Genomic DNA, 57,671 nt, shown 5'->3' on the forward strand with positions numbered 1-57,671 from the left:
CGGTGGTAAGTCCCTTGGTATAAAGTTGATAAACCAAGGCAGCACGCTCTTCACATTCGCTACGAATAATCCCTAAAAAGTACGGGATAGAAATTGCCGCTACGGCTACGTGGAATGCGCAAGACGAACGTATAGCCCTTACAATACCAACGACGAGGACGAAAGCCATTGCATTGCTCATTTTTATTCGCTTTGACGAATAATTCGCGCTCATGGGCCATCAAAGAATTCATAATCAACGATTGAAGCGTGACAAAACCTTCACTGCTACTTGTGTAATTCGAAATAATTTCCGAAATTTGTCCTTGTGTAAGTTCCATATTCTTGTTGTTTTTTATTACTTAATGCAAAGATAAGAATTATGTCGAGCTTACACACTTTTTTAGACACTACCACGCATTTCGTTTGGGTAGGTAGGCTGTGTTTTTGCCAACCCAGGTAATCAAAAGCAGAACTAATTGCTACGTGGTAGGGGCATACTACACGGTTTGGATGCGGCCTATCGAAAGACATGCAAGCACTGCGCAACGCATTTCGTTTGCGAGAATTGGGCAAGAGAAAGAAAAGGCGATGGTGGGTGGGGAGGTAATGAGTGGGAAAGGGAAAAAGAAACGGGTGCAATGCAATACCAAAAGGTCGCGCATTGCACCCGTTTAGGTTGAAACAGAGCCGTTGTTAAGTGAAACTGATGATGCTCTGTGTGGGTTCACCCGTTGGCTTCTCCTCATTTTTTGCAGGAGGATCGCTCGGCGTTTGATGACGGATTTCTTCTAACATTTGCCGTGTGCGCTTGTAAGTGGGTGTGTTTTCAACAGCCAAAATCACGTCCTCGTTGGCCAAATCCTCGGGACGGAAGAGGAAAATGTGTGGGCGACGCTTATACTGACTGTTTTTCCCGATGTTGCCATAGTAGTGACTTCGTCGTTCTTCCCGTTCTGCACGCCGCTCCTCTTCTTGCGCCATTCTGTCGGCTTCTTCTTGGGTGTGCCTCTTTAAATGGTTGTTCATGCCGTCAACATCTTCAATGCCGAAGCCCGTAGCGAGGATGGTTATCTTTACTTTTTGGCCCAAGTCGGGGTCGATGACCACACCCCATTTCGTTTCATAGTCGCTATCAAAGCGTGCCATGAAATCGTTCACCTCATTCATCTCCTCCATCATCAGCGCCGAGTTCTGGTCTTTTTCATTGCTGAAACCCAAGCTCAGCAGTATCTTTTTGGCGTTGAAGATGTCGTTGTCGTTGAGTAGTGGCGAGTTGAGAGCGTCGTCAATGGCCTTCTTTACGCGGCCTTCACCTTCGCCATATCCGGTGCTCATGATGGCCACCCCACCATTTTGCAGGATGGTTTTCACATCGTTGAAATCAAGGTTCATGTAGCCTTCGTAGGTGATGATTTCAGCAATGCTCTTGGCAGCGACGCTCAAAGTGTCGTCAGCTTTGCCGAACGCGTCTAAAAGTGTGAGGTCGGGATAGATCTCTCTGAGGCGTTCGTTGTTGACAACCAATAGTGCATCAACGTGTTTGGCCATTTCTTCGACGCCGTCTAAGGCTTGATCAATTTTTCGAGCGCCTTCGAAGCGGAAGGGAATGGTGACGATGCCGACGGTGAGAATGTCTAACTCTTTCGAGATGCGCGCGATGACAGGTGCTGCACCTGTACCGGTTCCGCCGCCCATTCCGGCAGTGATGAATGCCATTCTTGTGCCGTCGCTGAGTATATTTTTAATGTCGTCCAAAGTCTCTTCGGCTGCCTCACGTGCCTTTTCGGGTCGGTTTCCTGCTCCCAATCCTTCCTTTCCCAACTGCAAACGCACGGGGACAGGCGAATTGTTGAGGGCTTGGTTGTCGGTGTTGCAGAGCACAAACGACACGTCGTGTATGCCCTTTTTATACATGTGGTTGACGGCATTTCCGCCACCTCCGCCGACACCAATCACTTTAATGATACTATATTTCTCTGGCGTGTCACCAAAATCTACCACCGTCATTTGTTTATTTTGTTCTGCCATATCTTTTTTCTTTTATACTGTAAGCAATCTTTTACGCAGGTAAAAGTTTTATTCGTCTTCTGAAATCATTTTTTGGAAGAATCCCTTCAGTCCCTTCATAGCCTTATGCAAGGTGCTGTTTTCGCGTCGTTCGCGTGCCAATCGCTCTTCTTCCCGACGTTGTTGCTCTAAGGCCGCTTGCATCTCGATTTCTTTTCTGCGGCGCTCTTCTTCCTCGGCCTTTTGCTTTTCGATTTCTGTGCGCACCACTCCGCTGCCCGTTGTCTCGTTGAGCGTGCGTGCTTTCTGATGCAGGTCGGTAGTGGTTGTGGTGGTCATTCCCTCTTGATTAGTGTTGAAAAGGTCGCTGGTGAGTTCGGGACCGGCGCAGTTCATATCGCCTTTGGCTAAGAGGGCCAAGATGGTATTCATCGTACCATCGTGCACTTTCAGTTCCTCGTTGTTTGAATTGATGTTGAAAGTGATGAATTTTGCTGTGCGGATTTTGTCGACATGCGTGTGGTTTCTGAATGCGGTTTCGATGTTTCTGAGGTTGCTTCCGCCGCCCGTTAGGATGATACCGCCCAAGAGGTTGTTGACATATTCGGCGGGCACTTGAAACCAAACATTCTCGATAATCTCCTCTACACGCGCCTCAACCACCTCAATAAACTTGCGGCTTTCAACCTGTCGTTCGGCATCAATGGGCAACATCAGCGTGTTGTCAATGTCGTTATTCTCGGTGTATGCGCTCGCATATTTGAGCTTCATGCGTTCAGCGTCGCCCTCTTCCATCTGCAACGATGCAATATCTTTGGTGATATTGGCGCCGCCCAACGGAATAACAGCCAAGTGACGTAGAATGTTCTTGAAGTAAACGGCAACGGTTGTCGTCTCGGCTCCGAGGTCAACCAATACACATCCCGAGCGTTTCTCGGCTTCGGTGAGCACGCTATCGGCCAGCACCATTGGGGCTAAATACATCTCGGCAATGGCTATTCCTGCCAAATCGAAACATTTATTGAGGTTGCGATAAAACGTTTTGTGCCACAAGATGTTGAGGAAATTGCCCTCTAAGCGGCTGCACTGTATGCCGATAGGGTCTAATTGGTATTGCTGATCCACCTTATATTCTTGCGTGGCTGCTTCCAAAATCTCCTGATCGGGATAGCTCATGGTGCGGTTCTTGTCCATGAGTTGGTTCACCATTTCTTGCGAAACGATGGTGTCGGCGGGCAGCTCTTCCACAATCACATTGCGCACACTGCGAATGGATTGCCCACCCACACCCACATAGACGTGGGCAATCTCGGCCTTTAAGTTGGCTTTTAATTTACTGATAATGTTGGTAAGGCTCTGCACCGTCTTATCAATATTATACACAACGCCTTTGCGAATACATTGTGAAGCATCTTCTTTCACCACAGATAACACGCTGATACTGCCGTCGAGGTTCTTCCTTCCGGCAATGCCTGTGATCTTCGTTGATCCTAATTCTATCGCAACAATAAATTCTGCCATGCTCTATTTTTTTATCAATTCAACATCAATGTTTCTTCGTTTTCTCTTTCTTTGGCTCGCCTTTCGTGTGAGAAGTCGTTTCTTTAGCCTTATCTTTCGTGCGCACTTTAGCCTTGTCGGCTGTGTGTGTAGAAGGTTTCTCTTTCGTTGTCTTCTCCGCATGCTGTGGCTTTTCCGTTTTCTTCTCCTCCTTTTTCTCAGCCTTTTTCGGCGTGGCCTCGTCTTTCTTTTCTTTCTCTGCCGTGGTGGTTTTGGCCTTTTCTTTCGATGCTTGCTCCTCCGTGGGACGTGCTTCTTCGTGCGTTTCGGGCACATCGCCAATCACATCGCTTTCAGAGAGCGTGTGCAGGTCGTCCTCTTCGCGCGCGGGCTTGCCATCTCTCCGTTTGCAAATAATCTGATTGTCAAACGCCAAGTTGATGTAACTATAGCGGTTCCAGCCAGCTTGTGAAAGCCCATAGCGGTAGAACTTCTCCAACCGATTGAGTTTCTTTTCGATGAAAGCTGTCACGACTGCGTTTCGCTTTGATTTGTATTTGTTATAAGGAATCGCACCTAAGCCCACGATGTGATGACCCACTCGGGGCACCAACTCTATGGTCTTGTCGGGCAACACATTGATTTGCTCAATCTGATTGCTCCACAGCGGATGGGCCATAATGGCTTTACTCATGGGCGAGAGATAATGGGTGGCAAACGGTTTTGAGATGTCTCCCGTAGCAATGATGAGGTCGCTGGTGTAGTGAGAGTTGGGCATAATGCAATCTTTATCATCCAAATAATAATCATCTCCATTGCTGGCTTTCACCCTTACGACGGGCATTCGCTGTGTTAGTGTGATGTTCACCGTCCCCCCTTCCGTCTTATAACATTCTGCGGTCTTCACAAAAGGGCTGGCTTTCAGCAGCTCTTCCATCTCGCGGAGGCTCACGTTGCGCATGGGTTGCGATAGAGGGTAGAGGTGTTCTTTCTCTAATCGGTTCTTAATCTCCTGCGCATTGATAAACCCATTGGTAGCCTTGTCTTGAATGTCGATATTCACCCGTGTGCACAACCGTTGCGATTCATCGGGCTTGTTGAAAGCCGTAAACGCCAAAACCAAATATCCTGCTAACAGAATATCGGTTGTGATGACGAGTGCTTTTTTCCAATGAATGCGCATGTTAAGCTGTTTGTACTATGGTTTTTGATTGATAATCTGTGCAATTTGCGGCACGTCGTTGTCTAAATTGCCTGCACCTAAAATCACCAACACATCGGTATCGTGTTGTTTCACAAACGCCAACACATCTTTCTTTTCAATGAGATGCTTCTCTACACCGGTGGCTAAGTTGTCGTAGATGAGCTTGCTCGTCACACCTTCGATGGGGGCTTCGCGCGCAGGATAAATCTCAGTGAGCACCACTTCGTCGAAGTTGCTCAACGCATGTGCAAAGTCTTGGTAGAAATCGCGTGTACGTGTGTAGAGATGAGGCTGAAAGATAGCCGTAATTTTTCGGTTGGGAAAGAGTTCTTTCAGGCTCTTTGCGCTTTGCAACACCTCTTTCGGATGGTGCCCATAATCGGATAATAACACATGCTTGTCGTTCTTAATCTTGAAGTCAAAGCGCCGGTCTACACCGCTATAGGTGCGCATGCCATACCGCAACTCTTCGGCCGTGCAGCCATTGAGCTGTGCAATCGCCATGGCAGCCACGCTGTTTTCAATGTTGATGGGGATGGGTTGGCCTAAACTGATGCCGCGAACCGTTTCTACAGACGACACAAAATCGAATGTAATCTCGCCATTCTCAATCACGATATTCTCGGCGTGAAAATCGCCTTTATCGCGGCTATAGCTATACACTTTCACACCTTCCTGCACATGTTCGTGCATGGCTAAGTCGGTGTGCAGCACCAAAGCGCCACCAGGTTGAATGAGTTCGGTGTAATGACGGAAGCTCTCCAAGTAGGCTTTCTCTGTGCCATAGATATCCAAATGGTCGGCATCTGTCGAGGTGATGACACTCATCCACGGGCGAAGCCAATGGAAACTACGGTCAAATTCGTCGGCTTCAATCACCACAAAGTCGCTGGTGTCAGAAAGAATATAGTTTGTACCATAGTTTTTAGAGATGCCTCCTAAGAACGCATTACAGTCCAAATGGCTCTGGTGCATGATGTGGGCACACATCGTAGAGGTGGTGGTTTTGCCATGCGTTCCGGCAAAACATAGCCCACGATGTGCTTGCGTTAGGCGTCCCAACACCTGTGCACGTTTCTCCACTTCGAAGCCATTTTCTCTGAAAAACACCAACTCCTGATGCTGCGAAGGCACGGCTGGGGTGTAGACAACCAATGTGGTTTTGGGGTTCTTACAAGCGTGAGGAATCTCGGCCACATCTTCTTCATAGTGTATCACCATGCCCTCTTTTTCAAGTTGATGGGTGAGGTTTGATGGCGTTTTGTCATAGCCAGCAACCACTAAACCACGCTTCATAAAGTAGCGTGCTATTGCACTCATACCGATGCCTCCGGCACCAATAAAGTAAACGGCTTTAATGTCTTTTAATTCCATCTATTGCAAAGCTAATCGAATTACCTCATCTGCAATGACGTCTGCAGCGTTGTTTAATCCGAGTTTTAATATGTTTTCTTCTAAATGTTTCAGTTGTTCGTCATCGTGAACTGCCCCAATGGCTGTTGACAAAAGCACATCGGGTGCCTCGCTGTCTTTCACATAAATAGCAGCACTTCGGTTCACTAAGGCCATCGCATTCTTCGTTTGATGGTCCTCAGCTACGTTGGGTGACGGCACCAAGATAACGGCTTTCCCTATCAAACAGAACTCGCTGATGCTGCTGGCACCTGCTCTGCTGATGACAAGGTCGGCGGCTTTGTAGGCATCACCCATATCAGCAATGAAGTCCATCACCTTTAAGTTGGGCAGATTGTGACCTTCGAGCTGCTGCAAAATGTGTTGGTAATAAAACTTTCCCGTCTGCCAAATGAATTGAACATCGCTGTTTTTAATCACGTCAAGATGATTCAACATGCTATCGTTGAGTGTGCGTGCACCCAAACTTCCACCTACTAACAAAATGGTTTTCTTCTGTTCGTCCAAGCCAAATTTCGCTCTTGCTTCAGCTTTTGTGAGCGAAACGTTGAGCACATTCTGCCTTACGGGGTTGCCTGTCAGTATGATTTTCTCGGCAGGGAAGAAGCGTTCCATGCCTTCATAGGCTACACATATCTTCGAAGCTTTCTTTGATAGCAGCTTATTCGTTACACCAGCGTATGAGTTTTGCTCCTGAATCAAGCAGGGAATGCCTTTCGATGCACACACATTCAGGGTGGGGCCACTGGCAAATCCGCCGACACCTACGGCCACCATGGGCTTGAAATCGCGAATGATTTTGCGAGCCATGCGTTGGCTTTTCCATATCTTGTAGAGCACAACGACATTCTTGAGCAGGTGCTTTCTGTCGAAACCTGCAATGGGAAGTCCTTTTATTTCATAGCCGGCAGCGGGCACTCTTTGCATCTCCATTCTGCCCAACGCACCCACAAACAACAACTTTGCATCGGGACGTTTGGCTTTGATGGCGTTAGCAATCGATATGGCCGGGAAGATGTGTCCGCCCGTACCGCCACCGCTAATGATAACTCTTAATTCTTGCTCCATTACGCTTTGTTTTTTATATTATTGCAAAAGTAATCATTTTTTTTAGTTCTTACTTATTTTGCCGTCTATTAATTGTTAAATAGGGCATAGCAAGTGTGCGCACTGTTCATGCGGGTTAGTTGGCGCATACCACCGTTGTGCAGATTTTGGTCCTCTTAAAGAAGTTGCGGGTGCATCTTCATTTTCGGCCATAGCCTAAGCCCATAGCTGACAGTTGATGGAGGAAAGCAAAGAAAAGTGTGCCATATTGGGGTGTAATCTCATGGCAATTCTATCACAATCTCTACTGAATTACACGGTAAAACAGCCCACTTTGGTTACCTTTATAAAGCATTGATTTCCAAAGCCTTCCCTAAATGCCCGCACCTTTGCTTACACGGTGGCTGAAAGTTGGGCAGCCTTTGCCTTCGTAGGTTCGCTTTCTCCCCGCTTTTTAGCAGAGCGACTCACACTTAAAATCACACCCACATAGATGCAATTAATGACCGAAGAGGTTCCGCCTTTGCTGATAAGGGGGAGCGGTTGTCCCGTAACGGGCACAATTCCCACGGCCACACACATGTTAAACAGCGCTTGCGTCACCAGCAACATGGCCAACCCCATGGCCAAAAGGGCAGGGAAATAGTTCTCGCAGCGACTGGCTATGCGTCCCGTTCTAAAGAGAAGCATGATATAAAGCACGGCCACAAACACGGCGCCTTCGATGCCCAACTCCTCGATAATGATGGCATAAATGAAGTCGGAGAAGGCTTGTGAGAGGAAATCGCGCTCCACACTGTTGCCCGGTCCCTTGCCAATAATGTTGGAAGAGGCAATGGCTATGTTGGCATGTGCTACTTGAGCGTCTTTATCTAAGTCGACATCTTCCGGTGCAATCTCTTTGTGTTGGGCAAACTTATCGATGCGCGATTTCCACGTATCTGCACGGTGAAAAATCTTTCCAAAGAGGCCTTCTTCGCGCGAATCGGGCTGAACTTGCTCCGTTAACACCTTGTCGTTGTCTTCATTCTGGGTGTCTTTGCCCACCAACATGACGCCTGCAAACACCAATAACATGCCTAAAACGACCACACCGACTAACTTTCCGATTTGCCGCATGGGCACTCTTCCAATCAACATCATCATCAACACCACCAAACTAAGCAAGGCTGCGGTGGACAAATTCTCTAAGGCTATGAGTGGAATGATGAGGAAACAAATGCCTAAGATGTATTTAAAGGCAATCTTATCGGCACCATGGTCGGTCTGAAGTGCACTCAAAATCTGCGCAGTGGCCAACACTACGGTGCCTTTTGCAATCTCTGATGGCTGAAATTGTATGCCAATAAAGTTCACCCATCGTTGCGCTCCGTTGGTCGATTGTCCTGCAACAATCACCCAAAGCAGGGTGAACACCGAGAGGAGAATGAAGAAAGGGGTGGCAATTTTGAAATACTTACACTTGATATTGAGCACCACCACCATGCTGAAGAAACCGAAAATGAGGATGCCGATATGCTTGATGAGGGGCGAAAAATAGCTGCCTCCTTTGTAAGTTAATTCGGAAGAAGCCGAAAAAACCTCTACGATGGAGATGATACATAGGAAGAAAAATATCATCCATATCACCTTATCGCCTTTGAAAATGTTTCCAAGTGTTTTGCTGTTCATTGTGTTGAAAGCTGTGAAAATCGGTCAAAAAGCGGCAACAAGCGCTTTGTTCAGTTGCTTTTTCTGCCCGCTATCGGTCGTGTTCTGCGAGCATGTTTGCCCCATGTGGCGATAGATGCGGGCGTGAAGCCGCCTTGAATGATTCTTTAACAGCACTTTCTTCTATAAGTTTCTAACTAATGTTTTGAATTGTTCTCCGCGATCTTCCATATTTTTAAAGAGGTCGAAGCTGGCACAACAAGGGCTTAACAGCACCGTTTCTCCAGGCTTTGCCATCTCAAAGCAGGCTTTAACGCAGTCGCTCATGCTATGGGTATCGCGCACAGGCAGGCCCAAATGGTCGAAATTGTCGTGCAATTTTTGGTTGTTTGCGCCTAAATAAACCAAGCCAACGCATCGCTCTTTCACCAAAGGCAATAAGGGTTTGTAGTCATTACCCTTATCTCTTCCTCCAAGAATAAGAATGGTTGGGGTGGTCATACTCTCCAAAGCATACCAGCAAGCATCAACATTTGTGGCCTTAGAATCGTTGATATAGAGCACATTATTCACCTTGCATACCTTCTCTAACCGATGTTCTACGCCGGGAAAGTCGCTTAAACTCTGGCGAATAATGTCGTGAGGTATGCCCACAATATTGGCCGCTAAACCAGCTGCTAAGCTGTTATAAAGGTTGTGTTTGCCGGTTAATGACAGCTCGCTTTGCGGCATTTGGAACGTTGAAGGGTATGCCAAGGTGTATTGTTCTTGTTCGATATAGCCCACAACACCATTCTCTTTATGCGCTGCAAACGGATAGGTTTTTGCATGGACAGCATGCTTTTGCAGCTCTTTTGCAATCACGGGGTCGTCCTTCCAATAGATAAAGCTGTCGGCTTGTGTTTGGTTTTGCAAAATCCTTAGTTTCGCTTCGGCATAGTTTTCAAAACAGTTGTCGTAGCGATCTAAATGGTCGGGAGTGATATTCAGCAGGATAGCAACGTCGGCTTTGAACTGATACATGTTGTCTAATTGAAAACTACTCAGCTCAATCACATAGTATTCGTGGGGCGATTCGGCTACTTGTAGGGCCAAACTATGACCGATATTACCGGCCAATCCCACGTCTAATCCCGCCGTTTTAAAGATGTGATAGATGAGCGATGTCGTAGTGGTTTTACCGTTACTTCCCGTGATACACACCATTTTTGCATGCGTATAACGCCCCGCAAACTCTATTTCACTGATGATAGGTGTGCCTTGTTGCATGAGCTTTTGCACCATAGGAGCCTCTTTTGGAATGCCGGGACTCTTGATAATCTCGTCGGCATTGAGAATCTTTTCAGCCGTGTGTTGCCCCTCTTCCCATTCAATGTGGTGGTCATCGAGCAACTTTTTATAGGGTTCTTTGATGGCCGATAGGTCGGAAACAAACACATCAAACCCTTCTTTTTGGGCCAGAACGGCGGCTCCTGCGCCACTTTCTCCGCCACCTAATATAACGATTCTTTTCATTGTTATCTAATCTTTAATGTGATAATGGTGAGTGCTGCCAAGATAATGGTAATGACCCAAAAGCGTAAAGTGATTTTCGCTTCGTGCTTAGCACTATGGGGAGCGGTAATCAGATAGTGACAATCGGGATCCAACTGGTCGTCGGTTACGCGGAAATTATCGTGTATCGGCGTTCGTTTGAAGATGCGTTGTTTCAATCCTTTATGCTTACCTATCTTATAATAGTACACCTGAAGGATGACACTTAAGCTCTCAACGAAGAAGATTCCACAGAGGATTGGTAGCAAAAGTTCTTTGTGAATGATGATTGCACTCACTGCAATGATGCCACCAATGGTAAGCGATCCGGTGTCACCCATGAACACTTGTGCAGGATAAGCATTGTACCACAAGAAGCCAATCAACGCGCCAATGAAGGCGCACATGAAGACAACTATCTCTTCGGATTGCGGAATATACATGATATTTAAGTAGGCTGCGAATTGGATATGACTGCTCACATAGGCCAAAATGCCGATAACAACCCCGATAATAGCCGAGTTCCCGGCACACATTCCATCCATTCCATCGTTTAAATTGGCACCATTGCTCACGGCGGTTACAACGACAATGGTCATCACAACAAACAAAATCCAGCCTGCTGCAACCTTGTGTTTGCCGCAAAAGCTCATGAGATTGCTGTAACTCAGGTTATGTCCTTTGACGAAAGGAATGGTTGTTTTGAGCGATTTATGGGCTTCACTGCGATGCTTTACGATGACATTCTCTTGCCGTTCTATGGCGATATTCTCATTCATTTTCACATCGGGCGAGGCCCAAAGCACTAAACCTACAATCAAGCCTATGCCCACTTGTCCCACGATTTTGTACTTGCCTTTCAGCCCTTCTTTATCGCGTTTGAAGATTTTGATATAGTCATCCATACCGCCAAGAAAGCCCAACCACACCGTAGTGATAACCATTAAGATGAGGTAGATGTTGCGCAAACGTCCTAAAAGCAGCACGGGAACCAAGATAGACAGAATGATAATGACGCCACCCATCGATGGAACTCCAATCTTTTTCACGCCGAAGGGGTCGATCGTGGCGTCGCGTTGGGTTTCGGTTATTTGCTTCTTCTTGAGGTATTTGATGAAGCGTTCGCCAAACCATGCCGATATAACCAACGACAAAATCAAGGCTAACAGCGACCGGAAAGAGATGTAACCCCAGATATGGGAGCCGCTGATGCCGTATTGTTCTAAGAACCTAAAGAGATAGTATAACATGTTTTTTATTCGATTTTAACTGTGATGAAACAAGCGTTGCCAACGCATGGTGAAACTGTTGTGCAGAGATGGCCTCGCAATAAGTATCAAATCGTTTGGCAATTTGGTGCAAATTGTGGCGCAATATAGCCCATTTTACCCAGTAATATGGGCCACTTTTTTGAGATATTGCTAACAGTTTCATTTCCAAACCATTGCAAACGTAAACAAGATTACTGCTCTTTGAAGATGTCTTGCAGCACTTCTTTGTCGTCAAAATGGTGTTTCACGCCCTTGATTTCCTGATAGTTCTCGTGACCTTTTCCAGCTACAAGGATGACATCTTCTTTCTGTGCCATCATGCAAGCCGTGCGAATTGCTTCGCGTCTGTCCACGATAGCAAGCACCTTTTTCATTTGTTGTGGGTTCAAACCTGCGAGCATATCGTTGATAATGTCCTGCGGATCTTCAAAGCGTGGATTATCACTGGTGATGATAACCTTGTCGCTTTGCTTCACAGCCTCTTGCGCCATGAGGGGACGTTTGCCCTTATCTCGGTTGCCGCCTGCACCACAAACGGTGATGACATGGCCTTTCCCATTGAGCACTTCGTGAATGGCTTTCAGCACATTTTCAAGTGCATCGGGCGTATGGGCATAGTCAACGATGGCCGTATAGCCCTCTTTTGAATGGATAGGTTCAAGACGTCCGCTCACACTATGCAGCGTACTCATGACCAAAAGAATCTCTTCTGGCGACTTACCTAACATGCGGGCTGCACCATAGACGGCCAAAAGGTTGCTTACATTGAACTTACCGATGAACTGAACGCCCACCTCTCGGCCATCAATCTCAAGGTACATGCCTTCGAAATGACACTCTAAGATGCGCGCTTTGAAGTCGGCCGGTGCTTGAACAGAGTAGGTTTTAACCGTGGCTTTGGTGTTCTGCACCATCACAAGTCCGTTCTTATCGTCGGCATTGGTAATGGCAAAAGCCTCTTTTGGCAGCCCATCAAAGAATGCTTTCTTTGCATTTCGATAGTTTTCAAACGTCTTATGATAGTCTAAATGGTCACGCGTGAGGTTGGTAAACAAGCCTCCTGCAAAGGTCAAACCGCCGATGCGCTTCTGATGAATGGCATGACTTGAACATTCCATAAAGGCATATTCGCAGCCGGCAGCCACCATTTGGCTCAACAATTCATTGAGCTCTATGGGGTCGGGTGTGGTATGATCGGCCGGAATAACTTCATCTTCGATGTAATTACATACGGTAGAGAGCAGCCCTACCTTATAACCGAACTTGCGAAACATGTTATATAATAAGGTGGCGATGGTGGTTTTCCCATTCGTTCCCGTCACCCCTACGAGCTTTAAGTGTTTAGATGGGTCACCATAATATAAGGTAGCCACCTTGCCAACGGCATCTTCTGTGTCGGCAACCTGCACAAAAGTTACGCCTTTTGCCAAGGTTTGGGGCAAAGTTTCACACAAGACTGCCGTGGCACCTTGCTCAATAGCTTTGTCGATATACTGATGACCATCCACTTGTGTGCCCTTAACGGCCACGAAAAGATGTCCATGTTGAATCTTGCGTGAGTCGATATTCACGCCTTTAATCTCCATTTCTGCATCACCAATCACCTGCAAAGGTGTGATGTTGCGCAGCATTTCGTTTAATTTCATATCTTTATTTCTATTGATGTTCTATTCTAATGTTAAGACAATGTGCATGCCTTTTTTAATCCTTTGGCCTGCTTCGATGTCCTGTTTTACAACAGTTCCGCGCCCAATAACCGTTGTTTTCACGCCTCTACTCTCTAACAAATAAACGGCATCTCGCGCGCCCATGCCCACAACGTTGGGCACAATGTGACGGCGTGGCGTTGGGGTTTGCTCCAAGGTGATGGCCTTTTGATGAGGATGATGCTCGGCTTTTCCCCAAATAGGATTGCCATTGGCATAGCTTCCACTCCAGTTTTTATTGGCATTAATGCCCAAATGCGACAACACATAATCGGCAGCTAAGACGTTACCTGGCTTCACATCGGGTGTGAATACCGATGAAGCGTCGCGTGCATCAGCCACATCTAAGCGCAGACTCTGCGCCATAATGCCTTCTGCAATGTTATGAAACACGACACCACTCATACCGCCTCCGCTGGCAGGAATACCCGATTTCTGAATACAAACGATGCAGCTATAGCGGGGATTATCAGCAGGAAAGTAGCCCGCAAAGCTCAAAAGATAGTTCACTCCGCCATTCTTATAACCCTGAACTCCTTTAGACATTTGCGCAGTTCCCGTCTTTCCGGCGACTCGGAACGATGGAGAACCGGCCTTTTTGCCTAAACCTTGGCTCACCACATGGTCGAGAATGGTCTGTATTTCGTGCAGGGTCTTGGGCTTACAGATGCTGCTTCGCATCACTTCTGGCGGGAAATCAATGATGACTTCACCATTCTTTACCACCTCTTTTACAAACCTTGGGCGCATCATTTTGCCGTTATTGGCAATTGCATTGTAGAAAGTTAGCGTTGAAATCGGTGGAATTTGCGTCTCATAACCAATGCTCATCCACGGTAAAGCCGTGTGACTCCAGTTCACCCATTCGCCTCTATTGTTCTTCTTTGGCATGCGAATTCGGGCAGGAGATGCACCAACAAGCGGTATTTTTAAGTCGTCAGCAAGTCCCGTTCTATAGATACCTTCAACAAACTTTTCCGGGTGATTGCGATAGTGTTCGTCGATAATTCGGCTCACACCTATGTTCGAACTCACCATTAAAGTCTGTGGCAATGTGAGCAATCCATAGCCACCTCGTCGCCAATTATGGTCTTTCATCTCGCGTCCATACATAGGCCATGTGCCCGAACCCGTTTCAACTTTGTAGGTAGTATCCACCACACCATCGTCTAAAGCCACCATGATGGAGGCCGTTTTAAACACAGATCCGGGTTCCAAAAGGTCGCTAACGGCGTGGTTACGCACCTCCCGATACGCACCATCTACGCATTTTTCCATGTTCACAATGGCTTTAACATCGCCCGTAGCAACCTCCATAACGATGGCAACCCCTACGTTTCCGTTGATGAGTTTCAACTCATCTATGACCGAACGTTCTGCTAAGTCTTGCATGCCTACATCAATAGTGGTCACAATATCAGCACCATCAATGGGCGGAGTATCCATGATATTGAGGAACTTATTGAGCACCTTTCGGCGATGAATGATACCATTACTGCCGCGAAGAATAGAGTCATAGGACAGCTCTAAACCAAACCTTGCCGTGTCTTTTGCACCAAACATGGCACCAATCGTGCGCCCTGCTAATGAGCCATAGCTGCGCTTTCGGGCATTATATTCTTCAACATGAAAGCCACTTTTATTAGGAGAAAGGTTGAAAACAGGTAGCGCCTTCACCTCGGTGTAGGTGTTATAATCCACTCGTTTGTTCCAAATGGCCCAATGCCGACTTCCTTTTCGCTGCCCTTCTGTCAACAAATGCTTGAAGGCTGAGGCAGGCTTTTCGGGGAAAATGCGGTTTAACCCCATACAAATCGAGTCGAGTTTGCTGCGCCAGAGCGAATCGTTTTTGGCCTCTTCCAAGGCTTTAAAGTCCATGAAGAGTTTAAATTCGGGCAGCGAACTGGCCATGAGTTGTCCGTCACAACTCAAGATATTGCCTCGAATAGGCTTCACACTTACGCTGTCTTTCTTCACGCGATTGGCCACTTGTTGCCAATAATCGCGTTTCGCAGTCATCAAATAGAGCGCTTTACCCAACACACCTATCGCAACAATCGTCATCAAAATGGCGATAACACTATAGCGCAGCATCACTTTGTTTTGATTGAACTTACTCATTCTTCGGGCACATTAATGATGTAAGGTGGCTGTGTTGCAATCTTCAGCACACTGTCTTTGTTGCTCTTTAACAACTCTAACACATGACTTTCTCTGCTCTTTTCCGTCAGCTGACTGCTGCTTGAGAGCGCTTTATACTTAGCATCTTGCAGCTCGTTTTGCAGCCGATCAATCTCAATGAGGTCTTTCTGTACACTGTAACGGTTGGCGATGTAGAAGATAAGAAACAGGGTAATGAGCAAGAACACGCCGATCTGATTGCGCATGGTCTGCGTGGTGAGGATGTCACCACCCAAGATTTTCTTCAGCGTGAAGGTGAAAGCCTGCGGCGATTCGCCCTCAATGGCTTGCTTTTCGATAACCTCTTTCAGCGAAGGTGCTTCCTCTTCGTTAGGCACAGCAGCAGCCTTTGCCTTGCGAGGACGCTCTTTCAGCCCCTCCTTCAACAAGGTTTCATCTGATGTTTCAGCACCATTGGAGATGGATTGCTCAACAATCGACGTGATTTTGGGTGTCCCTTTCGGGGCAATATCTTCGCTCATCATTTCTTTTCTGCTATCCTTAATTTTGCACTTCTGCTTCGAGAATTCTCACGCTGTTCATCGCTATCGGGCACAATCACCTTGTTGTTTACCAACTTTAGCGGTGTCTCCATGCGGCCATAGAAGTCAACTTGCCGTTCGCCTGCAATGTTTCCGGTCTTCATAATGTTCTTCACCATGCGATCTTCTAACGAATGATAGGTGATGACACATAACCTTCCGCCGGGTTTAAGACAGTCGATGGCTGCCAAAAGCATGTCACTTAATGCCTCCATCTCGTGGTTTACTTCAATGCGCAACGCTTGAAACAGGCACGCTAAATCCTTCTTTTCACGTTCACGTTTAAAGAATGGCTCCACCACATGCAAAAAATCTTGTGTCGTTGCGATGGGCTTTGTTGTGCGAGCCGCCACCAATGCCGCAGCAAGACGACGCGAATTTTTCAGTTCACCATACAGATAAAACACCTTAGCCAACGCTTCTTCGGCATAAGTGTTCACGATGTCGGCGGCCGTTTTGCCCTCACGTTTGTTCATACGCATATCTAATGGCGCATCAAAACGGAATGAAAAGCCACGCGATTCGTCGTCAAAGTGGTGACTCGAAACGCCCAAATCGGCAAGCAGTCCGTCGATACCTTCTACGCCATAATAGCGCATCCAATTGCGCAAATAGCGAAAGTTGCTGCGCACAAAGGTAAACCGTGGGTCGTCGATAAAGCGCTGTTGACCACCCGTTTCCAACTGAAACACATTCTTTTCGGCATCGGCATCCTGGTCGAAACTATAGAGATGGGCGGTCGAATCCAATCGGGAAAGCAATTCACGGCTATGCCCTCCGCCCCCAAAGGTAGCGTCAACATAAACGCCTCCGGGGCGGATGTTCAACCCATCAATGCTCGGTTGTAAGAGCACCGGCACGTGATAGCCCTCTATTGTTTTAACCATGACCTTAAAAACCCAAATTAAATGTTTGTCGTTGCTGTGAAAACCATGTCTACTTCTCGCACATCAAGTTTTGCCGTGTGCCGACAAAGTCATTCGCATGGGCGCAATCTTCTTTTGCACTTCCTTTGGCATCCATCTTGATTTCGCAATGACCTAAGAAGTGCGTGTGTACATATTGAATGAGAATCTCGGCTTCAAAATTACATAAAATTCTCCACATCGCCCCACTTTTCATCACAAAATCATTTGTAAAGTGGGCTTCTTTATGCGGTAAAGTGGCCTACTTTACATGGCAATGTAGCCTACTTTAGTGGGTAAAGTGGCCCACTTTACTTTCGGTTCTGTTTGCACCTTCGATTAAAAGGGCGTTACTATTCGCCCAAAAAGCCTGCAACTTGCTGTGAAAAAGCTATTTCAAGCGCTCTGCAGCATATTCACCCATCGCACGATAACCTTCGGGATTGGGGTGCAACCAATCGCTCTGCCATTGCTTTTGCAGACGCTCCGGGTCGGCAGGGTCACGCAGAAGCTCGTCAAAATCTAAGATGCCATTTACGCGTTCGCGTTGCGATCGAATCCATTGGTTGACGGTTTTGCGCGCTGCTTCGTGGAAAAGCGAGTAATAACTCGCACCTTTAAACGGCGTAATGGTGCACAGGAAGATGCGCAGATTGCGGGCTTTCGCCTTAGTAATCATCTCATCATAGGCGTTAATCAAGTCGGCCGCCACGCGTTCACTCGCTCCTTTTGAAGCCGCTCCTATATCGTTTATGCCTTCAAAAATCACCACAGTCTCGATGCCTGGCTGCATTAAAATGTCACGATTGAAACGTTGTTTGGCCAAAATGCCGAAACCTCCCGCCACTGTTACGCGGTTATTGCCGATGCCTAAATTAAGAATTCCGCGCGTTGTCACGCCATGTCGTTTCTGTAATTGCTCTGCTAATACGTCCGTCCAGCGATTGTTTGCGTTGTCAGTGGTGCCCTTTCCATCGGTAATCGAGTTGCCGATAATCCCTATAGCCTTAGCCGTGAGGTCGAAAACGGCTATCGAAGCAATGTTAAACCAATGGTTTTCGCGAAACGAAGGCGCAAAGTTGCTGCGTGCGGTGCTCACACCTTTGAGGATATAAGAGGTGGTACGCGAGCCCATGTGCACCGTAGGAACGGCCGGAGCACGCCCATAATTCATCGTGATGGCGACCTTTTCCAAAGGCAGAAGGTCGAAAGAAAGGGCATCACTTACAACGCGTTTCCCTGCCGGAATCGTTACTTGTGTCTGCCCGTTAAACAGCAAATATTTAGCCGTTTGGGGCACAATGGCAAAGCTATCGGTGGCATGTGCAATGTAAACCGAACGAATGGTGAGCGGTTCGCGCGAAAGTTCGTTGCTAAGTTCCAAACGTATGAGCTTGCCACCAATCGAAACTTTCACCACTTGTCGCACCGAACGATAGGACAAGTTGTTGTTATAGGGCATGAAACTCTTCACAGGGTGTTGCTGTGCTGTGGCCCAAGTGCCCACCCAATGATCGCCGGTTGTCGCACGTTCCATTTGTGCTCCTGCGGCAATAACACTCCCCACGAAGCACAACATCAATAGCATTCTCTTCATTTTCTTTCTATGTTGTTATCCAAATTCAAGGTGCAAAAGTAGAGTTTTTTATGAGGCTATGGTTATAAAATAGCGTTAAAAAAGCACCTTTCTATGTGAAGCCGTGAAAAATGTTTAAGGAAAAGTGTTACCTTTGACACATCTTTTTAACAACATCAATATAAAATGCTGAAAATCTTATTACTTCATTGGTGGACCATCTCGCGCCGAACATTCGACTGGAAACGCTTAGGTATCCTCGCTTATATCGTGTTTTGCTTTGCCATTGGGTTGTGGGCAGGCTTCAAAGAGGGTGGCAGCAACTGGTCATCTTTATTCCATCATTCCGATAGCATGTATTATATTGTCCCGCTTGTGGTGGGTCTTTCGGTGACAGAGGTGCTGATGAAGCTCGTGATGAAGCGCGATGTGGTGGGCATGGATGACTATGTGCGCACCAAACCTATTGCGCGTCACACCTGGAATATGTTTCTCTTGGTGCTTAATTTGGTGGACTATTTCAACTGGTTCATTCCCATTGTTGTGCTCATTGTGGCGTGTCTTGGCCTGCCTTTGGGCTATGCGCTGCTCGCTTTTGGTCTTTCTTTGCTCATCAGTATGACCGATGGGCTGCTCATTACCGCACATCGTCTGACGCAAGGGTGGATGTATAAGTTGGTATTGTGGTTAGCTTGGTTGGTTTATTATGTAGTGGCTGCCTGCTACATTGCGTTGCTCATGCCCCTGCTTTCACCCGTTTGGCGCGTTGTGGGATGGGCTTTCGTCACATTGTTGTTTGCTGTTTTGCTGTTTATTTATATGTGTGGTGTGCACAATTATGCTGATTACGGACAGCAACGCCCATCATCCGTCCGCCTCACGAGCCGCAGTTTGTTGGGCATGGAATGGCTGATGCTCATGCGTGTCAAGCGCCTCCGTACAGCCTTTTTGCTGCTTTTGCTTGTTTTTACGCTGCAAGTTTATCTCGGAAGAGCATCGGATGGCTCGTCATTTCATTTGGAGGCATCGCGTCAAGCCTATCTGTTCATTCCCATTTTCTTTCCGTCTATGATTTTAGGGCAATATATTTTTGGCGTCGAAGGCAATTTCTTTCATGGGCTGTTGACAAAGCCTTTGCTCATAGAAAGAATGCTTCGGCGCAAGTATCTGTTCTTCATACAGCTCAATTTGCTGTCGGTAGTGGTGCTATTGCCAGGCGTTTTCTATGGCTATTGGACGCTGTTGCAACTGCTTTCCTTGTTCATCTTCAGCGTGGGGTGCAATTTGTTGTTCTTCCCTACCTGTCTTTTTTCACGGCGATTAGACCTCAGTGGCTCGGCTTTTTTCAACTATCAGGGAGCCAGTTGGAGCATCAATTTGTATAGTTTGGTGTCACTTTTGCCCCTCGCCATCGTCTTTCTGCTCTTCGCATTCATTCATTCCATGTTTGTTGTGCAAGCAATTCTGGTGACGATGGGTTGCTTATTGTTGTGCCTTTCGCCCATAGTGTTGCGCGTATTGGCGCGGCGTTTCATGGCCAAGCGGCATCAACGCATGGAAACATTCAATCAATAAACCCTTTTATTCACAACAAAAAAATCATCAAAGACAATGGATATTCAAATTCAACTCCTTCAAAAAAGGTATGGAAAGGCCATGGTTGTCAATATTCCTATGCTCACTTTAAAGCAGGGTGAGTTAGTAGGTTTGGTGGGAAACAACGGTGCCGGCAAGACAACACTCATGCGTTTAATCCTCGATTTGATTGAACCGACGCAGGGCTTTGTGTGTAGTAATGGTGAAAAAGTAAATGAGACAGAGGCTTGGAAACACTATACGGGCTCGTTTATTGATGGGCGTTTCCTCATAGAACTTTATACACCCGAAGAGTATTTCCAATTCATTGCAGCCGTTTATGGCATTGATGATGCCACTCTGCACGAGCGTTTGGCCTATTATGCACCGCTTATGCACGACGAAATTCTCGGGAAAAAGAAATACATTCGCGATTTTTCGCAGGGCAACAAGCAAAAGATTGGCATCATTGGAGCAATGCTTATTCATCCACAAGTGCTCATACTCGACGAGCCTTTCAACTTCCTTGACCCTTCATCGCAGATACAAGTGAGCAAATTCATCAAGCGAATCAATGAGGAATTGGGCACGTTAGTGCTCCTATCGAGCCATAATCTTAACTTTGTGGCCGACATTTCATCGCGTATTCTGCTGATGGAAAAGGGCGAAATCATTCAAGATTTGCCCAATCATGATGGCAGTGCGATGCAAGCTTTGGCCGACTATTTTGGCGAATAGATGGCAAACAAGCATCAAAAAAAGGTTCACATACGCTCGCATGTGAACCTTTTCATGTAATAATTTTTATTCTAATACAAAAAAAGCAATTACTTTTTGAGTTTCAAATCATAGTTCAATTTTGAAGCAGCTTCTTCAAAGTTGCTGTTAACCAAGCGCAGAGTGCTGTCGTTAACGACCTTCAAAATAGTCTCACCTGAACCATCTGACGCAGGAAGTTTGTAGAAAGTGCCTTCTTTTCCGGCAACAGTCTTCTTCACAACTTCATACTTTCCTTTGCTTTCTGAAACTTGATCTTTGCCCTTTTCAGCCTGAAGATAGGTTGTTGTGAGGCGGAAACCCTTAGAAGAATCGTTCACACAAGCCAACTGATACTTAATACCTGGGCCGTCAGCTGCAGGAACTGTACCCTCATAAACTACTGAATCAGTAGCTGCTGAATCTTTAGCTGTTGAATCATTGGCACCAGCATTAGCTGCTGTTTTACCGTTGTTTTGGCAAGCTGCAAAAGCAACTCCTGCCGCAAGCAATACAATTGCATTTCTAAATTTTTTCATAACTCTAAATGTTTTATCAAAAAAAGATGCGCAAATTTAGCCATTTAACCCAAAACAAACATCGGTTTTGACTATAAAAATCGTTAACAGTGCTAATTTGTTTAATGGCAAAACCGTCAGACAACATTACGTTTCGCGTTGCAATAGCTTCTGAATGCGCGTGTGGAGATAAGCTTTAAAGCCCTCATCTCCTTCTACTTCGATGTCATCATAAAGCCCAATGACAAACCTGCCCACACCAATATAGCTGGCCACGAGTGTCTGAAGCCGCCAATGATAGTCGTCGATGGGGGTGATAAACGAAACGGATTGTGGATATTCTTCCGTCAGAAGGTGGTAGGCTAACTGCCCCATAATGAGTGAAACGCTATGCAATTCTTCGGCACAGAAACCGAAAATATCGGTAAAGAAAGGCCGATGTTCAGCCTCGCAAGTCCAGGTTTCCTCATACACCTCTACACGACCAATGCGCGATAGCTTGAAGGTTTTGTTGCATTTCGACGCATATTCATAGCAACGCACCTCTTGATCGTTGTTCAACAGTGCAAAAGGTTCCACCTTTCTATCTTTATATGTGTGGCTATGGGGCGACGAATAGTGATGCAGGCATACCACTTTATGGGTTCGAATGGCCATGGAAAGGTCTTCCAAATGTTGCTGTTGCTTGCGTTTGTAGCGCGAGTCGGTGTATAAACGCAGGTCGTAAGCGCGAGCCAACTTCTTTTGTATCGATTGCAACAGCGTCTTCTTTGCCCCCGAGGACTCTGCCAATTCATACATTGTTGCCGCCTCCTTACCGGTGAAATTCAGTGCTATTGCTAAGCGTTCAAAGAAAGGTGACTGGAGCGAAAGGCGGTAATAATCGCCCTTTTTAATCACTTCAAAACCATAGTCGCGCAAGAATTGCAAGTAATAATACAGGTTGCGACGCGTGCAATTCAACTGGTTGCACAGGTCTTGTGCGGTATAATCGTTGCCATCCGTCATCAAAAGGATCAGCGTTAGCTCATTACCTAATTTCTTCATCGTTTTCTTTTAGGGTTCTTTGGGTGGGAGTCTGCGTTCTGAGTTAGCCGACACTCTCAATCAATAGCCATATATTGAGGGCCGTTACCAATGCAGCTAAAGAATAAAGAAAAGCGCTGTTCAACCGGCTATTGGCATATTTTCCCATCACACGTTTGGAGGAAGTGAGACTCACTTGCAGGAAAACCGTGAAAGGAAGCTGTATGGAAAGCACCATTTGCGAAATCAACAGCCCCTGAAAAGCATTGCCGATGAAGAAGATAAGCAGCAGGGCCACGCCCAATGACAGCACGATTCCAACAATGGAGTGGGTGTCTTTGGCATTATACGACTCGCCAAACAGACCCGAAAAGATGCTGCCTGCCGCCATACCACTGGTGATAGTGCTCGATATTCCCGCTAAAAGTAGGGCAATAGCAAAGATGTTTGCGGCGTTATTTCCCAGCAAAGGATGCAGCATTGCCTGTGCTTGTTGCAACTCATCCACCTGCTGACCGTGGGCAAAGAAAGTGCTGGCTGCGAGCAAAATCATAGCCGAATTGATGGCCCATCCCACAATCATAGAGAATAATGTGTCGACAAATTCATATTTTAACATGTGTTGAATGCGCGCATCACCTTTCAAATGAATTTCCCTACTCTGCACCACTTCGGAGTGAAGAAACAGATTATGGGGCATCACCACCGCGCCCAACACACTCATAATGATGAGCAACGACCCCTCGGGAACGCTTGGAACGAAAGCACCGGCAATGGCTTTAGGCCACTGAATGTCTACTAAAAACAGCTCATAGATGAACGAAAGGCCTATCATCGACACAAAACCAATGATCGATCGCTCCATCTTTTGGTAACTATTGGTGAACAACATCACGAGCACGGCTATCGTTGTGAGCACTGCACCCGTTGGAATCGCTATGCCAAAGAGCATCTGCAGCGCAATGGCACCACCTAAAATTTCGGCCAATGAAGTAGAGATGCTGGCTAAAATGGCCGTCACGATGATGGGTTTTCCCACCCATTTCGGCGAGTATTTCACGGCCGCTTCACTCAAACACAGGCCCGTCACGATGCCCAAATGGGCTACATTGTGTTGCAAAGCAATGAGCATGATGGTGGAAAGCGTCACTACCCATAGCAAAGAATAGCCAAAGCTCGAACCGGCAGCAAAGTTACTGGCCCAGTTTCCAGGGTCGATGAAACCCACAGTAACCAGCAACCCCGGCCCAATATATTTTAAAATGTCTAAACCACCCAACACATGTGGGTGATCACGACGACGCAAATCTTTCAAAAAATTCTTCATAACCTTCGGTTGTTATTCTATTTTCGTGCGCCCCGTTGGAGGAGTTTCTTGGCAAGATACCCAACGATTGAATTGCTTCCCCCTGCACGTTGCGGTCGCATTGTCCCCAAAAAGGATGCTACAAAGTTACGACTTTTTTTAATAGTAGGCGTGCGTGATGTGCCGAAAGCCATTTTTATTTGTAGAATAACGTATGCTGGATGAGATGAAATGGGTGCCGATGTGCCTTCGATGGTTAAAAATAAATGGCCGAAAAGCGGCCGCTATCCATGCAGTGAAAGCGGAATTTGAAAAGACCCCAAAGTGCTTTAAAGAACAAAGTTATGCAGCTGCCGTCGCAATACCTATCACTTTATGCAGTAAAGTGCCCCACTTTATGAAGCAATCTCTATCAAATTACCGCGCAATCTATACGATATTACGATGCAATCTGAAGGGAAATGGTTGAAAAGGTGAGGGGAGAGGTTTGAAAAGAAGGCTTGCTGTCTGCGGTTTAGAGGCATGATTGTGCCTGCTATGTGTCGTGGTGTGTGGGCAATTCGTAATGCTTTCGTGGGTTGAAAATTTATGGTATGTGGGTGTTTGATGCATGAAAAATGCGGCGACGGGCTTTGCTATGTCGTGGGTTTGCTGTAACTTTGTGGGCAATAGAAAAAGAACTTGATTAAAAATAAAGATTATGGCAAAAAAAGCATTATTGATGATTCTCGATGGATGGGGAATCGGAAAACGTGGAAAGGGTGACGTAATATACAATACTCCAACACCTTATTTAGATTATTTGAATGCCGTTTCGCCTCATGCACAACTGCTTACATCGGGCGAAGACGTTGGTTTGCCTGCCGGACAGATGGGTAACTCTGAAGTGGGTCATTTGAATATTGGTGCCGGTCGCATCGTATATCAAGATTTGGTGAAGATTAATAAGGCTTGCCAAAACGGTGATATTTTGAAAAATAAAGGCATCGTTGAGGCCTACAGCTATGCTAAATCGCAGGGTAAGAAGCTGCATCTCATGGGGTTAACCTCTACGGGTGGCGTGCATTCTTCGCTCAACCACTTATTTAAACTCATTGAGATTGGCAGCGAGTATGGTTTGAAAGACCAGGTGTTTGTGCATTGCTTTATGGACGGACGCGATACCGATCCGAAGAGTGGTAAGGGCTTTATTGAGCAAGTGCAGGCTTGTTGCGACAAGAATGGGGCACATATCGCGAGCATTGTGGGACGCTTCTACGCCATGGATCGCGACAAACGGTGGAATCGTGTGAAAGAGGCTTACGACCTTTTGGTAAAAGGTGAAGGCAAACAGGCTACCGATTTGGCGAAGGCAATGCAGGAAAGTTATGACGAAGGTGTGACCGATGAGTTTATCAAGCCTATCAACAACAGCACGGTGAACGGCACAATCGAGGCTGGCGATGTGGTGATTTTCATTAATTATCGCAACGACCGCGCCAAGGAATTGACACAAGTGCTGACGCAAGAGGATATGCCTGCCGAAGGAATGGCGACGGTGAAGGATTTGAAATATTACTGCATGACTCCGTATGATCCTAACTTTAAGCATGTGGAGGTGCTGTTCCCGAAAGAGAATGTGCAGGACACGTTGGGCGAATATCTTTCGCGTTTGGGCAAACGTCAGTTGCATACGGCTGAAACAGAGAAGTATGCGCACGTGACATTCTTCTTTAATGGTGGACGCGAGCAGCCTTTCGAGGGCGAAGATCGCATTCTGGTTCCGTCGCCAAAGGTGGCTACTTATGACCTAAAGCCTGAGATGAGCGCTTTCGAAGTGAAGGATAAATTGGTGGGAGCCATCAACGATGACATCTATGATTTCATTGTTGTGAACTTCGCAAACGGTGATATGGTGGGCCATACAGGTGTATATCATGCCATTGCGAAAGCTGTTTGGGCTATTGATCATTGTGTGGAAGAGGTCGTGGAAGCCGCTAAGAAGAACGACTATGAGGTGATTATCATCGCCGATCATGGTAATGCGGACAACGCAATCAATCCCGATGGAACGCCCAACACGGCGCACTCGCTGAACCCCGTGCCGTTTATTTATGTCACAAACAATAATTCGGCAACGGTGAAAGATGGTCGTTTGGCTGATGTAGCTCCTTCAATTCTTCATATCATGGGCTTGGAACAGCCTGCTGATATGACAGGAGAATGTCTCATCTCTGATAATCGTTAAGCGATGGATGTAAAGATTGAACCCACGTGGAAACAGCAACTTGGAGCGGAGTTTGACAAGCCTTATTTCGCAACCTTGGCCGAACAGGTGCGCCAAGCCTATAGGATGGGGCCGTGTTTCCCGCCCAGTAGGTTGGTTTTCAATGCGTTTAATCTTTGTCCTTTCAATGAAGTGAAGGTGGTAATCATGGGACAAGACCCTTATCATGAGCCCGGACAAGCCATGGGATTGAGCTTTTCTGTGCCCGAAGGGGTTGCTATCCCGCCTTCACTTCAGAATATTTTTAAAGAGATTCAGGCTGACTTGGGGAAGCCTTTGCCCACGAGTGGCGACCTAACGCGTTGGGCTTCGCAGGGCGTTTTGCTTTTAAACGCCACACTTACTGTGCAAGCCCATGCGGCCAACAGTCATCAAGGATTGGGCTGGAGTGTGTTTACTGATGCTGCAATCCGTGCGCTAAGTGCGCATCGCGAGCACTTGGTTTTTATGCTGTGGGGCGGTTATGCGCGCAGCAAACGCAGTTTGATTGATGGGCAACGACATCTCATTTTAGAGTCGGTTCACCCCTCTCCGCTCTCCGCTAACCGTGGAGGTTGGTTTGGAAATCATCATTTTTCGCGGTGTAATGCTTATCTTCGGTCGCATGGATTGACGGAGATTGATTGGTAGGACGTTTCAAAGACTGGATGAAGAAAGAAGATTTGCACATTATTCAAGTAGGTGATGTGCTCGTTTCGCCGGATATTTTCACTGAGAAGTTTTGCTGCGATCTCGATAAATGCCATGGCATTTGCTGTGTAGAAGGGGATGCCGGTGCACCCATAAGCATGGATGAAATTGCCGAAACAGAAGCGGTTTTGGATGTCGTTTGGCCCGATTTGAAGGCTTCTGCACAAGCTGTTATCGACAAACAGGGAGTGGCTTATGTCGATGAAGAGGGCGATTTGGTGACGAGTATTGTGGGAGGAAAGGACTGTGTCTTTACCTATGACCATGAAGGTTGTTGTCTTTGTGCACTCGAAAAGGCCTATCGTGAGGGGAGAACGCAGTTTAAAAAGCCTATTTCTTGTGCACTTTATCCCATCAGAGCCAAAGCATTTGCGGGCGGATTGGTAGGCATCAATTACCACAAATGGCATATTTGCCGCGATGCTGTGGCAAAAGGTGAAGCGCTGAATATGCCGGTTTACCAATTTTTAAAAGCGCCTTTGATAGAACGTTTTGGCGAAGATTGGTATCAAGAGCTATGCCAAGCGGCGGCCGAAATAGGGGCTTTATTAGATGAAACGAAAAAAAATGAATAACGAAAAGGGTTCGTTATTCATTTTTTTGATGTGCTATGATGAGCTGTTTGCGCTCCTTTTGGGGCGAAAGGGATAGGTCTCTCATCTCTAAATGCCATTCCCATGTGCGATGGAAAGCTTGCTTATGCTTGGTTGCGATATTGTCGAGGCGACATGCCTACATGCTCTTTAAAGAACTTTCCCAAGAAACTTTGGTTGGGAAAGTTGAGCAATTCGGTGATGTCTTTAATGCTCTTTGCAGTGGTTTTGAGCAGCACACGTATCTCCATGACGACGTAATAGTCAATCCATTCGTTAGGCGTTCGGTGGCTGGCAGCCTTAATTGACTCGGATAAATACTTATGTGTGATGTGTAATTGTTGTGCATACCAGCTCACACGTCGTTGCACTTTGAAGTTCTTTTCGACTAAAGCAATGTAGTCAGCAAATATCTTATCGGCACGATATTGCTTGCGATTATCACTGCTTTGAATGCGAAACAAGGTGTCACCTAAGTCATAAATCATGGTTTTAAGTAGCGATTTCACAAGTTCTATGCGGAAATGGTGTGCTGTATTGTCGACCATTTTCTGCAACACTTTGAAATAGTTTTCCAACTTTTCAATCTCGTTTGGCTGCAATTTGCAAACGGGATGGGTTTTCGAAAAGATAAAAAGACTGGAGAGTTCATGTATGTTTGCGACAATCTCTTGGAAGAAATCTTCTGAAACCATGATGCCAAATGCACTGCTATCTGCACCGACTTTTGCGTAATCGAGCGTCTGTCCGGGACTGATAATGACAATATGATTGGCCTCTATTTGATGGGGAATGGTGTCGAGTGTATAGTTGAATTGCCCCGAACGGCATACGGCAATGAACAAACAAGCTACTTTTCTGGATACCTGGGGCATGGAGAATTTCGCAATATCTTCTATTAACAACAGGTCTTTATCGATGTGGCTTCCACCATAAAGCTCAAGCGTTGACGCAATAGTAATATCTTGATTTCGTAACATATTGATGTAGATTTGCTCTACAAAGATACAAAAAACGAAGGAAAACAGCGTTGTTTTCTGAAAATAGTCTATTTAATCGTGCCATTTATAGGACAAAGTGGGGCAGACTTCTATCCCTTCTACTTTCTCAATCTGTTCGGATTTGAAGGCACGATCGCCTGTAATCCACAGACGATGTATCGGTTGTAAAGTGAATTTCCTATACGCTTGTTCGTCGGTTTCACCACTGCATTGGTAGTGCAAACCGTTGATATTGACCCATTCTTGCGGGTGTGTATGCCGGAAAGTTACACGCGCATAGCCATAGAAAGCCTGTGGAAAGATGAAGCAAACGGTGTCGCCTTGCACCACAAGATAGTCGGGTCGGAAGATGTGTGTGATGTGTTCTGAGGCATGAATGGTGTTGAAGTCCCCGCCACTTTGCATGCTTTTGTGCTGCGATGGCAGTGCAGGTTGCCACAAGGCAAGGGCACATTCGTTGGTGTTCCATTGCTGTTCTTCGGGCGATGGCGCACGAAATATTTCACTATGGCCTTTGGTTAATGCCACATTTGCATGTCGTGTAAGCCACGAATCGTCACTAACAAAGGAAAAAGGTGTGCCTTCTGCCTGCTCACCATGGTAGGAAATGGCAATCTGTTGTGCTTGCAAATGAGGAAAGGCAGGGCTGAACCATACAGCAATGGTATTGCTGTCGGGCTGCAAAAGGCGCGTAACATCTAACGAAGCATATAGAGGTTGGTCGTCGTTGGGCTGCATTCTGTAGGGCCATCGCTTGCTCTTCAACACATTATAGCCATTTACATAAACCTCAATATAGCCCGTTGTCGCAACGTTTAACCATGCGCGTTTGGGGCGTTGTGCATGGATATAGGTGCGTCTGAACCACACTTGCGAAGTGGAATCAGTCATCGGTGCGCCGATCCAAGCATGTGATAGGGCGGTAGAAGCCAGCACTTGCTCTATCCATACGGATTGTTTTTCCTCAGAAGTTATATTATTCTGTGCACTAATAGGCAATTCGAAAAGCACTAAATGACATAGCAAGAAGAGCTTTATGATGAAACTTCGCTGTGAATAATAGCCTACAAAAAAGCCCCATTCTCGTGATAGAAAGGGGCTTTTCTCGTCTGTTTGAAACAGCATATAATAGGATTTAGAAGACCTTATGCGTCAATATTAGCATAAGTTGCATTCTCTTCGATAAACACTCTGCGCGGTTCTACGTCGTCACCCATCAGCATTGAGAAGATTTCATCTGCTTCTGCGGCGTTCTGAATGGTCACTTGTTTGAGCAAACGCTGTGCAGGATCCATGGTAGTTTCCCACAGTTGGTCGGGATTCATCTCACCTAAACCTTTGTAACGCTGTGTATGTAGTGCCTTATCATCTTCTTTTCCTTCCACATATTTGTCGATAAAGGCCTGACGTTGTTGCTCAGTATAGCAATATTCGCTCACCTTTTTATAGGTACATTTATAGAGAGGTGGTGTGGCAATATAGAGGTGACCATCCTCAATAACCTTAGGCATAAAGCGATAAAAGAGTGTCATAATGAGCGTATCGATGTGCGAACCATCGACATCAGCATCGGTCATTATGATGATTTTGTCGTAGCGAAGTTTATCAATATTGGCCTCTCTGTCGTCTTCTCCTTCAACACCAAAGCGCACACCTATGCTTTGAATGATGTTCATTACCGACTCAGCTTCGAACACTCTATGCCATTGTACCTTCTCAACGTTGAGGATTTTACCACGCAAGGGCAATATGGCTTGGGTGTAACGGTCGCGACCTTGCTTGGCAGAACCGCCTGCAGAGTCACCCTCTACAAGAAAGATTTCGCAATCTTTTGGGTCTTTGTTTGAGCAATCGGCCAGCTTTCCAGGCAGTCCTCCACCCGACATTACACTCTTACGTTGCACACTTTCGCGGGCTTTACGTGCGGCAATACGCGCCGTTGCAGCTAAAACAACCTTCTCACAAATCTTCTTTGCTTCGATGGGATGCTCTTCTAAATAGTTAGAAAGCGCCTCACCTACGGCCTGTTGCACGGCACCTGAAACCTCACTATTGCCGAGTTTCGTCTTTGTTTGACCCTCAAATTGTGGTTCAGCCACCTTAATTGAGATGACAGCTGTTAATCCTTCGCGGAAGTCTTCCCCCGCAATTTCAATCTTAGCCTTTTCAATTTGCTTGGCAATAGATGGCTCTGCATCGGCGTATGCCTTCAGGGTTCGCGTTAAAGCTGCGCGGAAACCTGTGAGATGTGTGCCGCCTTCGATGGTGTTAATGTTGTTGACATAGCTATGAATGTTTTCCGAATAGTCGGTGTTATACATAATAGCTACCTCAATAGGGATGCCTTGTTTCTCGGTTTTCAAGTAGATAACGTCATCAAATAAGTGGGTGCGGTGTCGGTCAACATAGCGCACAAACTCTTTCAATCCATCCTTAGCATGGAACACTTCTTCGCGTGTTTTGCCCTCTTCGTTGGGGCGAAGATCGCGCAAAGTGATGCGAATGCCGGCATTTAAGTAAGCTAATTCGCGCATACGGCTGGCCACAATGTCCCATTTAAACGTAGTGGTTGTGAAGATAGTTGGGTCGGGCCAGAACTGTTGTCGCGTGCCTCTTTTAGTTGTTTCACCAACCACTTTCACAGGATAGAGCGGCTTTCCCTTCTCATACTCTTGTTGATAAATCTTGCCATCACGATAGACTTGCGAGAGCATGTGCGTTGAAAGAGCATTCACACAGCTGACACCTACACCATGAAGACCGCCACTTACCTTGTAAGAACCTTTGTCAAACTTACCTCCGGCATGCAGAACTGTCATCACAACTTCAAGTGCTGACTTGTGTAATTTCTTGTGTTCGTCAACCGGAATACCACGACCATTGTCCTCAACGGTCACGGAGTTGTCTTCATTGATGGTGATTTCAATGTCCGTACAATAACCCGCCATGGCTTCGTCAATAGAGTTATCTACGGTTTCATTGATTAAATGATGCAATCCTTTTTCGCTAATGTCGCCAATATACATGGCGGGACGTTTGCGAACGGCCTCCAAACCTTCCAATACTTGGATATTGGAGGCGGAATAATTGGCCTCGTTATTGAGATTTTCTGCCATTGTTTTGAATCGTGTGATTTATCTGCAAAGATACGTAAAAAGCTGCAATTATAAAACTTTTTGTCATGAAAAAGCATGTGGTACCGCGTGAAAAGATGTCATAACATTTGGAATAATAAGAAGAAAACAGAGTCTTTCTTGGTGAGATGACAAGAAAAAGGGGAACAAATCAGTTAGAGGACGCATTTAAGAAAGCATGGAAAGTGTATGCAACCTCTTTTCCACTTGCCTTTTGGTAAGGCTATTGTAAATGTCTATCCCTTTACTCTTTTATGCTGACAACGTGTGTTGTTTTGAATACTACACCAAATATAAAGACGTTGGACACCATAAGAAATGCCCCTGTCCCATCGCTATTAAACGCTTATCGCATGGGCGGACATCGTGTCTTTGCACCATACGACATGCATAAAGGTCGCAACTTCCGTAGAAATTACGACCCTTACCATTGCAAATGGATGCTTAACCCAATTTGCTGATGTGCTGTGCTAAGCCCGATTTGATGTTAGCTGCCTTGTTGGCATGAATGATATTCACTTTAGCCAACTTATCTAACATTGCCTGAACGACGGGATAAAGCTTCAAAGCCTCTTCTTTGTCGGCAAGCGAACGCAACTTACGTACAGCGTTACGCATAGTCTTTGCGTAATATTTGTTGTGCAACGTTCTCGTCTTTGTCTGACGAATTCTCTTTACGGATGATTTATGATTTGCCATCTTTGCTAATACTTTACTTTTTAATTTGTAGTCCCTAGCAGAGTCGAACTGCTCTTTAGAGAATGAAAATCTCTCGTCCTAACCGATAGACGAAGGGACCATCGCACTTATTTTGCGGGTGCAAAGTTAGTACATTAATTTGGTATAGCCAAACATTTGCAGAAATATTTTTCGCAAGTGCCTGTTTCTCGGGAATAAGAGCTACCTTTGTTCTTGATGATGATTAAGACAAAAGCAATAGTGTTGCATGCGTTTAAGTTTGGCGAAGGCAAGCTGATGGTGGAAATGTTCACCCAAAAACGGGGCTGTGTCACCTTTGTTGTGCGTCCATCGGCATCGCCAAAGGGAGCCATGAAAAAGCAATATTTCCAGCCTTTTACACTGCTCGAGGTGGAGTTTGATTACCGCCCGAAGAACGATTTGCAGCATTTAAAGAGTGTAGGGCTTGCTGTTCCGCTCGCATCTATCCCTTTTGATGCCTACAAACTGTCCATCACCCTCTTCCTTTCTGAATTTACTTTACATGTGGTGCATCACGAACCCGTCAACGAACCCCTGTTTGATTATCTTTTTCATAGCATTGAATGGTTGGACAGTTGCGACCATAATTTTGCCAATTTTCATTTGGTTTACATGATTCATCTGTTGCGTTTCTTAGGGGTTTATCCCAACTTAGACGACTATGTGAGCGGTTGTTATTTCGACATGCGCAATGGATGTTACGTGCGAACGCTGCCTTTGCATGGTCAATTTCTGCCGGTTGAGGACGCAGCCTTGGTGGCAACGTTCTCACGAATGGACTATGCCAACATGCACTTATTTAAACTGTCGCGTGCAGAGCGCAATCGATTTTGCGACATTGTGTTGCACTATTACGCCTTGCATCTGCCGAAATTTCCCGAAATTAAGTCGCTTGCTGTGCTGCGTGACTTGTTTTAAGGTGCAAGATGATACCACAAGGTTGGCCGTTGCCGTAGTGATGGTTGTGGTGCCGCCGTCTCTTTAGAAAAGAAAGGAGCAACAAAGGCCCAGAAAAAGCATCGTCTTTGCAGTGCAATCTGCATGAGATTGTTGCATAATATGATAGCTTTTGCCGCACGAAATGCACCATTTTACAAAGCAAGGGAGTAAGTGGCTCTGAGCAAGCATGATAGCTTAACAACTCACTTACTACAACAACTGATAGGATAGTTTTGGTGTATGGATTGCCATTCCGCAAAGACAACACGGCATAACAGCAGGAATGAAAGGTAATAGGATGCTTTCCTATCAACGCATGTGGATGAGACAAGGTGACACATCATTTGCTTTCACTTCTGCTCCCTCTCTTGATTATTCCCCAAACGACAGGCGTAAAAAGTAGCACTACAAGCCACTTTTAGAAAAAATTACGTCATTTCGTAAATCGCATACGATGAAACTGGCATAGTTTTTGTATCTTTGTAAGCGTAAGAAGAAAATCATACACTATAAAATTGAAACAGAAAAGAAGATAAAAGATGGAAAGTATTCAGAATAAACAATATGGCGGTGAGCGTCCTCTATTTGGTATTCATGACACGAGACTGGAGCATATCACCATCACGGATGGCGAATCGGGGATTAAATGCTGCAAGAACGTGGAGTGTCACGACTCGAAATTCTATGGCAAATATCCTTGGTGGCACGTTGATGGCAGCGTGATTACAAATTGTTATTTTGCGCCTGAGAGCCGTTCAGCTATTTGGTACAGCCAAAATATGGTGATGAAAGACTCGGTCATTGATGGGCCTAAGTTCTTTCGTGAAATGGAAAACCTTAGTTTAGAGCGTGTAACAATCAATGATGCCGACGAGACTTTTTGGAAAGTGAAGGGCATTAAGATTAAAGATGTGACGCTGCACGATGGCACTTATCCCTTTATGTTTTGCGAGGATATCTATGTGGATGGGCTGACAAGCGACAGCAAATACATCTTTCAATATTGCAAAAACGTAGAAGTTCACCATGCCAATATCACAACGAAAGACAGTTTTTGGGAATGCGAGAATGTGGTTGTCTACGATAGTGTGCTCGATGGTGAGTACTTAGCTTGGCACTCTAAGAACATCAAATTGGTGCGTTGTCACATCAAAGGTGAACAACCATTGTGCTATTTGGATGGCATCGTGTTGGAAGACTGCACGTTTGATGCCGAGTGTGACCGCACATTTGAAGATAGCAGACACATTGATGCGTCGATAAAGGGCAGCATTATGGAAATCAAAAACCCGATTAGTGGGCGGATTGTGGCCGACGAGATTGGCAAAATCACTTATAATGCGTTTGCAAAAGGTAAGGATTGCGTGATTGAAACGAGGAAATAAACGGCAATGGAACCATTTGATTTTGATAAAATCATCCCGCGACGGGGCACAAATTCCTACAAATGGGATGAGCCAAACGATGCCGATGTGCTCCCTATGTGGGTGGCAGACATGGACTTTCCCACGGCACCTTGCATCATTAACGCCTTAAAGAAGCGCGTTGAGCATGGCATTTTTGGCTATACTTTTGTCCCCGATAGCTATTACGAAGCGCTGATTCATTGGTTTGAGCGGCGTCATGGGTGGCATATTCAGCGCGAAGAGGTGCTCTATACCACGGGCGTTGTGCCGGCCATCGCCTGTGCTTTAAAGGCTTTAACGTTGCCAGGTGAGAAGGTGTTGGTGCAAACTCCTGTCTATAATTGTTTCTTCTCATCGATTAAGAACTGTGGATGTGAGGTGGCAGAGAACCCTCTCCGCCGTGAAAAAGACAGCTATATCATCGATTTTGACGACTTCGAACGTAAGTGTTCGGATGAGAAAACCACGGTGTTTTTGCTTTGCAATCCGCATAATCCGTCGGGACGCGTGTGGACAAAAGCAGAATTGCAACGCATGAACGACATCTGTTTGCGACATGATGTGCGCGTGATTGCCGATGAGATTCATGGCGAAGTCATCATGCCGGGCTATCGTTTTCAGCCTTTTGCTGCGGTAGATGAGGCGTGCAAAGCCAACAGTGTGGTGCTCAACTCGCCCACAAAGGCTTTTAATATTGCGGGATTGCAGATAGCAAACATCATTTGTAGCGATGCAAGGTTGCGCAGAAAGATTGACCGGGCCATCAATATCAATGAGGTTTGTGACGTCAATCCATTCGGCGTTATCGCGCTACAGGCGGCCTATAATGAAGGAGAAGCGTGGCTCGATGCACTCAATATTTACTTGCATGAGAACTATCTTACGTTGAAAACCTTTATCCATGAGCAGCTTCCTGCACTTGAAGTGTGTCGCTTAGAAGGCACTTATTTGGCCTGGGTGGACATTCACCGCACGGGATTAACGGCCGATGGGGCCTGCAAGAAGCTGCTGCATGAGGCAAAACTCATGCTGAATAGTGGTACGATGTATGGCGAGAAACAAGGTGGACATTACTTGAGAATTAATTTGGCATGCCCAAAAACAACGCTTGTCGAGGGCTTACATCGACTCAAAAAAGTGTTGACTTTGGAGATGAATAACCCAAAGGGATAGGGGTTTATCCTGCGATAGTGCTCTAAAAAACGGGGCTTCTCCCTATGATGTATAAGGAGAAGCCACGTTTTTTATACGGCAGTAAGTTCCCCGGTGACCGAATTGATGATGAAACCGCGCACGGAAACGTCATGAGGTACTAAGGGATGATGCTGAATAACATCAACGGTATGGCGCACTGATGCCTCGGTATCGTGAAAACCTTCCAACCATTCGTTGAGGTTTATGCCACTCCGGCGGATGGTTTCCAACGTAGAATCGGCAATACCTCGCGCTTTCATGTGTGCATGAAACGCGTCATAGTGCATGTGACAGGCGCCACATTCTGAATGAGCCACCACCATAATCTCATTTACTCCCAACTCAAAAATAGCTACAATGAGGCTGCGCATGGCCGAATCGAAAGGCGAAATGACCAAGCCTCCGGCGTTCTTAATGAACTTAGCATCGCCATTTTTGAGACCTAAAGCGGCCGGAAGCAGCTCGGTTAAGCGCGTATCCATGCACGAAAGTACGGCCAAATGCTTGTCGGGATATTTGGAAGTGATATACTTTTCGTAACCTTTCGCGGCTACAAACTGCTGATTATATTGGAGAATTTCATCCATCATAGCTTGTCATGTGAAGGGTTTCTATATCCAAACCTGCTACAAGAGCAAAACAAAAGGGTGGACACTGCTTGCGCAATGCTCACCCTTTTGCTGAACTGTTAACCATAAAGTTGCTGCTATTTATTGCGTAACGAGCGCTTTTGTGTCGCGCGCAATAACGATTTCTTCATCAGTGGGTACGACAACTACTTTCACTTTGCTGTCAGGAGTAGAAATGATGGCTTCCTCACCATGAATGGTTGCATTCTTTTCTACATCGATCTTAATACCCATATACTCAAGACCTGCACAGGCTTTCTCGCGTGTTCCCGTTTGATTTTCACCTACACCGGCCGTAAAGACAATGGCATCTACACCGCCAAGTGCTGCAGCATAAGCGCCAATATATTTCTTTATGCGATAGTCATACATCTTCATCGCCAGCAAAGCACGCTCATTCCCATCCTTAGCGGCTTGCTCAATATCGCGCATATCGCTTGAAATTCCGGTAATTCCTACCACGCCACTCTTCTTGTTTAGATACTCAGACATCTCGTGAGGTGTCATGTTTAGCTTCCTCATAAGATAAGTAACTGCCGACGGATCTATATCACCACAGCGCGTACCCATCATCAAACCTGCCAACGGAGTGAGCCCCATTGAGGTGTCAATTACCTTTCCATTGCGCACAGCTGCTACGCTTGCACCGTTGCCTATATGACAAGTTATGATCTTAGAATGGTGAATATCCAAACCTAAGATTTCGCAAACGCGCTGCGATACATAACGATGTGAGGTGCCATGGAAGCCATAACGACGCACATGGTATTGCTCATAAAGGTTGTAAGGGATGGCATAAAGATAAGCATAATCGGGCATGGTGCTATGGAAAGCATTGTCAAACACACACACTTGTGGTGTGTTAGGCATCAACTCATCCACGGCTTTAATGCCTTTTAAATGCCCAGCATTGTGCACAGGTGCAAGATCACAGAGGCTTTCTATATCCTTTTCAACCTGCGGAGTGCAAATAACACTTTCCGTATAGATATCACCTCCTTGCACGATACGATGCCCTACGGCATCTATTTCATCAAGACTTTTGATAGCACCAAACGTTGGATCGAGCAAACAATCAAATACAAGGCCAACGCCTTCCTTATGGGTTGGCAGGTCGGCCATAATGGTTTTCTTCTCACCATTGGGCAGTTTCACCTTGATAAAGGCATTATCTATGCCAATTCTCTCGACACCTCCTTGTGCCAACACCGACTCATTATCCATGTTGTAGAGCTTATACTTGATAGAACTGCTCCCACAATTTAAGACTAATACGTTCATAAATGGATTTAATGTGATATGTGATACGTTGAATTTGAATGATTTTTCAGACCTTTTGTGCAGCAAATCATGCTCCACTTCAAACCTTTTCCTCCTAATTATTCTTTGCTTCTTGCGCCTGACAAGCTGTGATAGCGATCATATAATAAATGTCTTCTACCGAACATCCACGACTTAAATCGTTCACAGGACGTGCAATTCCTTGCAAAATCGGGCCGATAGCTTTGGCATTTCCCAAGCGTTGTACGAGTTTATATGCTATGTTCCCTACCTCAAGATTAGGCACAATGAGTACATTTGCCCTACCAGCAATCGTGCTACCCGGCGCTTTTGTTGCCGCAACGGACGGCACTAAAGCAGCATCTGTCTGCAATTCGCCGTCGATATCTAACGTTGGATCCAACGTCTTTGCTATCTTTGTTGCCTCAACAACCTTATCCACTACCTCGTGAGAAGCGCTGCCTTTCGTTGAAAAACTCAACATAGCCACACGCGGATCATCAAAACCTGCTACACATTTTGCGGTCTCTGCCGTGCAAATAGCTATCTGAGCCAATTGGTTTGCATCGGGAACTGGCGTAACAGCTACGTCACCCATGAACACAACGCCATCGTTTCCATATTGCTTTTGCGTGGTAACTAAGAGCAAACCACCGCTGATACACGTAATACCCGGGCGGCATTTGATAATCTGAAGCGCAGGTCTTAACGTCTCAGCCGTAGTACTTAACGCCCCACTTATCTGTCCATCGGCACCATTTGTCTTAATAATCATGCAACCTAAATAAAGGTTATTCGTGGTAACCAGTTGGCGTGCTTGCTCCAAAGTCATCCCCTTTTTCTTGCGAAGTTCACACAAGAGTGCGGCATACTCTTCGCTTTTAGGATTATTTTGAGGATCAATAACGGTTCCTTTCCCGATGTTTTGCAGGCCCCATTGTGCTGCAAGCTGTTGAATTTTCGTTGGATTACCGATTAAAATAATATCGGCTAAGTCGTCAGCCAATGCACGATCAGCTGCACGGAGCGTGCGTTCTTCCTCTGCTTCCGGAAGCACAATACGCTGTTTGTCAGCCTTTGCGCGCGCTACAATCTGCTGTAATAATTCCATTTTTTATATTGCTTATAAAATATTTCAAATGTTCTTGTTGTTATAACAATGCTAAAAATTGTCATTTCCACTTTGCAAATTTAGTGAATTTTATTGAACATTGCCCGATAAGTGCTCTAAAAAAAATAAAAAATCAAGATAATTCTGTCGTCAGAATCTGTTCCAACTCTTCGGCCGATAACCGCAGATAGAATTGCCCTCCCATAGCAATACTGATGCGACCTGTCTCTTCACTCACTACAATGGCTATCGCATCGCTCACCTGACTGATACCCATTGCCGCACGATGCCGCAGTCCTAACTCCTTAGGAATATTCAAATCGTGGCTCACAGGCAAGATACATCCCGCCGCTTTAATACGCTTTTGCGAAATAATCATCGCGCCATCGTGCAAAGGAGAGTTCTTAAAAAAGATGTTTTCGATGAGCCTTTGATTGATATTGGCATCAATTCGGTCGCCCGTATCCATAATATCATCAAGCGGAGAAGCCCGTTCGATGATAATCAATGCACCCACTTTTCCTTTACCCATGCTCATACAAGCCAGCACAATAGGCACAATCATCTGACGTGTCTCCTCGCTTTGCCGTGCATTTCGGTGTCCCTCGAAGAACTTTGCCAAACGTTTAAACTGCCGATGTGCACCTAAGGAATAAAGGAAACGACGAATTTCTTCTTGGAAAAGCACAATCAAAGCCAAAGCACCCACACCAACCAATTTGTCAAGAATGGCTCCTAAAAGTCGCATTTCGAGCACTTGACTGACGAAAAGCCACACCAAAACAAACACGATGACACCAATAAAGATATTCAACGAGCGGCTCTCTTTCATCAAACGATAAATATAATAGAGCAACAACGCCACTAAAACAATATCGATGACATCCTTAATTCCAAAATTAAAAGGCATCGTAAAACTAATTTATCAAGTTGTTTTATGTTCTATTTTAACATACATCAATTCTCAACAGGGTGCTGTTTTGATGGAAATGAGCACCCTATGGATGACCTTTCCGCACGAAACACTGCCTCATTTTGCCAGACATTCACGTCTTTATGTCCATTCATCACTCGGTGAACTTTGTTGCATCGCCGAGATAATCTTCACCGTTTCCACAGCTTCAGCTACGTCGTGCACCCGCAAAATGTTAGCTCCTTTCATCAAACTTGCGGCATGGATGGCCGTCGTTCCATTCAAAGCGGTCAACGCATCGCCACCCACTAACTGGTAAATCATACGTTTACGCGACACACCTATTAATAAAGGAAGTTCCAAAGCACGCAGCTCTTCCAAGCCATTGAGCACGGCATAATTCTGCTGTAAGTCCTTTCCAAAGCCAAAACCCGGGTCAAGAATAATATCTTTCACCCCTCGATCGCGTAATTGTTGCACCTCCTTTGCAAACGAAAGTATCATGTCGTTGAGATTTGATTTCACCGACATTAAGATATAGGGCACCTGCAACTGACCCACCACATCAAACATATTCTCCGTTTCATGAATAGGAACATTGGCAATACCAGTGATACCTCCTTCGCTCACATCGTTAATAATATCAGCTTGCCACTCCTCAATGCAGCGACGAGCCACAAGCGGTCGGTAGGTATCCACCGACACAATAGCCGTGGGTTGCTCCCGTCTTACGATGGCAAGTGCACGCTTCAAACGCTCCATCTCCTCGCTTTCGCTCACAACAGACGCCCCCGGACGTGTCGAAAAGGCACCCACATCAATCATCGTTCCACCTTGTTCGACAATCTCATTCGCACGATGAGCAATCTCTTCCTCGGTTTGTTTGCGACTACCCGCATAGAAACTATCGGGCGTGCAATTCAATATTCCCATCACTTGTGGTGTGGAAAGATCTATCAATGTTCCTCTAACTTGAATAGAATAATGTATAGGCTTCATCGCTACAAAGATATATTTTTTTTATATAGCATGCAAATTAAATACCACGCTTACTGCAAATCATTAACATTCTATATCCATCGTCACCAAAAAAGCCTTAACTTTGTATCGACAATTCACAATAACAGCATGAATATAGAAGATTTGTATCAGCTTTATTTGCAGCATCCGTGCATCACAACCGATAGCCGCAACTGCCCCAAAGACAGCATTTTCTTAGCCTTAAAGGGCGAATCGTTTGACGGAAACAAGTTTGCACAAGGCGCTTTAGATAAGGGATGTGCCTATGCTATTGTCGACAATCCGCAATATGCCGACCCCAATCAACCCAAAATCATTTTGGTTAACGATTGCCTTCTCACCTATAAAGCATTGGCAAGAATGCACCGTCGCCAGTTCAACATCCCCATTATTGGCATCACAGGCACCAATGGTAAGACCACAACCAAAGAACTTCTCTCGGCTGTTTTAAGCGAAAAGTTCAACGTCATGCACACCGAAGGTAACTATAATAATGATGTTGGTGTGCCCAAAACGCTTTTTCGCCTCAACGACAGCCACGAGATTGCGGTGGTAGAGATGGGAGCCAGCCACATCGGTGATATTAAAAAGCTTGTGGATTACGTAGAACCTACCTGCGGATTGATTACCAATGTGGGGCGCGCTCATCTACAAGGTTTTGGCAGTTTTGAAGGCGTTAAACAGACAAAAGGCGAGCTTTACGATTATTTAAAGGTACACGACGGATTGCTTTTCCTCAACGAAAGCAACGCCGACTTAGTGGAAATGGCCAGCGAACGACAATTCAACCGCATTGTTTCCTATGGACATAGCGACGATGTGAACGTCTGTGGAACGCTCATTTCGTGCAGTCCTTTTGTGAATTTCAGCTGGACCGACCTTTCAACCCCGCACACAAAGCTGCGCACCTATGAAGTAACAACCCATCTCATTGGCGCTTACAACATCGACAACCTGCTGGCTTCTATTGCCGTTGGCTTGCATTTTGGCGTCACACCCGAGCAGATTAATCATGCCCTTTCACATTATATTCCGTCCAACAACCGCAGCCAGTTGGAAGAAACGGCACACAACAAGCTCATTGTTGACGCCTACAATGCCAATCCTTCGAGCATGAAAGCGGCGATAGAGAATTTTAAATGGATGGATGTTCCCCATAAGATGGCCATCTTAGGGGATATGCTTGAGTTGGGCGAAGTGTCTGCATCGGAGCATCAAAAGGTGGTCGATATGCTGCAAAGCGATGGCTTTGATAAGGTTTGGCTTGTGGGAAAGGAGTTTGAAAAGACCCACACTACCTATCGAAAGTTTAAAGATGTCGACGAAGTGAAGGCGGCTATCGCTGCCCAGCAGCCACAAAACCATTCTATTTTGATTAAAGGAAGCAACAGCATTCGCTTGTTTGAGTTGCCACCTTATTTATAAACAGCGCAGCACCTGCGTTGCCTTTCAACCAAAAGTAGCGATGAGTGGAACTGAAATGCCCACCTCATCGCTACTTTTTTGATGTCTGCCCCACCAACGTTGCCTACAAGAAACGAAAAAAGGCGCTTGCCCATAAAATAGGTAAAACGCCTTAATGAAAGGAGGAAGTGGTACCACCAGGAATCGAACCGGGGACACAAGGATTTTCAGTCCTTTGCTCTACCAACTGAGCTATGGCACCTTTTCTTCGCTATTTGCGGTTGCAAAGGTATACATATTCTTCCACATCACCAAACTTTTCCCCGAAAAAATTCGTCAGTTCATAAAAAACCACTACCTTTGCGTCCACAAAACACAGGTTAATCGGGATGTAGCGCAGTTGGTAGCGCACTACGTTCGGGACGTAGGGGTCGGGCGTTCGAGTCGCCTCATCCCGACGATTTAACCGCAAAGGAGCATGCAACAGTGCTCCTTTTTTGATGTATTGGCGCATCGTCCCATGGCCAAGGCTCCCTGTTCTCCATTCCTCTGCATCTCAATGATGCAGCCTTCACAACGCATCCTCCACCCAACGACGCGCCACCCTCATCTCAATTTGCATGCTTTATGCACAAAATACTGCCACTTTGGTTCGTATTTATTCCTGCGATATATTGTGAAGTGGCCTCCAAACTGTAAACTTTTAATACCAAAAACACCACACACCGGTTTCCTCGAAATAGCACTTCTACCGCACAGATGGAACACCTTTTCCACCTTTTTCTGTTCCTTTGCACGAGAAAAGCAATCACATGATTTTGCAAAAGCGCCCATTTCATCGCAAAAACACCATGCTTTTGCACGTCTTTTTTGCCCCGAAAAACATGCAAAATGGCTGAAAAAAGCCTCTATTACAAGCGATTTTTGCGTCCTTTTTCACAGCAGTTTCTGTAACGTTCTCATTATAAAAATGTTACGAAGGCGGCTTCTTTTTGCGTTATTTTCTGCAACTGCTTTCGGCGTTGTGAATATGAAAAATACAGCGAAGCATTTGTAATAGAAAATGATTTTTATAACCCTCTCAGCCAAGCCCGTATCAAAAGCGCCACATACCCTTTGCAGAACATGGAACACGACGTGCCTGTTCCCTCGCCATTACGCGTCTATGCCTGCCGGTAGTGATGCCCTTGACACCCAAATACAAAAAAAATTGATTATTTTAAGGTAAAAAAGAGCGATTTAGAAAAACTTATATTATTTTTGCATGTCTCTTGCATTTGAGTGAAATGAAGACAGAAGTGATAGAGAAAACCATCGATATTGAGAAGGTGCTGACCAGCAAAGTGGGCGCAAAGGCACGCTATGTGCCACGTTTTCTGATTTCCTGGCTGCGGCATCTTGTGCACGAAGACGAAGTAAATGCGTTTCTTGCAGACCATAAAGATGTGCAAGGCACAGAATGGTTAGAGGCTTGTGTGCGCTATTTGGATATGAAAATCGAAGTCGTTGGTGCAGAAAACCTGCCCCGAAAAGACGACGGGAAGCTCTACACTTTCGTATCCAATCACCCCTTAGGCGGACAGGATGGTGTTGCATTGGGAGCCATCATTGGTCGTCATTACGATGGCAACTTCCGCTATTTGGTCAACGACTTGTTGCTCAATCTTCCCGGATTGAAACCCGTCTGCATTGGTATCAACAAGACAGGCAAGCAAAGTCGCGACTTTCCTCGCATGGTAGAGGCGGGCTTTAACAGCCAGAATCACCTGATAATGTTCCCTGCCGGGCTCAATAGTCGTAAGGTAAAAGGGAAGATTCATGACCTGCCTTGGAAGAAAACGTTTATCACAAAGAGCGTAGAAACCCACAGAGATGTGGTGCCTATACACTTTAGCGGACGCAATTCTAATCGCTTTTATCGCATCGCTAAGTTCAGTGATCGCTGGCTTCCATTCAATTTAGCCATGTTGTTTTTAGTCGATGAAATGTATAAAAATGTAGGGAAGCACTTTAAAATCACCATCGGAAAGCCCATACCTTGGCAGACTTTCGACAAGCAGAAAACACCGATGGAATGGGCAAAATATGTAGAAGATAAGGTGTATGCGTTGCAAGCGCACCCAAACAAATAAAGAAAACGAACGAGAGAACCCACAAAATGGAAGAAGAAATCATTCAACCCATTGACAAAGCTTTGTTGAAAAGCGAACTAACCGCTGAGCGTCAGCTGAGAATGACGAACAAAAGCAACAATGAAATCTATGTCATCACGGCACAGAACGCCCCCAACGTGATGAAAGAGATTGGCCGTTTGCGCGAAATGGCATTCAGAACGGCTGGCGGAGGAACGGGAAAAGCAATGGATATCGACGAATTCGACACGATGGAGAATGGTTGCAAACAGCTCATTGTGTGGAATCCTGAGGCCGAAGAGATTATTGGTGGCTATCGGTATTTGTTTGGATCGGATTGGCAAGTGGATGAAAACGGGCAACCAAAGCTCGCCACCAGTCACATGTTTCATTTCTCAAAGACCTTCATGCAAGACTATGCGCCCTACACAGTTGAGTTAGGTCGCAGCTTCGTTTCATTAGAATATCAGAACGTTCGCAAAAACTCTAAAAGCATTTTTGCATTAGATAACCTATGGGATGGGCTGGGAGCGCTCACCATTATCAACCCTAAATGCAAATATTTCTTCGGCAAAGTAACGATGTATCCATCGTATATTCGTAAAGGGCGCGACATGATTTTATATTTCCTAAAGAAGCATTTTGATGACAAAGATCACCTCATTTCGCCGATCAAACCGCTCAAAATCGAAACGCCTATCGCAGAGTTAGAACGGTTGTTTAACAAGGACTCGTTTCATGATGACTATCGCATTTTGAACAAAGAAATCCGACAATTAGGCTATAACATTCCGCCTTTGGTCAATGCTTACATGAGCCTTAGCCCCACAATGAAACTCTTTGGCACGGCCATCAACTATGGTTTTGGCGACGTTGAAGAAACAGGTATCTTAATAGCTGTTGATGAAATCATGGAAGAAAAGCGTGTTCGCCACATCGATAGCTATGTGAAAGAGCACCCCGAAGCATTAAATATCACCAGCGGAGCCAATAAAGTAATCTATAAGGAACGTAAAAATGCAAAATAAGGAATGCAAGCATTGTCGGTAGTACCGATGCTTCCATCCCTCATTTCAAGCAGGAGCACTATACGATGGGTAGCGCTATGCCCTTGATTTTTTGATAAATATCCAACGCATAAACATCGGTCATGCCACTGATGTAATCGATGATGGCCATGATACGCGTCTCTAAATCCTCGCTATGAATGTCATATTGGCTACTCACACGTCGGATAAGCTGCTGTGAATAGAACCGTTTGGGGTTAACAGCTGCGTCAATAAACACCTCCATTAAGGTCTCCATAATTTGGAAACCGGATAGCTCTATGTCCAAAACAGGCTTACTATGGTAGATTTTCTCATAAGAAACTTTTACACAATGTTGATAGGCTTGATGTTGAAAAGCAGCGATATGCTGTATTAAACTCCCCTGGAACGTACCGTCAAGAATTGCTTCTTCATTGGCAACAAAGGCCTCAACGCACTCGCTTTCGAGCTTGCCTATGACATTGGCACGCATATAAACGACACGTTCATTGGCATCAGTTACGCCCTCTTCCTCCATTCTTTGCAGAATAGTTTCACGGGTGGTTGCATCGAAAAAGCCCAACAACAACTCTTCCGTTTCTTCATAAGAAAGAATCTTTAGCTTATGAGAGTCTTCTATATCCATAATCTCATAGCAGATGTCATCGGCAGCTTCGACCAAATAAACCAACGGGAAACGGGCGTATTGCAAGGGAGCTTGGGGCTGAGACCGACGAATAATGCCCAATTCATCGGCAATCTTCTCATAGTATTCGGCCTCACTTTGAAAGAAACCAAACTTGCCATGAGTCCCCGAAAGCATGCTCGAAAAAGGATATTTCACAATACTTGCCAGCATCGAATAGGTCATTACAAAGCCTCCTATGCGCCGACCTTTGAAACGATGCGTCAGCAATCGAAAGGCATTTGCATTGCCTTCAAAATGCGTAATGTCGCTCCAAAATGGTGCCGAAACATGGTCTTTCAGTCGTAATCCCTTGCCCTCTGTAAAGAAAGACTGTATTGCTTTTTCACCAGAATGGCCGAAAGGAGGGTTCCCCATATCATGAGCTAAGCAGCTGGCACTAACAATTGTGCCAATCTCTTCAAACAAAGTGTTGGCTAATTCGGGATGCTTTCGCTTTAAACGTGTCGCCACATCATTGCCCAAAGACTGCCCCAATGAGGAGACTTCTAAACTGTGTGTCAATCGATTGTGCACAAAAATGCTACCCGGAAGCGGGAAAACTTGCGTCTTGTTTTGCATCCTTCGGAATGGAGCCGAATAGATAAGACGATCATAATCGCGTTTAAATTCCGACCGATCATCGTGCCTTTCGGCATGCTTATGCTCCTGACCGAAACGTTTGTTGGATATTAATTGCTGCCAATTCATAGGGCAAATATAATGCTAATCTATCGAATTTCACGCTTTTTCAGTAGAAAAGTGAAGTTATCTGCATAGAATTGTTTACTTTTGCACATTATAGATTGCGCGCAATGAATATTAAAATCATCAATAAAAGCCATCATCCGTTGCCTTCATTTGCAACGAAACAGAGTGCAGGAATGGACCTAAGAGCCAACCTTGAAAGGCCTGTTGTGCTGAAACCCATGCAGAGAATGTTGGTGCATACAGGGCTCTTTATGGCACTTCCCATAGGCTATGAAGCACAAATCCGCCCCAGAAGTGGGCTCGCTTTGAAGCATGGTATCACCGTTTTGAATAGTCCTGGCACCATAGATGCAGACTATCGGGGGGAGTTAATGGTGCTCTTAATCAACCTTTCAGACGCCGATTTCACCATTAACGATGGCGAACGCATTGCCCAAATGGTGGTAACTCAACACGAACAACCCACCCTTGAGTTGGTAGATGCGCTCGATGAGACCGAAAGAGGCACCGGAGGTTACGGACATACCGGTGTGAAATAAACCCTAAAATTAAAGCAATTGAAACATACAAGCACACCTATTGCAACGCTGTTGATCATTGGATGCGTCACTTTCTCAATCGTCTTTCCAGCAATAGCGCATAAAAAGGCTGAGAAAAAGCCTGCACAAAAGGAGGTTGTTTCACCATCGCTCACCGATGAAGACAGCATGCGTTACAACCGAATGTTCTTAGATGCTATCATCGATGAGGTAGCAGATCGTTATGATTCTGCGTATCAAAAGCTCAATCATTGCATTGCTTTAAACCCCAATGCCGCCGAGGCTTACTACTTTTTAGCAACACTCGACACCACATCGCGCGGCGATTCGTTGCGCATAGAGCGTCTTTCCCAGGCCGTAAAGCTATCCCCTCGCAACGATATCTATCAAGAACGATTGGGCGAAGCCTATATCGATGCAGGGCAATATGACAAGAGTATCGAGGTTTATGAGCAGCTTTCAAAGCGCCATGCCGACCGAACCGACGAGCTACAGGTGCTGCTTCAGCTCTACAACCAGCAGAAAGATTATGACAAAATGCTGCAAACGCTCAATCGAATTGAGCAGATTGAGGGGACAAGTGAGAATATAACGTTAGCCAAAGTGCGCATCTTTGAGTTGCAGAAAGACGAGGAAAAAGCCTATCAAGCACTACAAGATTTATGCCAGTCGCACCCCAATGAACCGGCATATCGCATCATGACAGGTAATTGGCTCATGCAAAAAAAACGATTAAAAGAGGCTTTTGACTGCTATCAAAGCGTGTTAAAAGAAGATGCTAACAATGTGATGGCGTTGGAATCGCTCTACGATTATTATGCAGAGCAGAACGATAGTGTGCAAAAACATGCCCTGATGATGCGTGTGTTGTGCCACAAAGATGCAGACGCAAAGACCAAACAGACGCTCATTCGGCAGCTCATTCAAGAGCAAGAACGGGCGGGTGGCGATAGTTTATCCATCATCAAGACTTTCGATTCCATTCTTAAAACGGTTCCTTCTGATACGACTATGCTCGAATTAAAGGCCGCTTACATGGTGCTAAAGAAGTTTCCTATGCCCGAAACCAATGCTGCTTTAACACAACTGTTGACACTTTCGCCCAATAATAAAGCCTCACGTATTCAGTTGTTGCAGAACCTTTTGGAGGAAAAGAAGTGGCAACAAGTTCTCGATATAGCGCAGAAAGGCTTGGATTATGACGCCAATGAGATAACCTTCTACTACCTTAAAAGTATCGCTTATCTGCAAAAAGACCGGTCCGATGAGGTGATAAAAACCATCCAAACGGGCATGAAGCATTTGCCAAAAGAGGCTAACAGCAACTTAGTATCTGATCTTTACGCCATCTTAGGCGACTGTTTACAGAAACAACACCGCATAAAAGAGTCTTTCGAAGCGTATGACAGTTGCCTCAAATGGAACGCCAATAACATTGAATGTCTCAATAATTACGCCTATTTTTTAAGTGAAAGTGGAAAAAACTTAGATAGAGCTGCCCAAATGAGTCAGCAGACAATCCAGGCAGAACCCAACAACACCACCTATTTAGACACGTATGCTTGGATTCTTTTTCGGCAGAAAAAATTTGCCGAAGCGCGCCTTTATATTGACCAAGCATTAAAGAATGGCAACGATTCAACGATGAGTTCTGTGATTTTTGAACATGCAGGTGACATCTATATCCAGCTCCATCAACCCCAAAAGGCGATGGAATATTGGCAACAAGCCTTGCAAAAGAGTAGCGAACGAAAAGCCATCTTGACACGTAAGATGAAGCTAAAGAAATATATTCAATGATGAAAAAAATAAAGATTGTAAGGAATAACGCTTGCTTGGCGATAGCTTTGGCCCTGCTTTTTGCAGCATGTGGCACCAAGAAAGCTGTGGTATCGAGCAGTTCTTCATCGCCCAACACAACGATGAAAACGCCAAAAAGCAACGAAAACAACGCTTTTCCAAAACTCAATTTCATTCAAAAAGTGGCCGACAATGCCGTGTATGCAACCGACATTGCGGGCGATTTAAAGCTCAATATCAAAGCGAATGGGCGTGACATTTCCGCGCCGGGTTCGCTTCACATGCGCAAGAATCAAGTGATACGCATACAGGTTTTCATCCCCATATTGGGCACAGAAGTGGGACGATTAGAGTTTACTCCCGACTATGTTCTATTGATAGATCGGCTACATAAAGAATATATTCAGGCCGGTTATCAGCAACTTGATTTCTTAAAAAACAATGGGTTAAACTTTTATAGCCTGCAATCCTTGTTTTGGAACCAGCTCTTTTTGCCCGGAACCAATCAGTTGACATCCGACTTATTGCAACGTTTTGATGCACAAAAAAACGCTCATTCATCGCTTATTCCCGTCACAGTGCAAAATGGAGATCTGCATTTCAACTGGAATTGCAACGCAGAAAGTGGGCTCATTCAAGCCGCATCAGTGGTTTATCAAAGTCAGAAACATGGCCGTTCGACCTTAGATTGGCACTATGACAACTTCAAACCAGTGGGCGTTAAGCAATTCCCTGCCTGGCAAAGTTTCACCTTTACAACCACGGCTACACAGCGAAAGCAAAGCGTTCAGCTCACCCTTGACATGGAAGAAGTGACTACTAAAGCTAATTGGGATGCCAAAACGACCGTTTCTCCCAAATATAAAAAGGTAGAAACGCAGGATGTTTTGGGAAAAATCATGAACCTATAGATGAAAAAAATCGCATTTTTCCTCCTCGCATTGTTGCTGTCTTGCGGTGCACACGCACAGCATAAACAAAAGAGTGCACAAGTCAGACAGCCACAAAAAACGATTGTAAAGAAAGCCGATCCCACTCAAAAGCAGGGCGCATCGTCAAAGAAAGCAAAGGCAACAAAGAAAAAAGCACCCGTTTACACCAACGCTTCGATACGCGGTTTGCAAGGACAACGCTCGCAAATTCAAAAGAAAATCAAGGAACAAGAGCAGGCGTTGAAGAAAAACCAAGCCGATGTGAAGCAGCGATTAAACACCCTTATCACGCTGAACACGCAGATTGATGAGCGCCAAAAGAATATCGATGGCATCCAAAAAGATATTAACAACATCAATGGAAACATCGATATTCTCAACGCACAGCTCAAAACGTTGGAGCAACAGTTGGCCGATCGCAAGACAAAATATATCCAATCGATGCGTTATTTGGCCAAACACCGCAACGTGCAAGACAAGTTGATGTTTATTTTCTCTGCGAAAAGCTTCACACAGATGTATCGAAGGCTGCGTTTTGTGCGCGAATATGCCGATTTTCAAAAGGCACAAGGTGAGATGGTTATGGCCAAACAAGCGCAGGTTGACGGCAAACAAACGCAACTCAAGCAAGTAAAAGGCGAGAAAAGCAACCTTTTATATAAAGGTAAAAAAGAAAAAGAGGCCCTCGAAGGACAACAAGAAGAGCAGAAAAAGGTGGTGGCATCTTTGCAAAATCAGCAAAAGACTATCCAGAAAGTCATTGCTGAACAACGGCAGAAAGATGCGGCTCTGAATGCCCAAATCGATAAGTTGGTGGCCATAGAAGTGGCTAAGGCCCGTGCAAGAGCAGCCGAAGAAGCGCGTCGAAAGGCTGCTGCTAAAGCCGAAGCCCAACGCAAAGCGGCAGAGATTGCACGCAAAAAGGCTGAGGCAGAGGCCGAAGCGCGCGAGAATGCACGTCGCATTGCAGAGGCGAAAGCCCACGAAGCGAAGCTCAAAGCAGAGGCCGTTGCTGCCGCACAAGCCGCAGAACAGGCGCGCAAAGCACAGCAGACGGCCGACGAAACCAAAAAGAAACAAGCGGCATTGGCAGCTGCACAGGCGGCACAAATGAAGCGCGAAGCAGCCGAACAAGCAGCTCGTGAGGCCGAAGCCCAGCGTGTTGCCGCAGAGAAAAAGGCAAAGGTTGAGGCCTCAAGGCAAAGGCAAGAGATCGCCGAAGCCCAGAAAGAAGCTGAAAGTTCGGAACGTCTTTCGAGCATGGACCGCATGATTAGCGGTGGCTTTGAGGCCAACCGTGGGCGTCTTCCCATGCCTATCACGGGCGCATATAAGGTGGTTAGCCACTTTGGTCAGTACAATGTGTCGGGCTTGAAAGGGGTAACCCTCGACAACAAGGGCATCAACATTCAAGGCAACCCGGGCTGTTCGGCCCGCGCTATCTATGATGGCGAGGTGAGTGCCGTGTTTGGTTATGCCGGAAGCATGGTGGTAATGCTGCGTCATGGCACATTTATTTCGGTATATGCCAATCTTAAATCGGTGAGTGTCAGCCGTGGACAAAAGGTGAAACCACGTCAGGTTTTAGGCGCAGTAGGTACCGATAACATTCTTCAATTCCAGCTCAGGAAAGAGACTTCCAAGCTCAATCCCGAAGTATGGTTAGGCCGATAGTCAGCCCATTAAAAAGCAACTTGCAGAGCAAGCATTGAATTATGCTGAGAAAAGTGTACCATTTTGTGCGCTAATTGCTATCCTATTAGGTGATAAAATGATAGTGATTGGCGCACAATTTGATAGCTTTTGTTTTGCCGTTGCGCTACCAAACAGAAACAAGCCCCATCGACTATTCGCCGGTTTGCGGATGACCTTAGATGAAGACTATTGCCTTTTGCCCATCTTTCATTTGCTGATTGGCGTCATGTTGGTTCTCTTTTCTCGACGTAGCCGGCTACAACTTCGACAAATCGGCAGCCCTTCTGCCCCGCAAGAAAATAAAATCAGTGCAGACTTTCACAACCCATTCGAGGCGAAGGCCGTTTCATGCACGCACCTTTTCTGTTTCTTTGTCCGAGAAAAGGTCTATTTTTGTTTTGTTGTTTCCTTATTTTCTCCTATCTTTGCATAGATTAAGTTCTACAATGATGCAAACAATATGTCCGCTATCTGTGCTCATTCACGAGCAAGCTAAGAAATATGGTCAACGCGATGCACTCACCTTTCGTCGTTTTGGCAGCAGGGAATGGCAAACCGTTTCATGGGATCAGTTCTCGCTTCGCGTGAAACAAGTGAGCAATGCCCTGCTCAACTTAGGTGCAAAGCCCCAACAAACCATCGGTGTTTTTTCGCAAAACTGCATCCAATATCTCTACACAGACTTTGGTGCTTATGGTGTAAATGTGATTTCGATTCCATTTTATGCCACCACAAGTGAGCAGCAAATTCAATACATGGTGAACGATGCGCAGGTGAGATTTCTGTTTGTTGGCGAACAAGAGCAGTATAACAAAGCACACCGTATCTTTGCTCTTTGCCCATCGTTAGAACGTATTATCATTTTCGATCGCAATGTAAGAATCAGCAGCCACGACCCCAATGCGCTCTATTTTGACGACTTCATCGCCTTAGGAGAGAACCTTCCAAGACAAAGTGAGGTTGAAATGTTGTGGACAAAGACAAAAGATGACGACATTTGTAATATTCTTTACACCAGCGGAACAACGGGCGATAGCAAAGGAGTGGTGCTCACCTATGGGCAATACACTGCGGCTATGGAGGCCAATGACAGGTGCGTTCCTGTGGGAGAAAGCGACCGTGTCATCAGTTTTCTGCCGATAACCCACATCTTTGAACGCGGATGGGCCTACCTTTGTCTATCAGAAGGTGCACATTTGATTATCAATACCGACCCCAAAGAAATTCAAGAGAGCATGCGAGAGACGCATCCTACATGTATGAGTGCTGTGCCTCGCTTTTGGGAAAAGGTGTATATTGCCGTGAAATCGAAGATTGAAGAGGCGAGCAGTGTGCAGCGAAAACTGTTTGAACACGCTTTGAGTGTGGGACGGAAACGAAATATTGAGTATAGAAGTCGTGGAAGACGGGTGCCGTTGCCCTTGGAATTAGAATATCAGATGGTGAACAAAACCATCCTAAGTTTGGTGAGAAAGCAGATGGGATTGCTTAAACCCAACATATTTCCTACGGCCGGAGCCTATGTTTCGCCCGAGGTTGAGGAGTTTGTACATTCGATTGGTATTGAAATGATTGTGGGATATGGGCTCACAGAGAGCTTGGCAACCGTGTCATGTGACCGCAAAAACAAGCCCTATACCATTGGTTCTGTGGGGCGTCCCATTCATAGTATTCAAATTAAAATAGGTGAGAATAATGAAATCTTGCTGAAAGGGCCGACCATCACGCGTGGCTACTATCACCGAGATGCCATCAATGCACAGGCTTTCGATGCCGATGGCTTCTTCCATACGGGCGATGCGGGCTATTTAAAGAATGGGGAACTCTTCTTGACGGAGCGCATTAAAGATCTCTTTAAGACCTCAAACGGGAAATATGTTGCCCCACAAATGGTGGAATCGCTGTTGCTGGTGGATAAATATGTAGACCAAGTGGCCGTGATTGCTGACCAAAGAAAGTTTGTTTCGGCACTCATTGTGCCCGAGTTTAGGTTGTTAGAAGATTGGGCAAACGAACAAAACATTGCGTTTGAAAGCCGCGAAGACCTGTGCGAAAACAAGCAAATTCAGGCCATGATGTTAGAAAGAATCAGCACACTTCAACAGCAATTAGCTCCCTATGAGCAGATTAAACGCATCACTTTGTTGCCCCATCATTTCTCAATGGAGAACGGAGAACTCACCAACACACTCAAGTTGAAACGTCCTGTCATCTATAAAAACTATCAAGATGACATTGAAAAAATGTACGAAGAATAGCGCATGATTACGGCAGAACAATTAAAAGATGTGACAGAACGCACGCAGGCCTTGCAACGTTACTTAAACATCGATGCAAAGAAGATAGAATTTGAAGAAGAACAACTGCGCACACAAGCACCCGATTTCTGGGATGATCCGAAACGGGCTGAGGCGCAAATGAAGAAAGTTAAAGGCATTGAGAAATGGCTTAAGGGCTACCATGCCTGCCAACAACTTGCAGACGAGTTGCAGTTGGCGTTTGATTTTTACAAAGACGACATGGTGACCGAGGAGGAAGTGGATGCACTCTATGCCAAAACGCTTGCAGCGATTGAGGCACTTGAGCTGAAAAACATGCTGCGACAAGAGGAAGACTCGATGGATGCTGTGCTGAAAATCAACTCGGGAGCGGGCGGAACAGAGAGTCAAGACTGGGCACAAATGCTCATGAGAATGTATCAACGTTGGGCTGAAGCGCATGGATATAGTGTGAAAATTACTGACATTCAAGAGGGTGACGAGGCCGGTATTAAGAGCGTAACGATGACCATTGAAGGCGGAGATTATGCTTATGGCTACCTGAAGTGTGAGAATGGCGTGCACCGTTTGGTGCGTGTTTCGCCCTATAATGCGCAGGGAAAGCGCATGACGAGCTTTGCAAGTGTGTTTGTTACCCCTTTGGTTGACGACACCATTGAAGTATATGTAGACCCAGCCAAGGTGAGTTGGGACACCTTTCGGTCGAGTGGTGCGGGCGGACAAAACGTGAATAAGGTGGAATCGGGTGTGCGTTTGCGCTACCAGTATGAAGACCCTGACACGGGAGAGCATGAAGAAATTCTCATCGAAAACACTGAAACGCGTGACCAACCCAAAAATAGAGCGAAGGCTATGCTGCTGTTAAAGTCGCAATTATACGACAGAGCGTTGAAAAAAAAGCAGGCTGAACAGGCTAAAATTGAAGCCGGGAAGAAGAAAATAGAGTGGGGAAGTCAGATCCGCAGCTATGTTTTCGACGACCGGCGCGTGAAAGATCATCGCACCAATTATCAGACTTCGGATGTTGATGCCGTGATGGATGGTAAGTTAGATGACTTTATTAAAGCCTATTTGATGGAGTTTGCGGCGGCCGATTCGGCAGCAAAAGAAGCATAAAGAACAACTTCAACCATAAAAATTTTATAACGATGAGCAACAACAAAGCATTGAGAAAGGCTAAGCAGGCCGCTCATTTAAAGAAAAATGAAGAGCAAGGTAAAGGCATTGTGCGCATCATTTGCATCGTGTTAATCGTGTTAGCACTCGTCTATCTGACCGTGATTGCCGTCATGCAATGAGCGGATTAGAAATCGAACGCAAATTCTTGGTGAAGAAAGGAGGCGCCTATCGCAACGCCTCCTATGCCAAAAGCCACATTCAACAGGGGTATATTCCTGCTGAAGGGGCTACTGTCCGGGTGCGCATCCGCGATGAAAAGGCCTACTTAACCATAAAATCTCGCTCAACGGATGGCGGGCTTTCGCGCTATGAATTCGAAAAAGAAATCACCTTAGATGAAGCAAACAACTTGATGAAATTATGTAAAGGTGGTTGCATAGACAAGTGGCGTTATTTGGTAAAGAGCGGCAAACATACCTTTGAAGTGGATGAGTTCTTAGGAGAAAACGAGGGGCTTGTGATGGCTGAGGTAGAGCTTTCGCAGAAAGATGAGGCCTTTATGAGACCTGAATTTATCGGCAAAGAAGTCACGGGTGATCACCGCTTTTATAACTCATCGCTGCTGCATTATCCCTTTAAACAGTGGCGAGACACGTTGCCTGAGGGCTATCTTTAGAGGGGATAAAGGTTGTTAGCGAAGGCATATTGAGGGCATAAGCCTTGTTTGTGCCAAGCTTTTATCATAACATTACCGAGGATTGATGTGCGAAAGCGGGGGCTGTCTTTCCGCATTGTGGCAAATGATGCTTGTGCCTTTGGCTCAAATTACCGGAATCTCACATTGCAATTTATGTTTAAAGGCTAAGAAATTCATCTCAAAAACAAGTTAGAAGGCTGTCTTTTGACCTATTCTTACCCTTGGAGTATAATTAAATTTATTTTTTTATTTCAATTTATTCATATTTCTTTTTAAATTATTTGGCAGTAAGAAGAAATCCGCTTATATTTGCAAACATATAGCTAAAAAAAATAAGTATTATTAAACTAAGACCTTTAACTATGACAAGTCAAGGTAAAAAAATTAGTACAGCGTCGACACTACTCATTAGTGTTATGATGCTATCAGTGCCGCAAACAGGCTTTGCGGCAGGGAGAATGCCGGCTCCGTCGGCAGTTGTGCAACAACAAAAGACCATTACTGGTACTATTGTTGATGAAAAAGGCGAACCCATTGTGGGCGCCAGTGTCTTTGAAGAAGGTACACGAAATGGGACAATTACCGATGCAGACGGTAATTTTTCACTGCGTGTGAAACCTAATGCTACGCTCACTGTGAGCTACATCGGCTATGGAGATAAGATGATCGCCGTAGAAGGTAAGACCCATCTAAAGATTTCTATGAGTGCAGAAGACACCGAACTCAACGAAGTTGTGGTTACTGCGCTGGGAATTAAACGTGAGAAAAAAGCCCTCGGTTATGCGCTGCAAGAAGTAAATACAGCAGGGTTGACCGAAAATAAATCAACCTCTGTAGCCAACATGCTGCAAGGAAAGGTGGCCGGTGTGCAGATTACTCAATCAGGAACTGGCTTAGGTGGCTCGACACGTATCGTGATGCGCGGACTTAATTCGCTTGGAGGTAACAACCAACCGCTTTGGGTTGTCGATGGAATTCCCATCAATGATGAATCCGCTCAGACCGCTAGTCAATGGGGAGGAACTGATAGTTATGGGTCGGCTTCGCAGATTAATCCAGAGGATATTGCAACGATTTCCGTGCTAAAAGGCGCTAATGCAGCGGCTCTCTATGGTAGTCGGGCGCAGAATGGTGCTATTGTCATCACGACTAAGAGCGGTGCTTATGGGCAACCTCTAACGTTTGAATACAACGGCAATGTGGAATTTACCAATATCTACAGCCCCTATAAGTACCAAGATGTGTATGGTCAAGGCTCAGATGGTAAGTTTAACTCAGGAGCTTCAGGCAGTTGGGGACCGAAGATGGAGGGACAAACCATAAAGAGTTGGCGCAATATTTATGGTTATGACACAGAGGATCGCTCTTATCCAATGCTTCCCCAAAAGGATTTCCTCAAAGAGTTTTATAATACCGGAAGCCAAATGAACAACTCTATCGTTGCTTCTTCGGGTAGTAAAAATGTGCGTACACGTTTCTCTTTCACAGATTCGCGTAACAATGGCATAACTCCTAATCATAAACTCAATCGTCAATACTATGGTGTGAATACCGAACTCAATAACGATTGGATTAGCCTTGGGGTTAAAGGTACCTATATGCACGAGGTAACACGCAATGCACCGGGTATGGGTGAATACGGAATTATGCAACGCTTTGTCCAAATGCCGCGGAGTATTCGTCTGCAAGATTTGGCAAATGATTTCATTCGGAATAGGCATACCATCAATTGGACGGGGCCTTCCAACTCGAATACGAACCCCTATGGTTTGATAATGCCTGATAACGGCAATGAAAATGTACGCGACAGGCTCATGGGACAAGTGAGTGCTACCATTACTTTCACCAATTATCTTAAGCTCACCGGGCGCACAAGTATTGATATGTACAATGACAAATATCGGAATTACACGAAGTATTTGGGTGATGGTTCGAATGATGCTACGCAATATACGCATAGTCGTACGAGCACTAAGGAATTCAATTCAGACCTCATCTTGGCATTTAATAAAGGGTTTGGCCTCTTTGATGTCAACGTAAACTTGGGTACTTCCG

The 57,671-nt window shown here is 45.6% G+C and carries 48 protein-coding genes, 2 tRNA genes and 1 pseudogene (1 of these 51 running past the window's edge); 22 read left to right on the forward strand and 29 right to left on the reverse strand.

Annotation, left to right across the window (positions count from 1 at the left end; genetic code table 11):
- From HMPREF9431_RS07835 to HMPREF9431_RS07900, 15 genes and pseudogenes are all read right to left on the reverse strand, one after another.
- Nucleotides 1-320 (reverse strand): annotated as a pseudogene (locus tag HMPREF9431_RS07835) (transposase); the annotation flags it as partial.
- Between the two features lie 355 nt (nt 321-675).
- On the reverse strand, nt 676-2,010 hold the full coding sequence (ftsZ, locus tag HMPREF9431_RS07840; protein WP_004380692.1) for a cell division protein FtsZ: 1,335 nt from the start codon (nt 2,008-2,010) through the stop codon (nt 676-678).
- A gap of 48 nt (nt 2,011-2,058) precedes the next feature.
- On the reverse strand, nt 2,059-3,510 hold the full coding sequence (gene ftsA, locus HMPREF9431_RS07845) for a cell division protein FtsA (protein ID WP_004380693.1): 1,452 nt from the start codon (nt 3,508-3,510) through the stop codon (nt 2,059-2,061).
- Nucleotides 3,511-3,535: 25 nt separating this feature from the next.
- On the reverse strand, nt 3,536-4,672 hold the full coding sequence (locus HMPREF9431_RS07850; protein WP_004380694.1) for a cell division protein FtsQ/DivIB: 1,137 nt from the start codon (nt 4,670-4,672) through the stop codon (nt 3,536-3,538).
- A 15-nt stretch (nt 4,673-4,687) separates the two neighbouring features.
- The gene (gene murC / locus HMPREF9431_RS07855; protein ID WP_004380695.1) at nt 4,688-6,067 is read right to left on the reverse strand and encodes a UDP-N-acetylmuramate--L-alanine ligase; all 1,380 of its coding nucleotides are present in this window, start codon (nt 6,065-6,067) and stop codon (nt 4,688-4,690) included.
- Nucleotides 6,068-7,174 carry an undecaprenyldiphospho-muramoylpentapeptide beta-N-acetylglucosaminyltransferase gene (murG, locus tag HMPREF9431_RS07860; RefSeq protein ID WP_004380696.1) on the reverse strand — a complete coding sequence of 369 codons (1,107 nt, stop codon included), beginning with the start codon at nt 7,172-7,174 and terminating at the stop codon, nt 6,068-6,070.
- A gap of 372 nt (nt 7,175-7,546) precedes the next feature.
- Complete coding sequence (locus tag HMPREF9431_RS07865; protein ID WP_004380697.1) at nt 7,547-8,824, reverse strand: FtsW/RodA/SpoVE family cell cycle protein; 1,278 nt, start codon at nt 8,822-8,824, stop codon at nt 7,547-7,549.
- A 162-nt stretch (nt 8,825-8,986) separates the two neighbouring features.
- Complete coding sequence (gene murD / locus HMPREF9431_RS07870) at nt 8,987-10,318, reverse strand: UDP-N-acetylmuramoyl-L-alanine--D-glutamate ligase (RefSeq protein ID WP_004380698.1); 1,332 nt, start codon at nt 10,316-10,318, stop codon at nt 8,987-8,989.
- A gap of 2 nt (nt 10,319-10,320) precedes the next feature.
- Entirely contained in the window at nt 10,321-11,586 is a 1,266-nt protein-coding gene (locus tag HMPREF9431_RS07875; RefSeq protein ID WP_004380699.1) for a phospho-N-acetylmuramoyl-pentapeptide-transferase, read from the reverse strand.
- A 212-nt stretch (nt 11,587-11,798) separates the two neighbouring features.
- On the reverse strand, nt 11,799-13,253 hold the full coding sequence (locus tag HMPREF9431_RS07880) for a UDP-N-acetylmuramoyl-L-alanyl-D-glutamate--2,6-diaminopimelate ligase (protein ID WP_004380700.1): 1,455 nt from the start codon (nt 13,251-13,253) through the stop codon (nt 11,799-11,801).
- Nucleotides 13,254-13,274: 21 nt separating this feature from the next.
- Nucleotides 13,275-15,434 carry a penicillin-binding protein gene (locus HMPREF9431_RS07885; protein WP_004380701.1) on the reverse strand — a complete coding sequence of 720 codons (2,160 nt, stop codon included), beginning with the start codon at nt 15,432-15,434 and terminating at the stop codon, nt 13,275-13,277.
- Nucleotides 15,431-15,976 (reverse strand): FtsL-like putative cell division protein, encoded by a 546-nt coding sequence (locus HMPREF9431_RS07890; RefSeq protein WP_004380702.1) that lies wholly within the window; start codon nt 15,974-15,976, stop codon nt 15,431-15,433. The genes HMPREF9431_RS07885 and HMPREF9431_RS07890 overlap by 4 nt, the downstream gene beginning before the upstream one ends.
- Nucleotides 15,976-16,923: a 16S rRNA (cytosine(1402)-N(4))-methyltransferase RsmH gene (rsmH, locus tag HMPREF9431_RS07895; protein WP_004380703.1), complete on the reverse strand. Its 948-nt coding sequence runs from the start codon at nt 16,921-16,923 to the stop codon at nt 15,976-15,978. The genes HMPREF9431_RS07890 and rsmH overlap by 1 nt, the downstream gene beginning before the upstream one ends.
- Nucleotides 16,924-16,972: 49 nt before the next feature.
- The gene (locus HMPREF9431_RS12970; protein ID WP_004380704.1) at nt 16,973-17,143 is read right to left on the reverse strand and encodes a hypothetical protein; all 171 of its coding nucleotides are present in this window, start codon (nt 17,141-17,143) and stop codon (nt 16,973-16,975) included.
- A 189-nt stretch (nt 17,144-17,332) separates the two neighbouring features.
- The gene (locus HMPREF9431_RS07900) at nt 17,333-18,538 is read right to left on the reverse strand and encodes an SGNH/GDSL hydrolase family protein (protein WP_004380705.1); all 1,206 of its coding nucleotides are present in this window, start codon (nt 18,536-18,538) and stop codon (nt 17,333-17,335) included.
- A 165-nt stretch (nt 18,539-18,703) separates the two neighbouring features.
- On the opposite strand from HMPREF9431_RS07900, the gene HMPREF9431_RS07905 reads away from it, so the two are divergent.
- Together HMPREF9431_RS07905 and HMPREF9431_RS07910 are read left to right on the forward strand one after the other, a co-directional pair.
- Nucleotides 18,704-20,092, forward strand: a complete 1,389-nt coding sequence (locus HMPREF9431_RS07905) for a DUF5687 family protein (RefSeq protein ID WP_004380706.1) — start codon at nt 18,704-18,706, stop codon at nt 20,090-20,092.
- A 36-nt stretch (nt 20,093-20,128) separates the two neighbouring features.
- A complete protein-coding gene (locus tag HMPREF9431_RS07910; protein ID WP_004380707.1) occupies nt 20,129-20,830 on the forward strand; it encodes an ABC transporter ATP-binding protein in 702 nt (233 codons plus the stop codon).
- 89 nt (nt 20,831-20,919) lie between these two features.
- Here HMPREF9431_RS07910 and HMPREF9431_RS07915 read toward each other — a convergent pair whose 3' ends face one another.
- The 3 genes from HMPREF9431_RS07915 to HMPREF9431_RS07925 form a co-directional block, all read right to left on the reverse strand.
- A complete protein-coding gene (locus tag HMPREF9431_RS07915; RefSeq protein WP_004380708.1) occupies nt 20,920-21,387 on the reverse strand; it encodes a copper resistance protein NlpE N-terminal domain-containing protein in 468 nt (155 codons plus the stop codon).
- Between the two features lie 126 nt (nt 21,388-21,513).
- Nucleotides 21,514-22,413 (reverse strand): helix-turn-helix transcriptional regulator, encoded by a 900-nt coding sequence (locus HMPREF9431_RS07920; protein WP_004380709.1) that lies wholly within the window; start codon nt 22,411-22,413, stop codon nt 21,514-21,516.
- Nucleotides 22,414-22,456: 43 nt separating this feature from the next.
- Entirely contained in the window at nt 22,457-23,719 is a 1,263-nt protein-coding gene (locus tag HMPREF9431_RS07925; protein WP_004380710.1) for an Nramp family divalent metal transporter, read from the reverse strand.
- 679 nt (nt 23,720-24,398) lie between these two features.
- Here HMPREF9431_RS07925 and gpmI point away from each other — a divergent pair.
- The 3 genes from gpmI to HMPREF9431_RS07945 are packed head-to-tail and all read left to right on the forward strand — an operon-like array spanning nt 24,399 to nt 27,229.
- Nucleotides 24,399-25,925 (forward strand): 2,3-bisphosphoglycerate-independent phosphoglycerate mutase, encoded by a 1,527-nt coding sequence (gene gpmI, locus HMPREF9431_RS07935; protein ID WP_004380712.1) that lies wholly within the window; start codon nt 24,399-24,401, stop codon nt 25,923-25,925.
- A gap of 3 nt (nt 25,926-25,928) precedes the next feature.
- Nucleotides 25,929-26,594, forward strand: a complete 666-nt coding sequence (gene ung, locus HMPREF9431_RS07940; protein WP_004380713.1) for a uracil-DNA glycosylase — start codon at nt 25,929-25,931, stop codon at nt 26,592-26,594.
- Nucleotides 26,595-26,611: 17 nt separating this feature from the next.
- Complete coding sequence (locus tag HMPREF9431_RS07945; RefSeq protein ID WP_004380714.1) at nt 26,612-27,229, forward strand: DUF3109 family protein; 618 nt, start codon at nt 26,612-26,614, stop codon at nt 27,227-27,229.
- Nucleotides 27,230-27,351: 122 nt separating this feature from the next.
- On the opposite strand, the gene HMPREF9431_RS07950 is transcribed toward HMPREF9431_RS07945, so the two are convergent.
- The 4 genes from HMPREF9431_RS07950 to rpsT form a co-directional block, all read right to left on the reverse strand.
- Nucleotides 27,352-28,227 (reverse strand): helix-turn-helix domain-containing protein, encoded by an 876-nt coding sequence (locus HMPREF9431_RS07950; RefSeq protein WP_004380715.1) that lies wholly within the window; start codon nt 28,225-28,227, stop codon nt 27,352-27,354.
- A 72-nt stretch (nt 28,228-28,299) separates the two neighbouring features.
- On the reverse strand, nt 28,300-29,139 hold the full coding sequence (locus HMPREF9431_RS07955) for an alpha-L-rhamnosidase (RefSeq protein ID WP_196794579.1): 840 nt from the start codon (nt 29,137-29,139) through the stop codon (nt 28,300-28,302).
- Between the two features lie 254 nt (nt 29,140-29,393).
- Nucleotides 29,394-31,364, reverse strand: a complete 1,971-nt coding sequence (gene gyrB / locus HMPREF9431_RS07960) for a DNA topoisomerase (ATP-hydrolyzing) subunit B (RefSeq protein WP_004380717.1) — start codon at nt 31,362-31,364, stop codon at nt 29,394-29,396.
- Nucleotides 31,365-31,826: 462 nt separating this feature from the next.
- Nucleotides 31,827-32,081: a 30S ribosomal protein S20 gene (rpsT, locus tag HMPREF9431_RS07965; protein ID WP_004380718.1), complete on the reverse strand. Its 255-nt coding sequence runs from the start codon at nt 32,079-32,081 to the stop codon at nt 31,827-31,829.
- A gap of 216 nt (nt 32,082-32,297) precedes the next feature.
- Here rpsT and recO point away from each other — a divergent pair, with 216 nt between their 5' ends.
- From recO to HMPREF9431_RS07980, 3 genes are all read left to right on the forward strand, one after another.
- Nucleotides 32,298-33,020 (forward strand): DNA repair protein RecO, encoded by a 723-nt coding sequence (gene recO, locus HMPREF9431_RS07970; RefSeq protein WP_025069774.1) that lies wholly within the window; start codon nt 32,298-32,300, stop codon nt 33,018-33,020.
- Between the two features lie 560 nt (nt 33,021-33,580).
- Nucleotides 33,581-34,426, forward strand: coding sequence for a DUF3737 family protein (locus HMPREF9431_RS07975; protein ID WP_004380720.1), 846 nt, complete (start codon nt 33,581-33,583; stop codon nt 34,424-34,426).
- A 6-nt stretch (nt 34,427-34,432) separates the two neighbouring features.
- A complete protein-coding gene (locus HMPREF9431_RS07980) occupies nt 34,433-35,620 on the forward strand; it encodes a MalY/PatB family protein (RefSeq protein ID WP_004380721.1) in 1,188 nt (395 codons plus the stop codon).
- 71 nt (nt 35,621-35,691) lie between these two features.
- Here HMPREF9431_RS07980 and HMPREF9431_RS07985 read toward each other — a convergent pair whose 3' ends face one another.
- The 5 genes from HMPREF9431_RS07985 to folP all read right to left on the reverse strand — a co-directional run bounded on the left by HMPREF9431_RS07985 (nt 35,692) and on the right by folP (nt 40,574).
- On the reverse strand, nt 35,692-36,231 hold the full coding sequence (locus HMPREF9431_RS07985) for a beta-class carbonic anhydrase (RefSeq protein ID WP_004380722.1): 540 nt from the start codon (nt 36,229-36,231) through the stop codon (nt 35,692-35,694).
- A gap of 120 nt (nt 36,232-36,351) precedes the next feature.
- Complete coding sequence (locus HMPREF9431_RS07990) at nt 36,352-37,551, reverse strand: acetate kinase (protein WP_004380723.1); 1,200 nt, start codon at nt 37,549-37,551, stop codon at nt 36,352-36,354.
- 94 nt (nt 37,552-37,645) lie between these two features.
- A complete protein-coding gene (gene pta / locus HMPREF9431_RS07995; protein WP_004380724.1) occupies nt 37,646-38,662 on the reverse strand; it encodes a phosphate acetyltransferase in 1,017 nt (338 codons plus the stop codon).
- A gap of 133 nt (nt 38,663-38,795) precedes the next feature.
- Nucleotides 38,796-39,572, reverse strand: coding sequence for a diadenylate cyclase CdaA (gene cdaA / locus HMPREF9431_RS08000; RefSeq protein ID WP_004380725.1), 777 nt, complete (start codon nt 39,570-39,572; stop codon nt 38,796-38,798).
- A gap of 144 nt (nt 39,573-39,716) precedes the next feature.
- The gene (gene folP / locus HMPREF9431_RS08005; RefSeq protein ID WP_004380726.1) at nt 39,717-40,574 is read right to left on the reverse strand and encodes a dihydropteroate synthase; all 858 of its coding nucleotides are present in this window, start codon (nt 40,572-40,574) and stop codon (nt 39,717-39,719) included.
- A 129-nt stretch (nt 40,575-40,703) separates the two neighbouring features.
- On the opposite strand from folP, the gene HMPREF9431_RS08010 reads away from it, so the two are divergent.
- On the forward strand, nt 40,704-42,020 hold the full coding sequence (locus HMPREF9431_RS08010; protein ID WP_004380727.1) for a UDP-N-acetylmuramoyl-tripeptide--D-alanyl-D-alanine ligase: 1,317 nt from the start codon (nt 40,704-40,706) through the stop codon (nt 42,018-42,020).
- Nucleotides 42,021-42,188: 168 nt separating this feature from the next.
- On the opposite strand, the gene HMPREF9431_RS08015 is transcribed toward HMPREF9431_RS08010, so the two are convergent.
- Nucleotides 42,189-42,261, reverse strand: a tRNA-Phe gene (locus HMPREF9431_RS08015).
- A 123-nt stretch (nt 42,262-42,384) separates the two neighbouring features.
- On the opposite strand from HMPREF9431_RS08015, the gene HMPREF9431_RS08020 reads away from it, so the two are divergent.
- The 4 genes from HMPREF9431_RS08020 (at nt 42,385) to HMPREF9431_RS08030 (ending at nt 45,159) form a co-directional block, all read left to right on the forward strand.
- A tRNA-Pro gene (locus tag HMPREF9431_RS08020) sits at nt 42,385-42,457 on the forward strand.
- Between the two features lie 20 nt (nt 42,458-42,477).
- Nucleotides 42,478-43,056: a hypothetical protein gene (locus HMPREF9431_RS12975; RefSeq protein ID WP_004380728.1), complete on the forward strand. Its 579-nt coding sequence runs from the start codon at nt 42,478-42,480 to the stop codon at nt 43,054-43,056.
- A 229-nt stretch (nt 43,057-43,285) separates the two neighbouring features.
- A complete protein-coding gene (locus HMPREF9431_RS08025; RefSeq protein WP_004380730.1) occupies nt 43,286-44,131 on the forward strand; it encodes a hypothetical protein in 846 nt (281 codons plus the stop codon).
- Nucleotides 44,132-44,157: 26 nt separating this feature from the next.
- Complete coding sequence (locus tag HMPREF9431_RS08030) at nt 44,158-45,159, forward strand: GNAT family N-acetyltransferase (protein ID WP_004380731.1); 1,002 nt, start codon at nt 44,158-44,160, stop codon at nt 45,157-45,159.
- Nucleotides 45,160-45,217: 58 nt separating this feature from the next.
- Here HMPREF9431_RS08030 and dgt read toward each other — a convergent pair whose 3' ends face one another.
- On the reverse strand, nt 45,218-46,555 hold the full coding sequence (gene dgt, locus HMPREF9431_RS08035; protein WP_004380732.1) for a dGTP triphosphohydrolase: 1,338 nt from the start codon (nt 46,553-46,555) through the stop codon (nt 45,218-45,220).
- Between the two features lie 104 nt (nt 46,556-46,659).
- Between dgt and dut the strand changes: the two genes are divergently transcribed.
- The 9 genes from dut to HMPREF9431_RS08085 form a co-directional block, all read left to right on the forward strand.
- Nucleotides 46,660-47,094: a dUTP diphosphatase gene (dut, locus tag HMPREF9431_RS08040; RefSeq protein ID WP_004380733.1), complete on the forward strand. Its 435-nt coding sequence runs from the start codon at nt 46,660-46,662 to the stop codon at nt 47,092-47,094.
- An 18-nt stretch (nt 47,095-47,112) separates the two neighbouring features.
- Nucleotides 47,113-48,894 carry a tetratricopeptide repeat protein gene (locus HMPREF9431_RS08045; protein WP_004380734.1) on the forward strand — a complete coding sequence of 594 codons (1,782 nt, stop codon included), beginning with the start codon at nt 47,113-47,115 and terminating at the stop codon, nt 48,892-48,894.
- On the forward strand, nt 48,891-49,805 hold the full coding sequence (locus HMPREF9431_RS08050) for a DUF4292 domain-containing protein (RefSeq protein ID WP_004380735.1): 915 nt from the start codon (nt 48,891-48,893) through the stop codon (nt 49,803-49,805). Before HMPREF9431_RS08045 ends, HMPREF9431_RS08050 begins: the two co-directional genes overlap by 4 nt.
- Nucleotides 49,806-51,500 (forward strand): murein hydrolase activator EnvC family protein, encoded by a 1,695-nt coding sequence (locus HMPREF9431_RS08055; protein WP_004380736.1) that lies wholly within the window; start codon nt 49,806-49,808, stop codon nt 51,498-51,500.
- 470 nt (nt 51,501-51,970) lie between these two features.
- A complete protein-coding gene (locus HMPREF9431_RS08065; RefSeq protein ID WP_004380737.1) occupies nt 51,971-53,779 on the forward strand; it encodes an AMP-dependent synthetase/ligase in 1,809 nt (602 codons plus the stop codon).
- Nucleotides 53,780-53,782: 3 nt separating this feature from the next.
- Complete coding sequence (gene prfB / locus HMPREF9431_RS08070) at nt 53,783-54,916, forward strand: peptide chain release factor 2 (RefSeq protein ID WP_004380738.1); 1,134 nt, start codon at nt 53,783-53,785, stop codon at nt 54,914-54,916.
- Between the two features lie 32 nt (nt 54,917-54,948).
- Entirely contained in the window at nt 54,949-55,098 is a 150-nt protein-coding gene (locus tag HMPREF9431_RS13250) for a hypothetical protein (protein WP_004380739.1), read from the forward strand.
- Nucleotides 55,095-55,595 (forward strand): CYTH domain-containing protein, encoded by a 501-nt coding sequence (locus tag HMPREF9431_RS08080; RefSeq protein ID WP_004380740.1) that lies wholly within the window; start codon nt 55,095-55,097, stop codon nt 55,593-55,595. The genes HMPREF9431_RS13250 and HMPREF9431_RS08080 overlap by 4 nt, the downstream gene beginning before the upstream one ends.
- A 437-nt stretch (nt 55,596-56,032) precedes the next feature.
- Nucleotides 56,033-57,671, forward strand: the 5' portion of a protein-coding gene (locus tag HMPREF9431_RS08085) for a SusC/RagA family TonB-linked outer membrane protein (protein WP_231287793.1). 1,430 nt of this gene lie beyond the right edge of the window; 1,639 of the gene's 3,069 nt are visible here — the first part of the coding sequence; it begins with the start codon at nt 56,033-56,035; the stop codon falls past the right edge of the window.

The sequence above is a fragment of the Segatella oulorum F0390 genome, assembly GCF_000224615.1.
Classification (GTDB): Bacteria; Bacteroidota; Bacteroidia; order Bacteroidales; family Bacteroidaceae; genus Prevotella; species Prevotella oulorum.

Bases quoted from the DNA above. Each gene is read 5' to 3' on its own strand.
- ftsZ (WP_004380692.1), bottom strand. From the start codon at position 2,010: ATGGCAGAACAAAATAAACAAATGACGGTGGTAGATTTTGGTGACACG.
- ftsA (WP_004380693.1), bottom strand. From the start codon at position 3,510: ATGGCAGAATTTATTGTTGCGATAGAATTAGGATCAACGAAGATCACA.
- HMPREF9431_RS07850 (WP_004380694.1), bottom strand. From the start codon at position 4,672: ATGCGCATTCATTGGAAAAAAGCACTCGTCATCACAACCGATATTCTG.
- murC (WP_004380695.1), bottom strand. From the start codon at position 6,067: ATGGAATTAAAAGACATTAAAGCCGTTTACTTTATTGGTGCCGGAGGC.
- murG (WP_004380696.1), bottom strand. From the start codon at position 7,174: ATGGAGCAAGAATTAAGAGTTATCATTAGCGGTGGCGGTACGGGCGGA.
- HMPREF9431_RS07865 (WP_004380697.1), bottom strand. From the start codon at position 8,824: ATGAACAGCAAAACACTTGGAAACATTTTCAAAGGCGATAAGGTGATA.
- murD (WP_004380698.1), bottom strand. From the start codon at position 10,318: ATGAAAAGAATCGTTATATTAGGTGGCGGAGAAAGTGGCGCAGGAGCC.
- HMPREF9431_RS07875 (WP_004380699.1), bottom strand. From the start codon at position 11,586: ATGTTATACTATCTCTTTAGGTTCTTAGAACAATACGGCATCAGCGGC.
- HMPREF9431_RS07880 (WP_004380700.1), bottom strand. From the start codon at position 13,253: ATGAAATTAAACGAAATGCTGCGCAACATCACACCTTTGCAGGTGATT.
- HMPREF9431_RS07885 (WP_004380701.1), bottom strand. From the start codon at position 15,434: ATGAGTAAGTTCAATCAAAACAAAGTGATGCTGCGCTATAGTGTTATC.
- HMPREF9431_RS07890 (WP_004380702.1), bottom strand. From the start codon at position 15,976: ATGAGCGAAGATATTGCCCCGAAAGGGACACCCAAAATCACGTCGATT.
- rsmH (WP_004380703.1), bottom strand. From the start codon at position 16,923: ATGGTTAAAACAATAGAGGGCTATCACGTGCCGGTGCTCTTACAACCG.
- HMPREF9431_RS12970 (WP_004380704.1), bottom strand. From the start codon at position 17,143: ATGTGGAGAATTTTATGTAATTTTGAAGCCGAGATTCTCATTCAATAT.
- HMPREF9431_RS07900 (WP_004380705.1), bottom strand. From the start codon at position 18,538: ATGAAGAGAATGCTATTGATGTTGTGCTTCGTGGGGAGTGTTATTGCC.
- HMPREF9431_RS07905 (WP_004380706.1), top strand. From the start codon at position 18,704: ATGCTGAAAATCTTATTACTTCATTGGTGGACCATCTCGCGCCGAACA.
- HMPREF9431_RS07910 (WP_004380707.1), top strand. From the start codon at position 20,129: ATGGATATTCAAATTCAACTCCTTCAAAAAAGGTATGGAAAGGCCATG.
- HMPREF9431_RS07915 (WP_004380708.1), bottom strand. From the start codon at position 21,387: ATGAAAAAATTTAGAAATGCAATTGTATTGCTTGCGGCAGGAGTTGCT.
- HMPREF9431_RS07920 (WP_004380709.1), bottom strand. From the start codon at position 22,413: ATGAAGAAATTAGGTAATGAGCTAACGCTGATCCTTTTGATGACGGAT.
- HMPREF9431_RS07925 (WP_004380710.1), bottom strand. From the start codon at position 23,719: ATGAAGAATTTTTTGAAAGATTTGCGTCGTCGTGATCACCCACATGTG.
- gpmI (WP_004380712.1), top strand. From the start codon at position 24,399: ATGGCAAAAAAAGCATTATTGATGATTCTCGATGGATGGGGAATCGGA.
- ung (WP_004380713.1), top strand. From the start codon at position 25,929: ATGGATGTAAAGATTGAACCCACGTGGAAACAGCAACTTGGAGCGGAG.
- HMPREF9431_RS07945 (WP_004380714.1), top strand. From the start codon at position 26,612: ATGAAGAAAGAAGATTTGCACATTATTCAAGTAGGTGATGTGCTCGTT.
- HMPREF9431_RS07950 (WP_004380715.1), bottom strand. From the start codon at position 28,227: ATGTTACGAAATCAAGATATTACTATTGCGTCAACGCTTGAGCTTTAT.
- HMPREF9431_RS07955 (WP_196794579.1), bottom strand. From the start codon at position 29,139: ATGACTGATTCCACTTCGCAAGTGTGGTTCAGACGCACCTATATCCAT.
- gyrB (WP_004380717.1), bottom strand. From the start codon at position 31,364: ATGGCAGAAAATCTCAATAACGAGGCCAATTATTCCGCCTCCAATATC.
- rpsT (WP_004380718.1), bottom strand. From the start codon at position 32,081: ATGGCAAATCATAAATCATCCGTAAAGAGAATTCGTCAGACAAAGACG.
- recO (WP_025069774.1), top strand. From the start codon at position 32,298: ATGATGATTAAGACAAAAGCAATAGTGTTGCATGCGTTTAAGTTTGGC.
- HMPREF9431_RS07975 (WP_004380720.1), top strand. From the start codon at position 33,581: ATGGAAAGTATTCAGAATAAACAATATGGCGGTGAGCGTCCTCTATTT.
- HMPREF9431_RS07980 (WP_004380721.1), top strand. From the start codon at position 34,433: ATGGAACCATTTGATTTTGATAAAATCATCCCGCGACGGGGCACAAAT.
- HMPREF9431_RS07985 (WP_004380722.1), bottom strand. From the start codon at position 36,231: ATGATGGATGAAATTCTCCAATATAATCAGCAGTTTGTAGCCGCGAAA.
- HMPREF9431_RS07990 (WP_004380723.1), bottom strand. From the start codon at position 37,551: ATGAACGTATTAGTCTTAAATTGTGGGAGCAGTTCTATCAAGTATAAG.
- pta (WP_004380724.1), bottom strand. From the start codon at position 38,662: ATGGAATTATTACAGCAGATTGTAGCGCGCGCAAAGGCTGACAAACAG.
- cdaA (WP_004380725.1), bottom strand. From the start codon at position 39,572: ATGCCTTTTAATTTTGGAATTAAGGATGTCATCGATATTGTTTTAGTG.
- folP (WP_004380726.1), bottom strand. From the start codon at position 40,574: ATGAAGCCTATACATTATTCTATTCAAGTTAGAGGAACATTGATAGAT.
- HMPREF9431_RS08010 (WP_004380727.1), top strand. From the start codon at position 40,704: ATGAATATAGAAGATTTGTATCAGCTTTATTTGCAGCATCCGTGCATC.
- HMPREF9431_RS12975 (WP_004380728.1), top strand. From the start codon at position 42,478: ATGCAACAGTGCTCCTTTTTTGATGTATTGGCGCATCGTCCCATGGCC.
- HMPREF9431_RS08025 (WP_004380730.1), top strand. From the start codon at position 43,286: ATGAAGACAGAAGTGATAGAGAAAACCATCGATATTGAGAAGGTGCTG.
- HMPREF9431_RS08030 (WP_004380731.1), top strand. From the start codon at position 44,158: ATGGAAGAAGAAATCATTCAACCCATTGACAAAGCTTTGTTGAAAAGC.
- dgt (WP_004380732.1), bottom strand. From the start codon at position 46,555: ATGAATTGGCAGCAATTAATATCCAACAAACGTTTCGGTCAGGAGCAT.
- dut (WP_004380733.1), top strand. From the start codon at position 46,660: ATGAATATTAAAATCATCAATAAAAGCCATCATCCGTTGCCTTCATTT.
- HMPREF9431_RS08050 (WP_004380735.1), top strand. From the start codon at position 48,891: ATGATGAAAAAAATAAAGATTGTAAGGAATAACGCTTGCTTGGCGATA.
- HMPREF9431_RS08055 (WP_004380736.1), top strand. From the start codon at position 49,806: ATGAAAAAAATCGCATTTTTCCTCCTCGCATTGTTGCTGTCTTGCGGT.
- HMPREF9431_RS08065 (WP_004380737.1), top strand. From the start codon at position 51,971: ATGCAAACAATATGTCCGCTATCTGTGCTCATTCACGAGCAAGCTAAG.
- prfB (WP_004380738.1), top strand. From the start codon at position 53,783: ATGATTACGGCAGAACAATTAAAAGATGTGACAGAACGCACGCAGGCC.
- HMPREF9431_RS13250 (WP_004380739.1), top strand. From the start codon at position 54,949: ATGAGCAACAACAAAGCATTGAGAAAGGCTAAGCAGGCCGCTCATTTA.
- HMPREF9431_RS08080 (WP_004380740.1), top strand. From the start codon at position 55,095: ATGAGCGGATTAGAAATCGAACGCAAATTCTTGGTGAAGAAAGGAGGC.